Below are 44,982 nucleotides of genomic sequence, written 5' to 3' on the forward strand. Positions count from 1 at the left end.
TCGCGCTGTTCGACCTCGCAGTGGCGGAGGACACCACTCCGGTGGCCGACCTGGTCGCCTGGCGGGTGCAGTTCGGCCCGCCCGTCACCGTCCGTCCGGACACCGCGCTGGCCGAGGCCGCCGACGAGCTGGTGGCCGCCCGCGCATCCTCGCTGCTGGTGGTCGACGACACCGATCGTCCGCTCGGCCGGATCCTGGCCGACGACCTGCTCGACAACCTGCTGCCCGAACGCGGGCGCCTGCACTTCCGGAGGTTCCTGCAGTGACCCGCCACCTCGACGCCGGCGAGCGGACTCCGGCAGCTCCCACGGCCGCGACGGCTCCTGTCCGCCGCACCGGCCGGCGGCGCATCACCATGGTCGCGGCGATCGCCGGTCCCGGCTTGGTCGCCGCGAACGCGGGTAACGATGCGGCCGGAATCGCGACGTACGCCTCGGCGGGCTCGCAATTCACGTACGGCACCCTGTTCTTCATGGTGCTGGTCACCATCGCCCTGGTGATGGTGCAGGAGATGGCCGTACGGCTGGGCGCGCACACCGGCAAGGGCCTCGGAGCGCTGATCCGCGAACAGTTCAGCCTGCGCCTGACCGGACTCGCGGTGTTCTGCCTGCTGCTGGCCAACACGGGTCTGGTCGTCTCGGAGTTCGCCGGTATCGGCGCCGCCTTCGAACTCCTCGGCGTGCCCAAGTGGGCGGTCATCCCGCCGGCCGCGATCCTGCTGTGGGCGCTGGTGCTGTTCGGCTCCTACCACTGGGCCGAACGCATCTTCCTCATCATGTCGCTGGCCTTTTTCGCCTACCCCGTCGCCATGGTCCTCGGCCACCCGCACTGGGCCGAGGTCGGCAAACACCTCATCGTCCCGCACATCGAGCCGAACAAGGACTTCATCCTGCTCGCCGTCGCGCTCATCGGCACGACCGTCAGTCCGTACATGCAGTTCTACGCCGCCGCAGGCGTCGTCGACCGGGGCGCCAAGCCGGAGGACTACCGGCTGATCAAGCTGGACGCCGTGCTCGGGGCGGTCTTCGCCTGCATCATCAGCCTGACCATCATCATCGCCACGGCCGCCGCGATCGGAGGGACCGGCCCACTGGACTCCGCCGCCCAGGCCGCCGAGGCTCTTGAACCGGTCGCCGGAAAGAACGCCGAACTCCTCTTCGCCATCGGCCTGATCGGCGCCTCCGCCCTCGCAGGCGCGGTCGTCCCGCTGTCCGCGAGCTACGCCGTGGGCGAGGCGGCGGGCGTGGAGCGCTCCGTCTCCCGCACCTTCCGCGATGCGCCCCTGTTCCTGGGCCTGTTCACCGCGCAGATCGTCCTCGGCGCGGTGGTCGCCATGACCCCGGTCGACGTCATCCAGCTCCTCATCGGCACCCAGGTCCTGCAGGGCCTGATCAGCCCCATCGTCCTGGTCTACCTGCTGGTCCTCACCAACCGCCGCTCCGTCCTCGGCACCGCGGCCAACGGCCCCCGCTACCGCATCGCCGCCACCGCCGTGGTCGTCGGCGTCGCCGGCATGTCCACGATCCTGCTCGTCCAGACCGTTCTCGGCTGGTTCGGCCTCGGCTGACCCAGCCCATCAGAGAGAACCAACCGCCGTCATCGTGGACCTGGTGCTTCGCAGCGGCCTCATCGTCTGTGATCTGCGAGCTCGTCGGGCGGTCGGCCTGCCTGCCGGTAGCCGTTGACCACGCCGGCGACGGCTTCGCCGCGTTCGGTCCGGGCAGTCGGGCAGGGGGACGATGTTCACTTCGGGTGGCGACGGGCTGCACGCGGTCGTCTCATGAACGTCCTTCGGTCGGAAGGTGTTTCACGGGCAGGACAGGCGGTCAGTCGACCCCGGCGCCGGGGCACCTGGTGCTCACCACCGGTATCGCGACCAGGACGACCGAAGCGGCTCTGGCCCTGCTGCGGACCAGCACCCTGACCTGGCCGATCAGCCCGTCACCAGCACTTGATCGTCAGGCGCGGTCGTGGAGCGTGACTTGGTAGCCGTCGGGGTCGGCGAAGGTGAAGGTCCGACCGAAGGGGCCGTCGACCGGTGCGGTGACGATGGTGTGGCCGTCGGCGACGAGCGCGTCGTGGATGGCCTGGACGTCGGTGGCGTGGAGCCAGATCGCGGCACCGATGCCGGGCTGAGCGACGGATGTGAGGTCGGTGCCGGGAATGACGTCTCGGAGTGCGAACACGATCGGCTTCGTCTCGAAGACGACGGCGTGCGGAGGTCCGGCCGGCGAGCGGACGAGGCCCAGGTACTGCTCGTAGAACGCCTGTGAAGCGTCGAGGTCGCGTACTTGGAGTGAGATGAAGTCGGGGCCGGTGGCGGGCATGGTGACGCTCCTTCTTTGCGTGTCAGTTTTCTGACATGCGGCAACGTATGTCAGAATACTGACATGAGTCAAGAAGGTGTCGGCATCGACCTGGAGACGTCACTGGGCTACCTGCTCAAAGAAGCGTCGAGTGCCCTGCGCGCGGCCATGGAGGAAGTGCTGCGGCCGCTTGGGATGAGCGTGACGCACTACTCCTGCCTCGAGCTGCTGGCGCAACGACCGGGCTTGTCGAACTCCGAGCTCGCGCGGGGCGCGTTCGTGACACGGCAGACGATGAACGTGCTACTCCAGGCCCTGGAACGAGACGGCTACGTGACCAGGCCTGCGGAGGCACTCGTCGGGAAGGTGCTTCCGGCGCGGCTCACGCCTCGCGGCCGACGAAGTCTCGAGAAGGCGAGCGCAGCCGTCCGGTCCGTCGAGGCCAGAATGCTGGCCGGCCTGACCGAGACCGAGCAGTCGGACGCGTTCCGGATCCTGCAGGGCATGATCCATTCCCTGCGCGGGGACAACGAGGGTGCATAGCTCGTTCCGCGGCGCACGTCTCGTCGCACGCGGACAGGAGTCAGCCGAGCCTGAGATCCGTGTCGGCGACCTCGGACTGCCGTGGCGAGGACGTGTTTGATGCCCGCAACCCGCGCGTCCGGCCGCAGCAGCTCAAGCAGGTAGCGCTCCAGCGCGGAGCGGCGCATCTGCAGCGTCCAGCCCGGCGTCATCCTCAGGCCGCCCGGCAGTGTCACGGTCCGCAGATGTTCCTGCTGGTGGATCTCCATGATGACCTCGCCCTGCTGGAGGTCCGTGTTCCCCGGCGGGCGGACCCAGCGTGCGTCCGGCCGGCCACCTGCAGCAGGCGGGTCAGTAGGGGACCGGAGGTCTCCACGGCGGCCATGGTGTGGTCGCCGATCAGGCGGGCGCAGGCCACCGGATGCAGCGGACAGTTCGCCTGGGCACCGCGGAGCCCGGGTCCGCAACCCTTGCTGGGTTGCGGAGCTGTCGAGGCAAACGTTGAGAGCCCCGGGCAGGGAAGTGTCGGCTCGTCGACCCCTTTGGCCGCCCCGAGGGGAGGTTCTTCACGGCGTCTGAGGTTCCTCCGGCCCGGGCACACGGGGTAGCCGGACGGTGAAGACCGCTCCGCTGCCGGGGGTGCTGCCGACGGTGACGGTTCCGCCGTGTGCCTCGACGAACTGGCGCACGATGGACAGGCCGAGACCGCTGCCCCCGGTGCGTCTGCTGCGGGATCCATCGGCGCGCCAGAACCGTTCGAAGACATGGGGCAGGTCCTCAGGGGCGATACCGTCCCCGGTGTCGCGCACGGTCAGGACGATCTCGTCCGGCGTGCGCCGGGCGCCGAGGGTGACCGTGCCCTGCGCGGGAGTGTGCCGCAGCGCGTTGGAGACGAGGTTGCCCAGGACCTGTCGCATTCTCACCGGGTCGGCGTCCATCCAGAGCTCAGGGCCGGAGTCCGCCCGCAGGTGTATGTCCGCGGCTTCGGCGCGGCTGCGATGCGCGGTGGCGACCTGGCCGATCAACTCGTCCGCGGCCAGCGGTTCCCGGTGCAGCCGCAGGGTGCCGGCGTCGCCCGCGGCGAGGTCGCGCAGGTCGTCGATGATGTGCTGCAGTTGCAGCGCCTCGTCGTGCAGGGAGGCGATGAGGCCGGGGTCGGGGTCGAGCAGTCCGTCGCGGGTGACCTCGAGCCACCCGCGGATATTGGTCAGCGGGGTGCGCAGTTCGTGGGCGATGTCGCTGACCATGGCCTTGCGCTGGGCCTCCAAGTGTTCCCGGCGCGCGGTCAGGTCGTTGAAGGCGGCGGCCAGGAAGCCTGTCTCGTCCTTGGTGGTGACGGCGACCCGTGCGTGTTGCTCGGGCGGCTGCCGGGCGGCGGCGGTCAGGGCGCGCAGGGGGCGGACGAGGCGGACGGCGACGAGGGCGGTCAGTGTGATCGTGACGGCCAGGACGAGCCCCGTGACTCCGATGATCTTGGTCTTGTTGGCGGGTGAGAGGTCGAAGCCCGACCGCTGTTGGTCGCGGTCGCCGAGGTAGAGGGTCGCCGGCGGGGCGACGTAGGGGTCGAGCTGGGTGCGGCGGGCCGTGTCGACACAGTTCTGCACCTGCTGGTTGCCGACCCGCTCGTGGATGTTGCCTGCCGTCCGGCCGGACATTCCGGGAATGACATCGATGCCGAGCAGCTCCCGCAGATAAGGGTCTGCCTGGGCCCGCTGCTTCCAGTCGCCGGGGAGGCAGCCGACCGTCAGCTTCGCGAGGGCTGCCAGCGCCTTGCGCTCGGTGGGCATCACCGGGTTGCCCGTTTCGTCGGCGCACTGCGAGAGCACGAGCGCCGGGCCGAGGTCGGCGATGACCACCGTACGACCGCTGGGCAGCTGCCTGGTGTGGCCGCGGCTGCCGAGCTGGTCCATGCACGCCACACGCTGCTGCGCCAGTCTGCTCACCTTCTCCGCCTCGGTATGGGACAGCCGATAGGGTCCCACCGCCCGCGGGTCGATACCGGCGAGCTGGGCGCCGGGCTCGGTGTAGGTGTCCGTACGCAGCGGGTCGACGGTGGCCGAGGCGCGGGCGGGCAGCGCGGTGCCGGGTGCGGCGGAGTCGCTGATGAGCCGTCCGCCCGCGGTGGTCAGGGCGATACGCCGGTCCAGTGTGCGCGACAGCGTGCGCACGGTGGACCCGACGCCGTCCCAGTCGGCATGGACCGCGGCATAGCCGCTCAGCCGACGCAGGATGTCGGAGTCGTCGGAGAGCACCTGACCGTGTTCCTCCTGAATGGCCCGTGTGGTGAGCTGCACGGCCAGCCAGGCGGTGGCGCCCACGGACAGCACCGCGATCGCCACGGAGGTGAGCAGCAGCCGTACCAACAGACTCTTGTGCCAGGGGATGCGGGGGACGGGCGAGCCGCCGTCCGGGCCGGTCATGAGGGACTCCGGCCGTCGACGAGTTTGTAGCCGACTCCGAACACCGTCAGCAGCCGTGCGGGTGTACGCGGGTCGGCCTCGATCTTCTTGCGCAGGTTCATGATGTGCACGTCGATGGCGCGCTCGGTGGACGCCCGGTCGTGTCCGCGGGTGTGCTGCAGCAACTGACGGCGTGAGAAGACCCGTTCGGGCTCGGCGGCCATGGCGTTCAGGATGGCGAACTCACCCGGGGTGCAGCCGACGGCGGCGCCGTCACAGGTGACCTCGTGCCGTACCGGGTCGACGGTGATGCCCCCGACGCGCAGCACGGGGGAGTCCTCGACGGGATGCCGGGTGCGGCGCAGCACGGTGCGGATGCGTGCCAGCAGTTCCCGGGGACTGTACGGCTTCGTCATGTAGTCGTCCGCGCCGAGGTCGAGACCGAGCAGCAGATCGTCCTCGGCGGAGCGGGCCGTGAGCATCAGCACCGGTACGTCCGCGTCCCGGCGCAGCACGCGGCAGACGCCGAACCCGTCGAGGCCCGGCAGCATGACATCGAGGATCACCAGGTCGGGCCGGTGGTCGCGGGCCTCGTCGAGAGCAGCCCGTCCCTCGGAGACGACGACGGCCGTATGGCCTTCCCTGACCAGGAGCCGGCGGATGAGCTCGGCCTGCAGGCCGTCGTCCTCCGCGACCAGAATATGTGCACACACGCCGGTGACCTTATGCGTGCCGAGGCGTCGTAAGCACGGTGTACCGCCCCGCTGCGGTTCTTCCCACACCCTGACAACTTCCTGATATCCGCGCTCCACGCTGGCCTCATGCACGACGGAGAATCCACACATCACACCGGTCCCGTCCCGGCAGCGGCATCCGCGCCAGGCCCGGGCCGCCCCCTCCCGGCCCGCCCTGCCCCGGTCCGGTCCGCGCTGGCGCTGCTGTCCGTCTCGGTATGCCTGCTGGCCGGCTGCGGCACCGGGGCGTCGGACGCGAAGAATCCCGCCGGGGACGCGGCGAAGACACACGCGCAGGCCGCCGAGGCGCTCCGGCTGGAACTGCACGCCACCGACGGGCAGGAACATGTCCCGGTCACCGTCGGCGGCCGGGTCACCGTCGAAGGGGGCACGATCACCCAGGTGTCCCTGTCCACCGCGGACGGTCGGGTGGTGCCCGGCGAACGGTCCCCGGACAAGAAGAGCTGGGCCCCCTCGGGCGACCTGAAGCACGGGACGACCTACCGGTTGACCGCCGCGGCCACCGGCGCCGGCGGCCACCGCACGACCAGAACCGTGACGTTCACGACCCTTGCCGAGGCCGACCGGTTCACCGGCACCTACACCCCGGGCAACGGCTCCACGGTGGGGGTGGGCATGCCGGTCTCGTTCACCTTCGACAAACCGATCACCGACAAGAAGGTCGTCGAGTCCGCCGTCGAGGTCAGTTCCGACAGCGGACAGACCGTCGTGGGCCACTGGTTCGGCGGGCAACGGCTCGACTTCCGTCCGCAGGAGTACTGGAAGCCCCGCTCCACCATCACGGTCAGGATCCGCCTCGCCGGAGTGAAAGGGGCCTCCGACTCGTACGGCGAACAGGACCAGACCCTCCGGTTCAAGGTCGGGCGCAGCCAGGTGTCCACCGTGGACGCCGCCGCGCACACCATGAAGGTCGTCCGGGACGGCACGACCGTGCGGAACATACCGATCACTGCGGGTGCCGCCTCGTCGCCCACCTGGAACGGGCAGATGGTCATCTCAGAGAAGCTGATCTCGACACGGATGAACGGCGCCACTGTCGGTTACGCCGGCCAGTACGACATCCCCGACGTCCCGCACGCCATGCGGCTGTCCACCTCGGGCACCTTCGTCCACGGCAACTACTGGGGGGACGACTCCGTCTTCGGCCACTCCAACATCAGCCACGGCTGTGTGGGGCTCAAGGACGTCAAGGGCGGCGGCGACTCCGGCCAGGACGCCGCCTGGTTCTACGACAACTCCCTCGTCGGTGACGTGGTCGTGGTGAAGAACTCCGACGACAAGGTGATCGCCCCCGACAACGGACTCAACGGCTGGAACATGCCGTGGAGCGAGTGGACGGCGGGTTCGGCGCGATGAGGCACCACTTCTCCGCCATGAGCTCCGGTCTGCCAATACCCGCCGCGATCCTGGCCCTGGCCGTCACCCTGGCCGGGTGCGGCGGCCCCGGCGCCGGGACGGCGGGGGGCGTCCCCTCGGCCGCCGCCGGCGCGCAGGACGCCCGGGCCGTCACGCCCGACACGGCTTACACCGGATCCGGGCCGAACGCAGCCGACGCAAGGGGCATGGACGCCCGAGCCGCGAAACCGAGCGCTTCCGCAGCGGCCGAGCTGCCGGGCCTCGGCCCCCGGACGCTCGCCGAGATCCCCGACAACGCCCGGCAGGTCGTCGTCGTCACCGGGAAGGACAAGAACTCTCCTGAGTCGCAGGTGGTGCTGTACCGGCGCACCGGCGACGGCTGGACCGCCGGGCAGACCTGGGCCGCCCACAACGCGCTCCGGGGCTGGACCGACGACCATCACGCGGGTGACCTGCGCTCGCCCATCGGTGTGTTCACCCTCAGCGACGCGGGCGGACTGCTTGCCGACCCGGGCACGAAGCTGCCCTACGACCGGTCCGGTGGCTTCACCGTCGGCGGCACCGGATTCGAGGGCGAGCCGCTCGCAGGCTCCTTCGACTACGTGGTCGCGATCGACTACAACCGCAGGCCGGGCACCTCCCCGCTCGACGGAACCCATCCGCTCGGCGCGGGCCGCGGCGGCGGCATCTGGCTGCACGTCGACCACGGGGGACCCACCCATGGCTGTGTAAGCCTGACGAAGCAGCACATGAAGGAGCTGCTGCTCGCGCTCGACCCGGCGCTGCACCCGCTGATCGTGATGGGGGACGTCACGTCCCTCGAACGGTGACCCGCGTGGCGGTCCCGTCCACGAGTCCCCAGCGCTGCGCGTGCGTGGCCGTCAGCGGTGTGCCGGACAGGGCGAGGTCGCATCATCGAGGCGCGGTTCCGCGAGGGAGATGCGCGCATCCAGGTCAGTGGAGTCGCCGTATGCTGTGACCTCATCTTCGCGGCGCGTGCCAAGAACGTGTCCAGACTGAAGTACGTCTCCGCCAAGGCCGTCCACGGCACGGAATACCCGCAAGCGTCCTGACCGCAGGTGGGCGCAGCGGCGTGGTCGACACTCCGAACCAAGGTGCGCACTCGGGACGACATCAGGGCGTGGCGGGAGTGGCTCGTCGCCGAGCTACTGCGGCAGCCGTTCGACCAGGCCTTCCGGGAGATCTACCTGCCCACCCCGGCGGAGGAGGAGACCGGCGTCCGCTCCAGCCGGTTCGCCGCCCACATCGTCCTCTATCGGCAGCTCTCGCGCACAACGGGACCGTTCCAGAACACCCCCGTGATCCTGGCCCAGGGCCCCGTTGCTTCCTGCCGCGATCGCGTCGCCGCGATGATCACAAGGATGCGTGGTAGGCCACAGGGCTGTCGTTGGCACAGGGTGCACAGTTACTTGGCAATGCGTTCACGGTCATCGGCGGGCGGCTCCCGGCGTAGCTCGCTCGGAGGGATTCCGTAGGCGGTGCGAAAAGCTCGAGTGAAGTCGGACGCGCGGGGGAAACCCCAGCGGGCGGCGACGATGTGGATGGGCAGCGTGCGCAGGGCCGGGTCGGTGAGGTCCCGGTGGGCGTTTCGCAGTCGCTGGGCGCGGATGTAGGCGGCCACGGTGACGCCCTCGGGCCGGAAGAGGCGGTGCAGGTAGCTGCTCGAGATGTGGTGGGCGGCAGCGATGTGTGCGGGCGTCAGTTCCGCGTCGGCCAGATGTCGGTGGATGAAGGACTTGATGTGCAGGGTCAGCGTCCGGCTACGGGTCTCCGGCGGCAGGCGGTGACAGGCGTCGGTGCTGTGGGCGAAGACCGCGGTGACCAGATCGGCGACGACTGTTCCCAGACGGGGCGCATCGCACGGCTGGTACGGGGCGGTGTCCGAGGTCAGCTGGACCAGGAACTGCGCCAGCAACGCGCCGACCCCCTCACGGCCCGATGTCCGGCGGCCGATGACCTGGTCGGCCGTGCGGGCGGGCAGCGCCACCAGCGCACGCGGGATTTCGACGCCGATGCTGGTGACCGGGCCGGGGCCGGTGTGGATCTCGTACGGCCGTGAGGAACTGTTGGTGTGGAAGTCGTGGACTCCGTAGCTGACTTGCTGCCTGTCCCAGGTGGCCTCTCCCTTCCCCCGGAGGAGGAGGGAGAGGTGGAACACTTCCGGATCGGACTGGCGGATCAGTTTCGGCGTCCGACGGAATACCAGGGGGTCAAAGGTGGCCGGCCAGACCGACACGTCTCCCAGCCCGATCAGTCGCTGGTGGGCGTGGTAATCCGCAGTGTCGTCGCTGGTCAACGCCATGGGCGCGTGGGTGTGGCCCAGGCGGTCCGCCCACGCGTCGAACCGGTCGGCGACCGGCAGGTCGGCCGTCCGGAAGACCGATTCGTACAGCACGGAGGAAGTGAACCACATGGCACCTCGGCCTGGTCGCATGTCACATGGCTGCCTGGTCGGAGAGGCACCCGGAGGCACGTGGCCGAACTGCCCCTCGCCGTCATGGCCGACCCGCCGAGCGCATCGGGGAGTTGGGCGCCGCCGCCCCGCGACGGCGCGCGGCAGGCAAGAGGGTTGGTACGGCGGCACCGTCCTGGTCGACCTCTGCTCGACGACAAGGACGTGGACGCCTCCTGGCAGCCGCCTCCCAAGCCGGAGCCCACGACCGGCAGTGGGTCACCCCGGCCGACCGGGCACGTGCCGACCGCCCTGCCGACGCGTTGAGCGGTCCCACTCGTCCTCCCGATCTCGCCAAACCGGTGGATTACCGCCGCACGGTGCCCTCGCCGGCCCGGACCGGCTACGGGGCGGTCTTCCGCGTCAGGACGACCAGGTTGACGACGATGCCGGGCAGGAGGAGAAGCAGGACGGGGACGAGGACGTTCCTCGAGACCGACGGCCCCGTGCTCAGCAGCCCCCAGCGGGAGATGGCGACAGAGCCTGCCAGTGAGACCCACAGCGCCGTTTCCAGCGCGGCGAGCCACTCACCCTCGCGTATGTGGAAACCGCCGGCCATCAGCGAAACCACGGCGATGCCGACGCCCGCCAGCGGGGTGGTCCACTGACCGTGGCCGAGCATCTGCGGCCCGGCCAGGCCGACGGCGGCAACGACCTCGGCGGCTCCGATGACAATCGTGAGGCCCCGCGGCAGATCGTCGAAGCCGACCCAGCGGTCGATGCCGCGGCCGATCACCTTGGGCAGGCCTGCGGCGAGGAAGAACAACGCGAGGAAGCCCTGCGCAATTCCCACAGTGAGGTCGAACATGGTGGTCTCCTTCCGGTCGTCACGGTCGACGACTCATTCCGGGTTCTTGCCGAAGGCCTCGCGCCATATGAGCTGCCACGGGGTCGGGGCACCCTCGGGGGTCGTCACGGCTACTCGCCGGCCGCTCCACCGCCGGTCCCCGGCCTGCGCGAGGAGGCAGGCGGCGAGGTCGGCTCGGCTGGTGAAGACGCCGTCCGCGTGGTCCTCCTGGAGGCGGTAGTCGCTCACCTTCTCGGCGTCGAAAAGTCCGGAGGGACGCAGGACAGTCCAGTCGAGGTCGCTGTCCGCGAGGAGCGTCTCCATCGCGGTCATGTCGGCGTACGTCGTCCTGCCGATCGTTCGGGTGATCAGCGGCTGCACCACCCGGTTGAGCACGATGCCGCCGTCCGCGTGCGGACGTGGGTCCAGGGCACTGGAGCTGACGGCGACGATTCGGGTGACACCGTGGAGGCGCATCGCGGTGACGATGTTCGCGACACCTGTGCTGTAGACGCTGATCGGGTCGCGGCTGAAGGGCACGCCGAGCACCGAGAGCACTGCGTACGCACCGTGGACGGCCTTCACGACGTCGTCCTCGACGTAGACGTCGGCCGGGACCACGTCGAGATGCTCGTGGGCGAGCGGGAAGACGTCGGGATGCCGGGTGACCGCCGTCACCCGGTGTCCGGCCTCCAAAGCCTGGCGGGTGAGCAGGCGGCCGGTCTTGCCGTTCGCACCGAAGACGACGAGCTTCATCCGGGTACCTCTGTCCTGTTGGGCGATGGTTTCCGAGGTGAAGTCGGATCAGCCGCCGTAGATGTGACGGTGCCGGTCGCGGCGCCTGCGGCCACCCGGCTCGCCCAGCCTGAGGCGCAGGGGCCGCCCCGGCTGCGCCGGTCGCATGCGCGCGTCCGTTGCCGCAGACGCTCGGGGCCGGAGTTGTGTCCGTGGCCCGGGCGGAAGACGGTCATGTCCAGCCGAGCGAGCCGTCGCATGCTGGGCCGGTGGGCGCGCAGGGCCGAGTCGGGAAGGTTGACGACGAGCCGGCCGTCGTAGACCACCTCGCCGAAGTACGGCGCCCCGGTGCGGTCCTGGAGGAGGGCGATGCACGCGGGGGGTGTGAACCGGCGGATGGCGGACCGACGCCGCGCGGTCGCGCCTCAGCGGATCGTCAGGGTGGAGAGCTTGGCTGCGTCCAGGACCAGGTCGATCTCGGCGATGCGGTCGGAGACGACGGTCATCCCCACCACCGCGACCACGCTCGACCTGGTCCTGGCGATGATTCCGGCGGCGCCGTTGACCAGGGCCGGCTCGCACAGCATGGCGAACCGAGGGCCGTGCGTAGCGGCGTGGGTCGCGACGTCGGCCGCGCCGGTCAGCAGCGCCGGTGCGAGCCAGGTGCGTGATCCGGTGTCGACGCGGAACACCACGTCGGGGTCGAGCAGGGCGAGGAGTGCCTCGAAGTCGCCCGCCCGGGACGCGGCGAGGAACGCGTCCACGACCCGGCGCTGGGTGCGGAGGTCGGCGTCGGGTACGGTCGCGGTTCCACGCAGCCGCCGCCTCGCGCGGCTGGCGAGTTGGCGCGCCGCCACCGGAGTACGGTCCACGATGGGGGCGATCTCGTCGAACGGGACGCCGAACATGTCGTGGAGCACGAACGCGAGCCGTTCGGCGGGCTCCAGGCTTTCCAGGACGACGAGCAGAGCAAGTCCGACCGAGTCGGCCAGCAGGCTCGCCTGCTCCGGGTCAACCGTCTCGTCGGTGGTGACGACCGGCTCGGGAAGCCATCCGGTGAGCTGCTCGCGTCGCGACTTCCTGGCACGCAGCATGTCGATGCACACCCGGCCGACCAGCGTGACCAGCCAGCCGTCAATGCTCTCGATGGTGCCGGCATCGGAGCGGGTCGTACGGATCCATGCCTCCTGGAGGGCGTCGTCGGCGTCGGTGAGCGTGCCGAGCATCCGGTACGCCACCGCCCGCAACCGCGGCCGGTGCAGCTCGAACTGCTCGGCGAACCAGACCTGGTCGTCCATCTGCATCCCGCTCTCCCCACTCCCGGCCTCGGCCGCCCCGGGCCGCCGCCATCCCCGCCGACGAGGTCATGTCAGATACGGCGAGGTGGCATCCTTCGGTTCCACACCCGCCGGTGGAGCACCCGAGCCGGCAGCGGCAGGGCCGTGGTCCGCGCACGCTCGTCGGCCATGCGGGCGCGGCGCCTCCAGGCGTCGGCTCAGTTCGCGATGTCACCCTTGGAGATGTCAGGCATCGACCGTACTCCCTTGTCTTTTCGTCTCCCTCGTGTACAGCCACGCTCAGACACTTGGTCGGATCGAGCCACGGAAACGTGACACGGCGGAGTACGTCGGCCCGGTTATTCGCTCCGGACCCGCGCCTTGTTGATGGCGACTCGAAGGTGTAGTCATGTCGGATCTGTTGCACCGGCCGTGCTTGCAGTCGCCCATCGGCGTAGGTCAGCCGCTGGTCGCCGTGGACGACGGCGGCGCGGTCCGGCACGGCACGGGCGCTGCTCTCGAGCATGACGGCGAGGTTCAGCACGGGGTTTTTGTGGTGGGTGGGGGCGGGACGGTGGCAGGGCTGGACGCGGTCAGCCGCGCAGCGCGGAGGCGAGGATGCCGGGCAGTTTCCCCACACGCGGCGCGGCGGTGAAGCGCGTGACGCGTTCGACGGTGGTCAGCGCGCTGCGGTTGGTGACGAAGTACGGCGGACGCGGGGACAGCGACGGATCGCCCGTGACCAGACCGCGCGGCGCGGGCGTGAAAGGGGCGCGCAGTACGGTCTTCTCGATGCCCTCGAGCATGAACGCGTTGTGCACGAAGCCGGTGCCGCTGCCGATGGCCTGGCGGGTATGGCCGGGAAAGGCGCCCCATGGGGTGAAGCCGAGCAGGAAGCCCACCCCGGACCAGCAGTTGACCCCCAGGGTGCCGTAGCGCAGTTCGGCAACGGCCGCGTCCACCGTCGGCTGTTCTGTCTTCTCGGTCCTGGGGTGGACGATCAAGGTTGCGCCGAGGGTGCCGGGGAGGGTGTCGTTGGCGAAGTCGACGGCCCGGCGCAGGAATTCGGCCGTGGTCGCGCCGGGCAGTCGTACGACGCCCAGGGCGCTTCCGAAAACCTCCTCGGTGATCAGGACGTCGTCGTGGTCGGTGATGTCGGGGACGAGGAGTCGGCAGCCGTCGCCGTGGGCCTCCGCCTCCGGATGGGCGGCGAGAACGGCGGCCAGGCGCCGGTCGGCGCCCGGGTAGTAGTCGGTGCGCTCAGGCAGCTCGCGCAGCACCCGCCGGATCTCGCCCAGCAGCCGCTCGGTGCCGTCCCAGTCACGCGGCACGACCAGGACCTGGCTGGCGATGCAGTTGTGGCCGGAGTTGTTCATCTTGCTGGTGACGATGTGCTCGGCCTGGAAGCGGAAGTCGCCGTCGCTCCACGGCCCCGGCGCCACGATGCACGGGCTGACACCGCCCAGTTCACTGCTGAAAGGCTTGGTGATCAGGGGCCGGTCGTCGCGTCGGCGCTGCTCGGCGTCGTCGTCGGTGCCCCAGACGATGGCGTCGTGCGTTCGGTCGCTCCCGGTGACATGGATGGCGTCGATGCCTTCGTGGCGGGCGAGGTGACCGCCTTCGGCCGCGCCGCCGTCGACGAACCGGACCCAGCCGTGTGCGACGAAGTCGGCGAAGACGCGCTCGAAGTGGGGGCGCAGATAGGCGTTGACGGGGTTCAGCTTGGCGATGACGACCTGGCCCTCGACATAGAGCTTGTGCAGGACGTCGAGCGCGGTGATGGCGGCGACATTCCCGGCGCCGAGTACCAGGGCGACGGCGGGGCGTCCGGGCCGGCCCCGGTACTCGCCCGCGGCGCTGTCGCGTACCTGCTCGGCGGTGATACCGGGGCGCATCCACACCTGAGCCGTGAAGCCGTTGAGCAGCAGCCGGTCCCAGCCGGTGGCGGGGAAGACGCCGACCTTGGTGAGACCGTCCTCCTCGCGCACGGCCCCGGGGTCGACGGGGTCCTTGCCGCGAGCGATGCGTCGCAGTACGTGAAGATAGGCTGCGGCGTTCTGGGCCAGGGCCCACGGTCCGCCGCTCCAGTCCTCGGCGGCCCACGGGGAGTCGGGAGCGTACCCCTTGGCGCGGGCGCCGACCGCGGCCAGTTCGGCGGAGCCGGACGCCACGCGGGGCAGCAGCCGTTCCAGCAGGGCGATACGTCTGGTGAGCGGGGTGGCCGTCCAGGACGCGGCGTTTTCGCGCAGCTCTTTGACGGCCCGGTCGAGGGAGGAGGTGTCGAGGGCACTGGAATTCACGTCATTCCTCGCAGGAGGGTGAGGGGGCGGGGCCGGGCTCTGTGCACTGAGGCAGGGGTGGCGAACCTCGCCCGGAGCACGACGGGTTGCGCATCCTCAGTCGGACGGCAGGCACGCGTCGCGAGCCGGGTCGATCATCGTGAGGGCGGCGATCCCGCCGATCACGAGCAGGGCACCGGTGATCAGGACGGCGTTCCGGTAGCCCACTGCTCCCTGGGCGTCCACGAGACGCCCGATCAGGGTCGGGGCGATCAGGCCGGCGGTGGTCACCACGGCGTTCATGAGCCCCAGGGCCCCGCCGCGGCGGTGGGCCGGGGCCAGTTCTGCGACGGTGGTGACGGCGATGCTGCCCATCGCTCCGGTGAGCCCGAAACCGATGACCAGGAGCGCGGCCGTCGCCGCACCGGCCGGAGCCGACGGCAGGGCCAGGCACGCCGCGGCGCCGACGAGCAGAAGGATGCCGCCGACCCCGCCACGGGCCCGCCGGCTCGCGATGCCACGGCGCAGCAGCCATCCGGTCACGCCTGCCTGTCCGAGTACCACGACGCCGCTCAGCCCCCAGACCAGCATCAGCAGTCGGGCGGACGCGGCCGAGGAATAGCCGAGTCCGTCGTGGAGGTAGGAGGGGAGCCAGACCAGCCCGAAGGCGATCACCCAGTAGGTGCCGAAGTAGGCGGTCGTTGCACCGATCCAGGTACGGGTCGCGAGGATCCGGCGGTACGGCGTCCTGCGCGTGGCCGCCCCCGTCCTGCTTCCGGCCACCGCCACCTCGACCGTCCCTGTCCCCTCACCGGAGCCGGCCGAGGCCGGGGAGCCGTTGTCCGACGTGGCCGCGTACGGTCCCTCTCCGCCGAGGGCGATCCACAGCAGCGCCCACACCGAACCGGCGAGTGTCACCACGGTGACGGCAGAGCGCCAGCCGTGGTGGTGGATCACCCAGGTCAGTACGGGTGCGGCGACCAGGACTCCCAGGGTGACTCCCAGCACGATCAGAGCCCCGGGCAGGTTGCGCCGGTGGTTGGGGAACCAGGACAGGGTGGTCTGCTGGGCGACGGGGAAGGCGGGCCCCTCGGCGGCACCGAGCAGGACACGTGAGGTGATGAGCACCGCGAGCCCTCCACCCATGGCCACAGGAGCCTGGGCGGCGGACCAGAGAGCGGCCATCGCCAGCAACACCCACGTGGGCCGTACGCGGTCCGCGAGCAGGCCCACCGCGGCGCCACAGACCGAGAACAGCAGGAAGAAGGCGCTGCTGGCGAGTCCGAAGGCGGACGAGGACAGGCCGAGGTCCTTGCGGATCGGATCGGCGGCGAGGCCGAGCACGGACTTGTCGGCGAAGTTGATCATCATGAAGACGACCAGCAGTGCGGTGACGGTCCACGCGCGGCTTCGGGGGGCCTGCACGGCCCTGGGGCGGTGAGCGGGCACAGCGGGTACGACATCGGTGTCGGTCACAGGGGCTCCGCGGGAGACGGGCGAAAGGGGGGAGGGGCGGAGATCGGCCCGGACCCGGGTGCGGGTCCGGGCGCTGCTCAGGAGAGCGGGACCCCGGCGATCGCGATGCGTTCCATGACGCGGCGCTGCGGGTAGTAGTCGTTGATCGCGTAGTGCTGGACTGCGATGTTGTCCCAGATCGCGACGGAGTCCGGCTGCCAGCGGAAGCGCACCTGGTACTCGGGGATCCGGGACTGCAGCACGAGCTCGTGGAGCAACTCGCGGCTCTCTTCCTCGCCGAGCCCGACGATGCGTGTCGTGAACGGTTCGTTGACGTACAGCAGCCGGCGCCCGGTCACCGGATGCCGGACCACTACGGGGTGCTCGACCGCCGGCAGGGTCTGTCGCAGGGCGGCGATCCGCTCCTGGGTCATCGTCGCGCCCCAGGTGGGCACCCAGTCGTGCACGGCCTTGAGGCCCTCGATCCGCTGCTTCGTCGCGTCGGGGAGGTTGTCGTAGGCGGCGCCCATGTCGGCCCACATGGTGTCTCCACCGGAGGCCGGGATCTCGACGGCGCGCAGTACCGAGCCAAGCGCCGGGGCCGCCATGAACGAGTGGTCGCTGTGCCAGATGTTCTCGTTGCCCACAGCCGTGGCGTCCTTGGCCAACCGGGAGACGCCGGCCCGGTCGCCCTTGGGGAAGAAGGGATTGGCCTCCGGCTCACCCCAGAGACCGGCGAGTGCGGCGTGGTCCTCCGGGCCGAAGTCCCGTTGGTCGCGGAAGAAGATCACCTTCCACTCCAGCAGCGCCTGGCGGAGCTCGTCGGCCAAGTCCGCGCCGATCGGCCGGGAGAGGTCGACACCCGTGATCTCGGCGCCGATGTGCGGGGTGAGCGGGTGAATGCCCAGGATTCGGTACTCGCCCGGAGCCATGCCGGACGCGGTGCGCTCCAGGACGCGCTTGCCGAACCGGATCAGTGGCTTGTCGAGAACGGGGTGGGGCGTCGAGGCGGCGATGCCGGCCATTGCGGTCCTCCACGGTGGGAACGGCTGATTTCGTTACCGGCAGTATCGATATTCGGTCATGCGGCCGCAAGGGCTCGGGGCAACGAATTTCAGGAATACGGGCGGGTCGGTGTCGCCGTCAGGGCTGTGCCGGGCGGGCCGCCGTCACCGTCAGGGCCGCGCCGCCACGGCACGTGCCACCAGGTCGACCACCTCGTCGACGAAGCGTCCGTCGAGGGGCTCCTGCTCTCCCAGCAGGCGGAACACCAGTGGCGCCGCCACCAGGGTCGACGCGGCCGTGACATCGACGTCGGCCCGCACGTCCCCCCGCGCGATTCCGCGCTGCAGAATCGCGCGCGTCTGCGCCGTCACGCGGGCGCTGTACGTCGCGTACGCGCTCCGAGCGGTACCCGCCTTGGCCGCCGCACTCATGAGTTCGGCCAGCAGACGGTCCGTGCCGGGCAGGAGGTAGACCGCCAGACGCGCCGTGAGCAGCGCGTGCAGTTCGGCACGGAAATCCCCGAGGTCGGCGACGGAAACCGGGCCGACCCGGCTCTCCGCGGCGGCGAGGATCAGATCCTGCTTGGTCGGCCAGCGCCGGTAGATGGCCGGTTTGCTCACCTCGGCACGGGCGGCCACCGCGTCCATCGTGACCGCGTCCATACCCTCCTCCGTGACCAGGGAGAGCACCGCGTCGAGCACCACCCTCGTGACGCGCTCCTCACGTGGCCGCCCCGGCCCACGCCTCTCCGTCCGGATCTGTCTTCCTCCCATGACCACGAGACTAGAGGGCGCCCACCGGCTGAGGCACACGAGGCCGGGGCGGGGCGACGGCGGAAAGCCGACGGGAGAGCCCCGCCGGACCTGCTGAACGGACACCGGCTCCCCGGGGTGCGGCGGCGGGGCCCGCTGAACCCCCGGGGCCGACGCCGCCACCACGGCGCCGGCCGGAGGAGGCAATGCGTCACCGCCACAGGCAACAGGCCGTGGTCCGGCGTGCTTTTCAACCGTCAGGGAGACGAAGTGATGCGTACGTCGGTGAGGTGACTGGTAGGTAACTTGTGCACCCCGTATTGACTGAGGCCTGGGCGCGCGCTCTACTGCGTTCGCATCTGGCCGATTTTGTTTTACTGCGTGTGACAGTGTTCGGTTCAGGGGGCTGAGCAGGCACACGCGTGTCCTCCCGATTCCGAGGAGAGATCCATGCACGCTTCTCTTGCGCTCCGAAGACATCTGCGCTGGGCAGTCGTGGTCGCGCTGCTGGTCTCCGGCTTCACCGCCGCCGGCGTCGCACATCCCGGCCCGGCCCGTGCCGAGACCAACGGTGGTGTCCCGCAATCCGCTGGGAGATTGCCTGCATCGGGCCCACGACCTGAACTCTCGCCGCGATCGCTGCAACACGCGGCGGGACGCCGTCAGGTCAACGGAGTGGCCGCGACGCCGCCGATGGGCTGGAGCAGCTGGTCGTACCTCCGAAAGGACCCCACAGAAGCGAACATCGAGGCCGAGGCCAAGGCCCTGTCCACCAGCGGTCTGGTCGCCGCGGGCTTCACGTACGTCAACATCGACGACTTCTACTACCTCAACCCCGCGACGACGGTGGACTCCTACGGCCGTTGGGTCGTCGACTCGACGAGGTTCCCGCACGGCATGGCCGCCGTGGCCTCCTACGTGCACGGCCTCGGTGAGAAGTTCGGCATGTACCTCACCCCCGGCATCCCGGTGGCCGCGTACAACCAGAACACGCCGATCGAGGGCACGAGCTACCACGCCCGGGACATCGTCACGGACACCACGAAGTACGAGGTGAACTACAACTTCGGCAACAGGGTGGCGTACTACATCGACTACAACGCCAATCCCGCCGCCGCCCAGGCCTACCTCAACTCCTGGGCGAACCTGCTCGCCTCGTGGGGCGTCGACTACATCAAGATCGACGGCGTCGGCACCTGGGACGTCCCCGACGTCCAGCACTGGTCGCAGGCGCTGCACCAGACCGGTCGGCCCATCCACTTCGGGCTGTCCAACGCACTGGCCGCGAGCAGCATCCCCACCTGGCAGCAGTACGCCAACAGCTGGCGCATCGACGGCGACATCGAGTGCTACTGCAGCAGCAGCTCCTATCCGCTGACCAGTTGGAGCCGCGTCTCCTCGCGCTTCGACGAGGTGCTCCCGTTCATCGGCGCCGGCGGGCCCGGCGGCTGGAACGACCTCGACTCGATCGAAGTCGGCAACGGCAGCAACGACGGCCTGACCGTCGACGAACGGCGTACCCAGATCACTCTGTGGGCGGCCGAGAACTCCTCCCTGCTGCTCGGCACGGACCTGACCGACCTGGACTCCGGCGACCTGGCACTGCTGACCAATCCCGAGGTCATCGCCGTCGACCGGGCCGGTCATCCCGCCCGCCCGGTGGACCGCACGACGCAGCAGCAGGCATGGGTCGCCCCCAACGGCGACGGCACGTACACCGTCGCGCTGTTCAACCTCTCCGCCAGTGCCGCGACGGTGAGCGTCGACTGGCCCCAGGTCGGGTTCTCCGGCACGGCGACGGTGCGCGACCTGTGGGCCCGGACCAACCTGGGCTCCTTCACCGGCGGCTACAGCACGTCGCTTCCGGCCCACGGTTCGGCCCTGCTGAAGGTCGCGCCGGCCGCCGGGTCACCGTACACGGCGATGTACTACACCATCGTCAACGTCCACAGCCACATGAACCTGGCCGTCTCCGGCGGCTCGACCGCCGCGGGCGCCGGCATCGTGCAGCAGGCGGCCGACAACCTCGACGACCAGCAGTGGCAGCTCGTGCCCACCGGCTCCGGCGCCTACAAACTGCGTAACCGCCACAGCGGTTACCTGATGGACGTGCCCGGCGCCTCCGACACCAACGGCGTGCAACTCGTGCAGAACCCCGACGACAACGCGACCGACTCGCAGTGGAGGGTCACCTCCAACGGCAGCGGCGGGTACACGCTGTCGGCGACCTCCGACGGGAAGCTCGCCGACGTGTCGAAGGCGTCGACAACCGCAGGCGCACCGGTGGTCCAGTGGCCGTCGAACAGCAGGGACAACCAGCAGTGGACCCTCGTCCCGGTGCCCGACCCGGGCGTGCGCTACCGGCTCGTCAACGCTGCCACCGGTGGGCGCATCGACGTCGACGCCGACTCCACCGCGGACAACGCGACCCTGGTGCAGTGGCAGGACAACGGCCGGACCGACCAGCAGTGGAGCTTCGCCGCCCGGAGCGGCGGCGCCTACGCCATCGTCAACGCCAACAGCGGCGAGCTGATCAACATCCCCGGACCGACGACCACCGCCGGCACCCAGTTGATCCAGTTCCACGACGACGGCAACAGCAACTCCCGCTGGACCTTGGTCGACGCCGGCCCGAACCAGGTGCTGCTCAAGAGCGTCTACGACGGCCAGGTCATCGACCTCAGCGGCGGCAACCCGGCGAACGGCACACCCGTCATCCAGTACACCCAGAACGGAACCAACGGCAGCTCCAACCAGCACTGGTCGCTCGTCCCCGCGGCCTGACGGGTCACCCCACAGGCCCGGCTCCATACGAGCGGTGACCACCGGAGCCCCCGGCGCGACGCACCGGGGGCTCCGGACGGCTGCCCGCGCGCCGGTCGCTCCGGGCGCGGGGAGCCGAGTCCGGCCCCGGCGGCAACCACCACCGCTGGCGAGGCCGCAGGCTTCGCGCGATGCCACGGACCGCTGCCCTGCCCCCGGGCACAGGACTTTCGGCACCGGGCTTCGACGCCGGGCGCCTCCCCCTGACCTCGATCTGGAACCGACCTCCGGGGCCTCGACGCGCTACTGGCGCAGGTCGACCACCGTGCGCAGCTTGCCGCTCGTCGGGGTGCGCTCGAACGCGGCCCTCGGCGCCCTCTCCACAGTGAAGACCAGCAGTCCCTCGGCATCGGCCTCGGCCACCTCCGCCACCTCGGTGACGAAGACATCACGCGCGGCAGCGGTGTCGGAGGCGTATTGCTCGTCGAGGCGGACCGTCAGCCGCTCGCGGCCGGTGCCGGGGGAGACCAGCAGCTGAACCTCGCCGTGGTAGCCCAGCCGCTCCTGCGCCACCCGCAGGAAGCGCCGGTAGTTGAAGAAGTACGTGCCGACCCGCACCACATCGCCGTAGCGGCCGAGCAGTTCCAGACGCGGTACGTGACTGCCGCAGGGACACGGACCGTCCACGGCGCGTCCCAGGTCACCGATCTCGTAGCGCTCCAGCCGCTGCCCGGCCCGCGCCCGCGAGGTGAACACCAGCCGGCCCGGCTCGCCCGGTTTCACCGGTCGGTCCTCCCTCGGGTCGAGGATCTCCAGCGTGTGCAGGTCGGTCAGCACATGATGGACCGAACCCCGGGACGCGGCGCACTGGTGGCCCAGCGGCCCCAGGTCGGTGCTGCCGTACGCGGCCGAACGGATCACCTCCACGCCGAAATCCTCGAGGAGCACCCGGCGTTGCTCCGCCGTGAAGTGTTCGCCGCCGTAGAACACCGTCCGGATCCCGCCGTAGGCACGCAACCGGTCGGCCTCGGCATGGAAGAGCTGCCACAGATAGGAGGGCATGCCGAACACGGTGTCCACCCGGTGCGCCACCAGGGCTTCGGCGACGTTGGCGTGGTCGGGTCCGGCGGCCACCGGGATCTGTGTGGCGTTCAGCCGTTCCAGGATGGAGAAGAAGCTGATGAAACTCCCGTACATCCCGCCGCAGTAGAACAGGTTGGCCGCCCGGTGGCGGGCCGGGTCGAACCCCGCGGCGAGCAGTCCGTCGGCGGCGGACCGCATCTGGTTGTCGTAGTCGTCGCAGGTGAACACCGACAGGGCAGGGGCGCCGGTGGAGCCGCCGCTGCGGAAGTACAGGTGTGCGTACTCGTCGGGCAGCGAGGCGAGCGCCTGCTGTACGTCCTGCTTGCCCAGCAGCGGACCGTCCGGCGACGGAGGAAGCACGGGCGGCGCCACCAGGTCGTCCAGGCAGGGCGTCGTGCGGAAGGCCGCGTCGGACGCGCGTACGCTCACCCGCCGGCTGTAACGCTGCAACGGGTAGACACCGTCGTGCGGTTCACCCTCGTAGCTCTCCAGCATGGATCCGACCGGAGTGACCCGGGTGACGCCCGCGGCGAAGACCAATCGCGACAGCTCGGCCACTTCCGCCGGTCCGCCGCCGATCGCCGCGGTCTGCAGGTAGCGGCGCATCGGCCGTAGCGTCAGGGTGACCGCGTGCCGGGGAAGGGGCTTCACCCAGACGCTGCGGTGCAGCGGGGAGGCGGTCAGCGCGGGGCGGGTGTCGGCCAGCACCCGCCAGGAGCCGTCGCCGGCGGCGATCACCCGGGTCAGGCCGAGGTGCTGTTCGAGCCGGGCCAGCTGCTCGACGTTCGTGATCTCCGCCTGCTCGGCCGGGCCCGGCAGCGGCGGCCGCCGCGCGTCGGAGACCTTCGCCAGCCGCTCGGCGAACCTTTCGGCGAACGCGAAGACCTCCTGACCGTCCTCGGTGTCGAGGTAGACCACCTGAGGACTGGAGCACGCCTGCTGCTCGAAGCGGCAGACGTCCTCGGCGAGCGCGTCGAGTACGGCGACGTCGTCGGCCGCGTCGCGGGTCAGGTAGGCGAAGGAGATCCGGTGCCCCCACTCGATGACCCGGCAGCCGGGCGGCGCCAGGTCGCTCACCGACCGCACGGCGTCCTCGCCACCCCACACGGCAACGGCGTCGGCCTGCCCGCACAGCGCCTGAAGCCACTCCCGGCGTGACGACGGGAACCGCAGGGCGACCACCCGCTCGGCGATCAGTCCGGACGGGTCGGCGGCGCCGAGCGCGGCGAGCAGCTCCACGGCGAGCGCGGAGTCCGAGCTGCTGGTCTTCAGCACGTTGAGGTTGCCCGCCAGCAGGCCCTCGGCGACGCTCAACGGAGCCACCGTGGCGGCGTTGCCGGGGGCGATGTGCACCAGCAGACCCACAGGGGCCCAGGCCTCGTACACCGTCCGTCGGGCGTCCGGCCGCCTCAGCCGCTCGGGTCGCAAGCCCCCCAGCTCCCGTCGGAGCTTGCGCTCCAGGGCCTGCCGGGTGAGCGCCGCGCCCAGTTCGGCGAGGACGGCGTCGGCCTCGTCCGCGGGCAGGTGCACGGCCAGCCGGGCGCGCAGCGCCGAGTCCGGATCGCTCAGCTCGGTGCTCACCGCGGCACAGGCACCGATCACCACCTCGGTGGGCAGCGGACGGGCGACCGTGCGCGCCGCCAGCTCGGTCAGCTCCTCGAGACGCAGGCCGGCCTCCGTGTCGTCGATGAACTCGCCCTGCCAGAGGTGGGGTGCGGAGGTGGTCACGACATTCCCTTCAGAAGTTCGGCGGCGGCGACCGCACAACTGCGATTACGGCTCACCCCGGCCCGGCCGTGCACGGTGAACCAGTCGGTGGACAGCGGGCAGCCGCACTCCTCGCCCGGGTGCAGCGACGCCAGGTCGCCCATCACGACGCTGTGCGCCGGTACGGAGGTGATGTACGGGCTCACCAGGTGCAGGAAGCCGCGCTGCCCGTACGGCAGCGGGCGCAGCGTCGCCGTATCGCGGACGGCGGCCCGCGACCACACCGGCACGTGCAGGCGGTGGTGTGCGCACTCGACGTACGGCACGCAGTGCTCGACGGAGCCGAACGTGTCGCGGATGCGCTCGCCGGGGATTCCGAGGAGCTCGGTGACCTCGGCGTAGAACTCCTCCTTGCCGATCTGCCGGTCGGCGTGGCCCTTCCAGCCGCCGCCCAGGACCACCAGCGAGCCCCGCGGCAGCCGCAGGGGCGGCACGCCCATGGCGCTCATCCGCTCCAGGGTGAAGTGCAGGAAGGCGGGGAAGCCCAGGATGCGCACCGGTACGTCGTCCTCCGCGTACCGCTGGAGCGCCGCGATGCAGCCGTGCACGTCGAACTCGTGGCCGGAACCGGTGTGCCGCAGCGCGTGCGTGGTGTGCCGGGCGGGGGCGAAGTCGCACAGATAGTTGTCGGTGAACGAGGTACCGAGCTTCAGCGACGGTGCCGGCTCGTAGCTGTAGAGCAGGTAGTTGACCGGTTGGCCGGGGGTGATCCAGCCGTAGTGGTCGAAGATCCGGGCCACCATGCGCTGGGCCGAGCGGATGGTCCACTCGTCGAAGAACATCTGTGACTTCTGGCCCGTGGTGCCCGAGGACGTCAGGTGCAGAAAGACGTCGTCGCGGGCGATGGACAGCACCTCGTGGCGCTTGAAGAACGCGGCGGGCACCAGCGGGGCGCGCACCCGCTCGCCGACGGTCGGCGCCGCCTCCTCCGGCGCGTCCCGGAGCAGCGACGCGAAGAACGGGGAGCGTTGCGCGTGCCAGGCGTTGGCCTCCGCCATCGCGGCGACGAACAGTTCGTCGGCCTCGACGCCGGACGCGTACGGTGACGCGATGTCACACAGCCGCTGTACGCGGCCGAGTGCCGCCGGGTCGGGGACCTCGACGGGAGCGAGATGGGGTTTCATCGGGACACCTCGTGAAGGGGCAGATAGGTGGCGGTCCAGGCGGACACGTAAGCCCTCAGGTAGGGCTGGAGCAGCGCGCTGACGGCCGTCGTCCTGAAGTCGATCTGACGGCTGGTGCGGGACAGCACCACGTAGTCGTGGAAGCGGTCGCCGATGCGGCGCATCGCCGGGTACACCGCGCTCGGCACGAACCCCGACGCCAGAAAGACCTCCAGGGCCTGGGTGTCGGCCAGCGGCAGGAGCGTCTCGGCGTAGTCCGCGCCGGCCCGGGTGACCGCGCTCATCAGCGTCTCCAGCGCGCCGGTCACGGCCGCCGGATGCGGATGGACGGCGACCAGGGCGCAGCTGCCCGCCACCGGGTCGAGGTCGGCGTACGCCTCGAAGCCGCCGTCGGCCGCGACCAGCAGCGCGTTCGGCGTGTGCAGAGGGAAGAAGCGGTCGCCCGCGTCGGGGAACCGGTCCAGGAAGCGGCGGCGGACGAAGGCCGGGGCGGCGATCAGCTCGATCGGCTCGGCACCGGTGACGGCACCCGCCGCGGGGCGGCTGGGGACCCGCCGGGTCCCGCCGTAGTCGACGCCGACACCCGAGGACGCCGCGGAGAGCAGCGCCGCGAGGCGCTCCGGGACACGTTCGACCGCCGCGCGGCGCTCCAGCACGCCGTGCGCGTAGCGGGCGAACAGCGCCAGACTCTCGCATCCCTCGACCTCGACCGCGTTGGGCAGCAGTCCGAGCGGCCGGAAACCGTTGCGTACGACGACGTGCTGGGGGCCCTCGGTGACGACGCGAACGGTGGCGTAGACCGAGTCGAGGCGGCCGGTGCCGAACGCCTCCTCGCACACCGCGCCCGTCAGCCGCGACGCCAGTCCTGCGCCGCGATGAACCGGGTCGACCGCGAGACCGACCAGCTTGCCGATACGGCTGCCCGGGTCCGTCTGCACCACGGCCGAACCGACCAGATGGCCCGGGCCCGTACGGGCGGTGAGCCAGTGGGCGGTGCCATCGGTGATCAGCCGGCGCATGACAGCCGGATCGCTCCCCAGCGGTACCGGATAGCCGTTCCCGTACACATCGAAGTACAACTGCCGCAGCTCGGCTATGTCTTGGACCGCCGCGGGTGTGAGGACGACGGTCATGACGCGTCCCCCGTCAGCGCTGTGGGATGCGCGGGCCGGGTGGGCTGCTCGGGTTCGCCGTCGTCCGCGCGGCCGCCCAGCCACCACAGCGCCACCGTGACCGGGAACAGACCCGCCCCCTGCAGAAGGCACAGCGTGCGGGCCGTCAGATGGTCGCCGAGCGCGCCGAAGACGAGCGATGAGACGGGGAAGGTGGCGCCGAGCAGCGCTTGCATCACCGCGAAGAAGCCCGGTTTGTCCGCGGCGGGCACGCGCCGTTGGAACAACGCGACGAACCGGACGCCGATCACGCCGACGCACCAGCCGACGACCACCAGCGAACCGATCGCCACGGCGTGCCCGAGGAACAGACCCGGCAGGGCGAGTGCGGCCGCCATGGCTCCCATGCACGCGCTGCCCACGGTGATCGGACGGCCTGGAAGGCGTCCGCCGGTGAACGACCCGATGAGCGTGCCGGCGCCCAGTGCCGCCTCCAGCAGAGCCGCCGTCGAGCCGGTGGAGTGCAGAGCGCCCCGGGTGTACAGCGGCATGACGACATAGACGGCGGTGGTGAAGACGTTGGCTGCGGCGAAGACGACCAGGACGCGGCGGACGAACGGCAGGTCGGCCAGAATCCGGCGCAGCGAGCGCGGTCGGGGCGCGTCCTCGCCCCCGGGTCCGTTGCCCGGTGCGGCGTGCGGGAAGCGGACCGAGACGATGAGCAGGGCCGCCATGAGGTAGGCACCGGCGCACCCGGCCACCACGCCGGCGAGACCGCCCGCGTCGACCACCAGCGGGCCCAGCAGCCCTCCGGCGAGTCCGGCCAGCGACTGGGTGGACAGCTCGAATCCGGTGGCCGCCTCGATGTCGGCGTCCTCGACCAGTTCCGGCACCGAGGTCGTCAGGCAGGGGTCGAAGACCGCCTGGCAGGTCGCCAGCACCAGCCCGGCCACGTAGACCGCGGCCATGGGCAGGGTGGCCGCCTGCGCCCACCCAGCCGTGGCAGCGGCGGCGGCGCCCGCTGCTGCGGTCGCCGTGGCCAGCACCGTGCGGTGGGCGTGGCGTTCGACGATGCGCGCCACGACGTGGGCCAGGACGACCGCCGGGAGGGTGCTCACCATCAGGAACATCCCGGAGTCCAGCCCCCGGTGGTCGCCGCCCGCGAAGCCGACGAGCCACCAGACCGCGCCCACCTGGAACATCCTGCACGCCGCCTGGCTGAGGACCTGACCGATCCAGGCCCTGCCGAAGGACGGGTTGCGCAACACGACGGGCAGCCGCCGTGCGCGCGGAACCGGTGCGCTCATGAGTGCGGCCGTTCGTCGACCACGCGGATCAGCTTTCCGGAACGGGCGTTGACCGCCAGGTCCCGGTGGCGTACCCACTCGGCGGCGAGCGGATTGACGTGCCCGGCGGCGGTCGCACTCGCATAGAGGGGGCGCTGCTCGAGGACCGCCTTCACGATGGACTGTGCCAGCGCCGCGTGGCGGGCCGCGGGTTCGCTCGTGGCCAGCCGCAACAGCAGTCCGTCGCGGCCCTCCTGACGGCGTACCACGAGCTGCATCCCGCTCACCTCACCGGCGACGTCGGTCGCCGCGACGACGTCGTGCACGTCCTGGGTGTACAGCGAGACGGGGCCGACCCGCACTCCTTCCTCGGCCCGGCCGAGGATGCGGAACACTCCCGCCTCCCGGTCCACCCATTCGGCCCGGTCACCGGCCGGGTAGCGCAGCACGGGCATGAGCCGCCTGCGCAGGTCGGTCACGACCAGCCGTCCCGGCACCCCGTCGGCCTGGACCGGCAGGTCGGCGTCGTCGAGGATCTCCACCAGCGTGTACGGGGTGAACGCGCGGTGCACTCTGGGGTCGGTGCCGGGTAGGGCCTCGCCCAGCAGTCCGGCGTCCACGCTCGCATAGCCCAGCGAACGCGCCTCGGCCTGCGGGAACGCGGCCTTCAGAAGCGGCAGTTGGTCTCCGAACAGGCACTCACCGCCGAAGAAGAGCAGTTCCACCTCCGGAAGGGTGCGACCGGCAGAGGCAAGCCGTTCGGCCAGCGAACACAGAGTGGTCGGCGTGCCCGCGACGACCTGCGCGCGGAACTCCTCCAGGATGGTCGCGGTGGACTCCCACGGCGCCGCGCCACCGATGGGCAGCCGTACATTTGTCACCGGAGAACGGTGCAGTGAATCGAGAATGAAGCTGAAACTGGCGTAAAGGTCACCCGCGTAGAACAGGTCGGCCACCCGGTGGCCCGGCCGCAGCCCCGCGGTGACGAGTCCGGCGCCGAACGCCGCGGTGAATTCCCGCCATTCTGTGCGGGTGTAGTAGGAGAACTTCGGGGAGCCTGTCGTGCCGCCGCTGCGGAAGACGACCGCTTCGTCCAGCGGCGCGGTCAGCAGCCTGTTGTCACGGGGCGAGTTGGCTCGCCAGAAATCCGTCTGCGGCACCACCGGTAGGTCCGTGAGATGCGCCACGTGATCCGGGAGGTGAGCGTAGAGTTCCTGGTAGAAGCGGGAGTTGTGACGCACGAAGCGTATCAGCTCCGCGAGATGTTGAACGGGCATCAATTCCTGCTCGAAGCATGCTCGGGCGAACCCGTCGGCAACCGTAGAAGCTGACACGCTTCGACGTGAGTTCTACGGAAGTGGTTCGCTCCGAAACAATGGAGAACGTGTCACTGGTGAGGTCGCTCAGCGGGGCGCCCGGCGAATTCATGACCCCCTGAACCGTGAAGGTATCTCACCATTCGAAACGCTCTTGCGTCAACTTGCAAAGGGCGCACCGTACTTCGGTGCGCCGGGGCGGACGGGTCGTGGGGTCGGCTGGTTCCCTTGTTTGAAGGAGATGGCCGTCACAGACGGAAATCGGTTTCATAAGGAAGGGTTGAGCATCCCAGAACCCCAATTTATGGATCTCCGCTACGAATTTCGGCCTCGGTCGGAATCGCGAGCAGCCGACACCTGCGGGCGGCCCGCCCGGCTGCAGGCCGGGCAGGCCCGGGCTGGGCCTGGGCGAGCCGCCTGCCGGCCGGCGCCCGCCCGGCCGGCGCCCGCCCGGCCGGCGCCCGCCCGGCCGGCACCAACGAGGAAGGCACGATGCGGAGCTCGGCGGCGGGGGAGACGCTTGTACGGCGCGACGTGCGGGCGTCGACGGGTGATCGGCGGGCCGATCGGGCCGAGCGGGAAGTGACACGGACGCCGAGGGCGGGCGGTGGGATCATCCCGGGGTGGGAGGCGTTCGGGGATCTCCGGAGCCGGTCTTCGCGGAGCCGGTCTGCGCGGAGCCGGTCTTCGCCGGGCCGGTCTTCGCCGGTGTCGTGCCAGGGTGGGGCGGCAGCCGCACGGTGAAGCAGGCGCCGCCCTCCGGTCCCCGTCCCCGGACGGTGATGCTCGCGGCGAGGAGGCCGGTCAGGCGGTGGGCGATGGCCAGGCCGAGGCCGCTGCCGACAGCGCGGACACCGCGGTAGCGTTCGGTGAGAGTCCCCCGTTCGAAGGCGACTGCCGCGTCCTCGTCGGTGAGCCCCGGACCGCCGTCGCGGACCTGGAGCAGGGCGCCGGCGCCGTCCCGTTGCAGTGCGAGGACCAGAGGCCGGCCGCTCGGGGTGACGCGCAATGCGTTCTCGGCGAGGCCGTCGAGGAGTTGGCGTACCCGGAAACCGTCGGTGATGACCGGGACCGGCCGGCCGGGCCGCTCCACCCGGAAGTCGACCTCGTGCCCGGAGCAGTGTGCCGACCAGGCGGCACCGGCCTGCGCCACGAGCGTGTCCAGGTCGACTTCGGCCAGGTCCAGCCGGAAGTCGTCGGCCTCCAGGCGGGCCAGCACCAGCAGGTCCGTCACGAACCGCTCCAGCCGTCCGATTTCGTGCTGCAGGATGCGGCCGGCCTCCGGTACCTCCCCGCCGCTGATCACTCCGTCGGCGAGAGCCTCGGCGTAACCCCGTGCGGCGGTCAGCGGCGTGCGGATCTCGTGCGAGACCGACATCAGGAAGTCACGCTGCCTGTTCTCGCTGCGGACCAGCGCCGCGTCCAGGGAGTTGAGCGCGGCGGCGAGTGCGGCCACCTCGGCAGGCCCCGCCTCGGACACGCGCACGGCACGCTCGCCCTCCGACAGCCGGCGTGCGGTGCGTGCGGCGAAGGCGAGCGGCCGGGCCAGACGCCGGGCCAGGAGCAGCCCCGCGAGGGCCGACCCGGTCAGCCCGAGGGCCAGCGGCAGGACCAGCGCACCGCGCATACGGTCGGTCGCCTCGTCGACGGAGTCCATCGGCTCGGTGAGGACCAGACCACCGCCGGTGCGCGTCGGCACCCCCTCCACGAGCACCGTTCGCCCGTCGAGTGAACCGGTCGCGGAGACGTGCCGTCCGGCGAGCAGGGCCGAGCACCGAGCGGCGTCGACCAGGGTTGCGGCCGGGCCGTCGACCTCGCCGGAGGGCTGAACGACGGCGAGTCGAGTGCCGTCGGGGCCGGCGATGCGCTGCTGCCGATCCAGCAGCAGGGAGGCGAGCGCCGGCGTGCGGCTCATCACCTGCGCCTGGCGGGTGAGCTGGTCGCGCTCGTGGTCCTCGGCGGTGGTACGGATCGCCCGCCAGGCGAACGCCCCGGTCACGAGCACGGCGATGGCGGCGACGGCCGTGGTCAGCAGGACGACGTTCTGTGCCAGACAGGCGCGGCGGCGGACGCGGGTCATCCGCCGGCGTCGACGAGGCTGTAACCGACCCCGCGGACGGTGCGGATGGGTCCGGCGTCGCCGAGCTTCGCGCGCAGCTGGGAGACGTACACATCCACCACACGGGAGTCCCGGTAGCCGGTCTGACCCCACACGTGCGAGAGCAGCTGATCACGGGAGAGCACCTGCCCTGGATGGCGCATCAGGAAGGCGAGCAGGTTGAACTCGGTGGTGGTCAGCTCCACCGCGACGCCGTCCGTGTGCAGCGTGCGGCGGCCGGGATCCAGCGTGAGACGGCCCACCGTCCGCACCGTGCCCGGCTGAGGGTTCGCGGCGCGACGCAGCAGGCACTTGACGCGGACGACGAGTTCCTGCGGCGAGAAGGGCTTGCTGAGGTAGTCGTCGGCGCCGAGCTCCAGCCCGACGATGCGGTCGGTCACCTCGTCCCGGGCGGTCACGAAGATCACCGGAGTCCAGTCGCCGTCCCGGCGCAGTCGTCGGCAGACCTCCGTGCCGTCCATGCCGGGCAGGGCGATGTCCAGCACCACCACGACCGGCCGCAGCCCGCGGACGGCGGCCAGGGCACCGTCGCCGTCGGACACCACGTGGACGCCGAAGCCCTCGCGGCTCAGATAGCGCCGCTGGAGGTCGGCGATGTGCGGCTCGTCCTCGGCGACCAGTACCAGGCCCTTGTTCTCCGGCATGTCCTCTCCCAGCGCCCCGCACGGCGGGGCCGGCCTGCGGTGGTGGCCCTTGATGCTAACCACCGCCCGCAGCAGTGCGCCGCGGCCCGGTCGGATCCTTACACAGGCCGAATATTCGCCGAACGTCCCGCTCGCACACCTCCGGCACGCTGCTCGGGGATCGAGGAGACCGGAGAGGGGGGACCACGTGGACAGCACCGGAGTGGCCGTGACTCCAGGGAGCACAGCGAACACGACTCGCCTCACGTCCGTGGGTACGGCCGGGACGCGGACGCCGAAAGCCGCCGGGTCCGGCTCGACCACCACGCCGGTACCGTCACCGTCGACCACGGTCCGGGTGGCCTGGGACAGGCCACCCTGCGGTCCCGGCTCCAGAGCGGGCACCCCACCCTGTTGCTCGTGGCCGCCGAGATCCTCGGCAGGCCGCCCCCACGGCTTTCACCGACCGTATCCGCGAGCAGTGGGCCGCGCGCCCCACCATCCGCTACCCCCTGGGGCTCGAGGCCACGGCACTCGACGTCACCGACACAGGCCTCGAGGTCACGCTCACCGGAGGGCCGCCGCACTGCCCGCACCGACCGACACGGCGTGACGACGGCCGTTGGGCGACCACCGGCAACGGCCCGTTGACACCGGCTCGTTCCCTGCTCCTGCGTGCACGACCGACACCTGAAAGGCGGCATGATGCGCAGAAGAGGCTCAGTCCTGGCTCTCCTGGCGGCCCTGTGGGCCGCACTCGCCGGCGCGGCATCGGCAGACGGCCTGGGTGTTCCCGCCTTGCCCATTCCCGAAGACCCCCGGGCGGTGCACCTGGAGCCGTTCGTCGGGCAGGCGGCGGCAGCGCACCCGGTCGACGCCCCGGCGGTCCCACAGCATCCCTTCATGGCCCCCAACGGCAGGAGCAACCTGCACGACGACGCATACCAGAGCGACGCCTACGCCCAGCGGGGGCCGACAGGGCGCAACCTCACCGTGCGGACCAGGTTGCAGGGCGGACTGTGCGGGTCGGTGACCTTCGACTCCAGGGGCCGGCTGGTCACGGTGTGCCTTTCGCCCCGCCGCCCACCACGGCTGATGCTGCTGGACCCCGACGGCCTCGGCAGGATCGCCGCCCTCGACCTTCCGGGCACCGCCGGGACCAGTGCCACCGACATCACCGGCGGCGGTTACTTCTATCTGGACCGACAGGACCGGGCGATCGTGCCGACCAAAGCCGGCAGCATCGTGGTCGTCGCCATCCGCGGCGACACGCTCAGGACCCTGCACACGTACGACCTGAAGCCGGTGATCGGTTCCTCGGGGATCGTGTCGGCGCTGCCGGACTGGTCGGGACGGCTGTGGTTCGTGACCAGGAGCGGCATCGTCGGCACCGTCGACCCGGTGACGGGCGCCGTGCAGGCACTGACGCTCGGCGGAGAACAGATCGCCAACAGCATCGCCGTGGACGAGTCCGGCGGGGTGTTCGTCGTCAGCGACCATGCGCTGTACCGGTTCGACGCCGGACCGGGCGGCGCGCCCCACGCCACCTGGCGCTCGGTGTACGACCGGGGCACGCGGCGAAAGCCGGGACAGCTCAGCCAGGGCAGCGGCACCACACCCACCCTCATCGGTCCGGCGTCCGGGCCCGACGGCGGCTATGTGGCGATCACGGACAACTCCGATCCCAGGATGCACGTGCTGGTGATGGCGCGGGGCAAGGCCGGACCGGCCAGGATCTGCACCCAGCCGGTCTTCCCGGCGAACGAGGGGGCCGACGAGAACAGCCTGGTGGCCGTGGCCGGAGACCTGGTCGCGGAGAACAACTACGGCTACCGGGTGGGTCCCGGAGCCGTGCTCAAGGGCGTCGTCGGGGGCCGGGTTCCCGACACGGTCCCAGGGGTGGTCAGGGTGCACGTCGACTATGCGCACAGGACCTGCTCCCTCGCCTGGTCCAACACCACCGAACGCGTCCCCAGCGTCGTCAGCAAGGCGGCTCTGGGCAACGGACTGCTGTACACGTACACCCATCCGTCCGCCAAGGAAGTGGCCTTCGAACCCGGTGGGCGGTTGTCCGGCACTCCGGACGCCTGGTATCTGACGGCGCTCGACCTGCGGACCGGCAGGCGGGTGTGGAGCCGACTGGCCGGCGCGGGGCCGCTGTTCAACAACCACTACGCCCCGGTCTCGATCGCGCCCGACGGCACGCTCTTCGTGGGATGCGTCGGCGGCCTGCTCCGCTTCTCCGGCTCCTGACAGGCGCGGCACACACCGCCCAGGGCACCCACGGGCCCGACGACCGCAGGCGGACTCGGACGTCGCCGCCCGTGCCGTGCCGTACCCGACGGGCGACCGAGACCTCGCCCACGACGACGCCTCGCGCGCGGGGCCCCTGCACCGCACGCCCGTAACCCGCAAACCGCTGTCCGGCGGTTCCGCGCCGACCGCCCGCCGGCGCGGAACGACCAGGTTCCCGTCACCCCTTCCGGTGGCGGCGCCGCCCGTGGTCGGCTATTGCCGATCGTCCTGCACGCTCACCGTGACCTGCGGTGCTGTCGCCACCGGTCCGGGTCCTCTTCCAGGGCCGCCCGGTCCCAGTCGCCGCGTTCCGCAGCAGCCGCGTAGGTCGTGTGGAGGAAACCAGCCAGTACCCGGTCCGGGTCGGCTGCAGTACGCACCGCCTCGTACGGGAGGAGGAACTGACCGTGGTCAGGGCTGTAGAACGCGTCGGCGGGGGTGACCGGCTGCGCGGCGAAGCCGTCCGGCTCGGGATAGGCGTACGAGTAGAAGGCCCCCTCTTCACCGCCGCCGGGCCAGAAGCCACAGCTGCTCAACTCGCGGGAGTAGCCTTCCACCATCACCCAGTCACCGCAGTTCGGGGCGCCGCCGGGATGCGGCGGGGCGGCCCGTCCAGAGAACCTCGTGCAGGCCAGGTCCATGGCACCCCAGAAGAAGTGCACGGGGCTGACCTTGCCGACGAAGTACGAGCGGAACTCCCCCAGCACCCGGTTCGCCTGCAGCAACTGCTGCCAGAAGAGCTGTGCGGCGCTCGGGTCGTAGGAGGCGTGCTGGTAGTCCTCATCGAAGGGAATCGCCGGGTCCACCTCATTCGGAGACGCCTTGATCTTTGTCTCAATGCCCAGCTCACCCAGGGCGTGCATCGTCGCGTGGTAAAAGTCAGCCACCGGTCTAGGCTCCAGGACCACGCTGCGGTGGGCGCCGTCGCTTCTGCGGACACACAGCCGATGGTCGTGGAAGTCGAACTCGATGTCGAAGCCCCCTGAGCCGTAGGGAATCAGCGACGTGGTCAGGCCGCGCGGGCTGACGTACATGGTGACCTGCCACCAGTGATTGACCAGGGGCGCGTGGGCCAGCCGGATCTTGCCGACGATCTGGGTCCACATGTGCAGTGTTTCCCGGGTCTCGGTCCAGTCGGCGACCCGCAGCCGCGGCCACATCGCCCGCGACGCCCCGTGGGAGACAATGGCCACAACGCGCTCCTCCCCGGACAACTCACCGATACCGACCACGCTGCCCTCAGCCGAACGATCAGGCAACCCGGGCGCCTCACCGGCCAGGACCGGAACGCTCGGCATGTTCCACGAGCAGCCGCTGTGCCCGCCTCGCCAGGACAGTGATCCAACGGCCCGGTCCCACCGGAGGCGGCGAGGCACCGCAGGGCCGATGCGGAAGGAGTCTTGATCATGAATGTCGACCAGCCGGTGCTGGTACTCGGATCCACCGGGGGACAGGGCGGTGCCGTCGTCAGCGCGATGCTGTCCCGCGGTGTGGCCGTCCGTGGCATGGTCCGCAACCTTCCATCCGCGTCGGCCCGGCGCCTGGCCGCCCGAGACGTCGAGGTCGTTGGCGGAGATCTCGGGGACCGCGAGTCCCTGGCCTCAGCCATGCGGGGAGCAGCCGGCGTGTTTGCGATGACCACGCCCTTCGAGTCGGGGCCGGCCGCCGAGATCGCACAGGGCCGGGCCATTCTCACCGCCGCCCATGAGGCCCGTGTGCCGCATTTGGTCTTCAGTTCCGTCGCAGGTGCCGACCAGGACACGGGTGTGCCGCACTTCGAGACCAAGGCGGTGATCGAACGGGAACTGGCCGCAGGCGAGGTGCCCTACACGATCTTGGGTCCCACCTATTTCTTCGACAACGCCCGCGGCGGTATGGATCGGATCCTCCAGGGGGTGCTCGATCTGCCGCTGCCCCCGGACCGCCCGCTGCAACAACTGGCACGCCCCGACCTGGGCGAGTTCACCGCCGCCGTCTTCGCAGCACCTGACACGTTCATCGGGCTGCGCGTCGAACTCGCCGGGGACGCCCCCACGCCCGCTGACATGGCCGCCACGTTGAGCAGGGCGCTCGGTTCGACCGTTCGGCACAACGAAGTGCGGCTCGACGAGATCGGCAACGGCGACATGCGAGCGATGTGGGCGTTCCTGCGTGGCCACGGCTACCGCGTCGACGTGCCGGCGCTGCGCGCCGCCCATCCCGAGCTGCACTGGACGTCCTTCGCGGACTGGGCCGAGAGCACCTTCTCATCGGCACCATGACAGGCGGCCCTGTCCACCGGGCGTCCGCCGCCCCCGGCCGGCCGCGCGCCGGACGCGGTCTCTCCGCATCCTGGGCGGCCGGTGACGAGGTCTACGGCGGCAGGCCGCACCTGCGGACGACTGACCCCTGCATCCGGCACGGTGGTGGCACGCGACGAGCGGACGGCCCGCAGCTTGGCCGGCCCTTCGCTCGGCGGCCCCGCCATGCCTGACGGCGCTCGCCTCCCGCCTCAGATCCGCCCGCCGGTCAGACGGGTGATCGGACCGTGCGTGCGGCGCCCCGCACGGCGACCCGCCAGGTATGACGTGGCACCCAACGCCGACAAGCCCGCACCGACACCGGCGGCGAGGAGCTTTCGATGGGCGATCAACGTCCATGCGGTCTTGGCGAAGGCCGCGGCCTGTCCCGAGGCGGCGATGACGGCCTGGCGGCCGGTTTGGACACGCTCGGCCGCGCTGTGCACGACCGCCCTGCCCGTCCCGGTCGTACGCTCGGCCGCGTCCAACGCCGCTGACCCCACGTCACCGGACTTTTCGGCCGCCTTGTCCGCCGCCTGCGACGCGGGAGCGGTCGCCTTGGCCGTAGCCCGCCGGGCCTTGGCAGATGCACTTCGCTTGGATGCGGAATCTTGATGCGTGCCGCTGTTCGATTGAGTCATGGACTTCGCGTTGCCGTTCGCGTCAACGGCAAACACACTCCGCCACGACAGTGCACGCCGATGCACATCCAGGCCGCGTTTCTTCGATCACCGGCCGCCTTCGCGAGTCCCCGAACCCGCACCACGCCGAGCCGGTCGGAACCGGGTGCGGGTGGTCGGTCGTGTGCTGTGCGATCGGCGCGTCGCCAGGGTGCCGAGCCGGGAGTGGACGGGCTGAACGAGGCGCCGTTCTCAGCGGGGTGAAGGCGCGTCCGGACCTTCCGGATCGGTGCGACAAGTCTCGGTGAGGGCGCGGAGGATGAGTGCCCAATGGGATCCTCGGCCGGGCCGTCCGGCCCATGTGCTCCTCGCCGCCGTGACCGATCTTGAAGACAGGCGTCGTACGCACGTGACGACAGCCGCGTCAGCCGGTGCTGAAGAGGAGGCGCAGCCGTGACCACCATGACAACGTCCCGCCCGACCAGGTCGCTCCCCGCCGAGTACCGCGGCATGCTGATGAGCATGGCGCATGACGTGCTCCTGCCACCAAACCTGCGCCTGTTCGGTGAAGGGGACCGGGCCGGCCATTTCTGGATCATCGGATCGGGCACCGTCGCCCTGGACATGCGGCTGCCCGGGCACGGCGCGACGGTGATCGACACCCTCGGCGTCGGTGAACTGCTCGGCTGGTCCTTGCCGTCCCCTTCCCCTGTATGGCCGTTCGGCGCGCGGACCGTCGGTGCGGTACGCGCCCACGAGTTCGAGGCCGAAACCATACGGCGACGGTGCGAGGCCGATCCGGCGATGGGGAGGGCGGTCGCCCAGTGGGCCGGCGAAGCTCTGGCGCGCCGGATGAGTGCGGCCCGTACGCGCGTGCTCCACCTCACCGCCACCTCCGGCAACTCGATCCCCGGCTGAAACGTCCTTGCTCCGCCGGTGAAGCGATGGTTCTGCCGGGGCGGCCGGCGCCGGTGGGCCCGGCGGTCGGTGGCAGGGCGGTTCAGTGCATGGCTGCGCCGTGTCCCCGGCGCCTCAGAAGGGCGGGCCGCCGTTACGGCGGGGCTGGGGCTGCTCTTCGCCGGGCCGGCGTTGTCGGGCCATGCGCCGATCGGCCTTGGCGGCACCTCTGTTCCTTCCCGGTGGGGCAGCGTGGCATCGCGTTGGGCCGGGGCCGGGGCCGGGGCCGACGGCCGTGGTGCGGCGTCGTCCCGGCCACGGCACAGTCTGATCGGGCCTGCCGGGCTATCGGCGGTGCATGGTCTCCAGGGCTGCGGCCAGGACGTGGGGGTCGTGGTGGCCCTTGTAGACCTCCGGCGGGCGCTTGTCGAGCTTGAGGAGTTGGGCCACAGCCGTCCAGGCGGTGCGTACGGAGTACTCGACGGTGAAGACGACGTCGTCGGGCACCTCGGCGAACTGGCCGATGAAGGCGAGGTTCACCGATCCTGCGGGCACGACCTTCGGCCGGTCCTCGCGTCGGCGGACCAGGAACTGGCTGGTGATGTACGGCATCACGCAGGGCACGACGGTCGAGGTCTCCAGCACCCGGGTCGCTGTCTCTTCGTCGAAGTGCAGGTGGTGCAGGACCTCCTGGAGGATCTCCCGGCCGGAGCACATCGTCATCGGCTTGGGTGTGTGGTTGCCCGTGCGGTCCGGGTACAGGCCGTAGCCCCACCAGACCGCGACGTCCTCGGGCTGGTCGCGGTACACGGGCTGGCGGTTGGCGACGATGGTGAGCAGCCAGTCGGAGTCGGTGAACGTCATCAGTCCGCCCTTGCCGGCCGGGCGGCCGGAGAACTCCTCCAGCGCCTGGAGGAAGGCCGGATCCCTGGTGGTGACGGTGAACGACTCCCACGCGGAATCCTTCACCTGGTCGTCGAAGACGTCCGGGTTGCCGAAGTCCTCGCGCCCTCGGGCCAGCCGGTGCCACAACAGCCAGGCGTCCGAGCGCCCGGGGGCCGGCGGGGGCGCGGCGGTGTGCGAGCCCGTACTGGAGGCGTCGGTCATCGAGCCGTTGGTGACCAGGACCAGGTCCTCGGGCGTCACGTCGATGCGCTCGTCTCGCCCATTGCGCCGCAGGCAGACGGCCGTGACCGTGCCCGACCGGACCCCCGGTGCGAACCCGAGGTCGGTGACGCGGCACCCGGTGTGGACGGTGACGCCGCGTTCGCACAACCAGGATGTCAGGGGCCGGACGATCGAGTCGTACTGGTTGTAGCGGGTCCGGTGGATGCCGGACATGGCCGCGAACTCGGGGAAGAGATGGATGAAGCGTCTCAGATAGCGACGGAACTCGATGGCGCTGTGCCAGGGCTGGAAGGCGAACGTGGTGCACCACATGAACCAGAAGTTCGTGGTGAAGAAATGATCGCCGAAGCAGTCGTTGATCCGCTTGCCGTCGAGGCGGGCTTCGGAGATCGCCAGGCAGCGGACCAGGTCCAGCCGGTCGCGTTCGGAGAACCCCATCGACGAGGTGTCGACGATCTTCCCGTCGCCGTCGACGAGCCGTGCGATGTCGTGCCAGGCGAAGTTCTCGTGTCCGGCCAGGATTTCCTGTGTCACGGAGGTCTCGGGGTCGTCCAGGGAGGGGATGCCCGACAGAAGGTCGTAGGTGCAGCGGAACTCGGCCTCGAACATCCGCCCGCCGCGCATGCTGTATCCGGCTTCGGGCGTGCCGCCCGCGTCCAGGCTGCCGCCGATGGTCCGCTGCTGTTCGAAGAGGTGAATGTCCGTTCCGTCGAATCCGCCGTCGCGGATCAGGAACGTGGCCGCGGCGAGTGCCGCTATGCCGCTGCCCACCACATACGCCTTCGCCATCACACCACTCCTGTTCTCGCCGTTGATCCTGGACCGCTCGTCCACGGTGTCGTACGGCCGGGGCGTCGTCAGTGGGCCGTTGGGCCACCTGAACGGGTCCGGATGGCCCGCGAGGCGGGCCGCACAGGTCGCGCGCGCGCGGCCGGCGCAGGACCGCGGAGGGAGAAGCCGCTGAACCCGACCTGCGCGGGCCGGGGTTACCGGCTTGCCGTGCTCGGCTCCGCTGCCGCCCCTCTCCGACGTTCGGTGGTCCAGTAGAGGAGGGCGACGAGGGGGAGGGCAGCACCGAGTGCGGTGAGACCGGCCCAGCCTCCGGCGTGGTAGACGACGGATCCGAGCTGCGATCCGACCGCGCCGCCGACGAAGAACAGGGCGATGAAGGCGCTGTTGAGGCGGGCGCGGGCGGCGGGGTCGAGCTGGTAGACGGTGTGCTGGCCGAGGATCAGGGTCGTCTGTACGGCCATGTCGAGCAGGATCGCAGCCAGGGCGATCAGCACGATGCTGTGTCCGCCGAACCCGGCGAGCGCGAAGGCCAGGGCGGCGACCACGAAGGCGACGCCGGTCATGGGGCGGACGAGCCCACGGTCGGCCCAGTGCCCGGCGAACGGGGCGATGGCCGCTCCGGCCGCGCCGACGAGGGCGAACACACCGACCCCGACGGGGGAGTAGTGGAAGCGGGGGCCGGTCAGGACGAAGGAGACGGTGGTCCAGAAGGCACTGAAGGCGCCGAACATCGCCGCCTGGTAGAGACCGCGTCGCAGCAGTGCGGGGTGCGTGCGCACCAGCCGGACGGTGGAGCGCAATACGTGGTGGTACGGGATGGCCGTGGTCGGCGCGTGCTGCGGCAGGGCGGCGCGCAGGGCCACGGCCAGCACGGCCATCAGGGCGGCGGAGCCGAGGAAGACGACGCGCCAGCCGGCGAGGTCCGAGACCAGACTGCTCAGCGTTCGGGACAGCAGGATGCCGGTGAGGAGGCCGCTCATCACCCGGCCGACGATGCGGCCGCGGGCATGGTCGGGAGCGAGGCCGGCGGCGAACGGCACCAGGATCTGGGCGACGACCGAGGTGGCGCCGCTGACCAGCGAGGCGATCAGCAGCATGGCGAAGCCGGTGGCGAGTCCCGCCGCCACCAGGGCCAGGGTCGTGACCGTCAGCAGGACGGTGACCAGGTTGCGCTTCTCCAGCCGGTCGCCGAGCGGGACCAGGAAGAGCATGCCGATCACGTAGCCGACCTGGGTGAGCGTGATCAGTGACCCGGCGGTGGCCGTGCTGATGTGGAAGACACCGCTCAGCGAGGACAGCAGGGGCTGGGCGTAGTAGAGGTTGGCGACCGTCATACCGGAGGCGACGGCCAGGAGCGCGACCAGCCACCCTGGCACGCCGTGCGGGGCCGTCGCGGTCGCGGGCCGACGCGAGGTCCTGAGTTCGGATGATGCGGACATGTGCACCTTCTTGGCGGGGCGAGCCGGGAGACCGGCGCGGGCGGTAGTGCCGTGGAGTGGCCGGCAGCCTCTTCGATGCCGTCACGCAGGTGTAAGCGTCGGTGCGCCCTGGGTGCTTCCCCGTCGGAGGCGATGGTCCGGGATGGCAGTCAGCCATCTGCACGGCGGAGTGGCGGGACGCCGTGACCGCCATGGCCTTGGCCCGTCCGCCGAGTCGGCCGCGGGTGTGGGCGACGAAGTGCTCGACGATCACCTGGGCGTGCTGCGCCACCGTGTGCTCGTGCACCGTCGACGGCGGGGGCACGGGTGTTCCTGTTTCCGTCGCGGGCGCCGCTGTGGGCGGGAATGGCACGCCGATCACGGCGCAGTTGCTGCCGCCCGGGCTCGTCGCGGCCAATCCCCGGCGAGTGGGGCCCCGCGCCCGGCTGCTGCGGTGCCTGGGCCCGGCCCTCACGGGTGTCATCAGTCCGGCCGACGGCGGGGCGTCGATCCGGTTCGCGTGGGAGCCGGTCAGCGGCGAGGGGGAGGCGGCACGGTCCCGCTCCTGTTCACCGGGGGCATCATCGGGAGGACGAACGTCTTCGTCGCTGAACGGTGCCGGGTGCCGGGTGCCGGGCGTCTGCGGTCTGGGGGCTGCGTCGGTGAATGCCGTGGTGTGTCTGGTCCAGGTGGGGTTCGTAAAGGTCGTCGCCGAGTTATCCGGGAAGTGAATTCATGTGGCAGCCGACCCCTTTGTCGATGAATTAATCGACTCCTCCCGGTGGGGGTCGAGCGGTTGTCGAACGTGGTTCGATTGCGGCAGTTAATGTCATGCGGGTGCCTCGGAGGAGGCTTTCGGGGTTGTGGGGGTGATCGGCGGAGCCGTGTGGGTTACCCCGTATCCAAGGGATCAAATCAACTGGGCCTCATTGTTATCTCATCGTGATGTGAGTCGGGCGCGAGATGCGTACGGTTCGGTCGTATAAGGGGACGATCGGGATCCGCTTTGGCGGAGCCCTGCTGCTTCCTGCAGGTCGTGGCCGTGTTGAGGTCCCGACACCCGATCGGAATGCAGGACTGTCATGGCCGCGTTGCGGGCTCGTCATATGGCGGTACGGTCCTCGCCGGTGCGCGCGTGACCGAACCGAACCCCGCCACCGAACCCCCGCTACGCGCGATGACCGAACCCGCCCGCCCCGGACACCGCAGTGTTTCCCGGTTGGCCCGGACCTGCGTTGACTCCCCTGATGCGCCCCACCTAATGTCGTCGGCATCGACGCAGATAAACAAATGGAATGGAAATGCCGTGGCGGCCTCCTCCATTCCGTCACTGCTTCGCATTCCGAGTACGTGTGACGTCAGGAGGGGATCTTTCCATGCTCCCGCACGCCGACAGGTCGACAAAGGTCAGTGGTCATCCGGAATTCCCGCGCAGCGCCCGCCGAGGAGACCGACGGCCGGCCGCGCCGCAGCATGCCACCTGCATGGCGAGCCTCGACCCCGGGCTCACGATAGAGGCGGCCAACGCCGACTTCTTCCGGCACGTCGCACGGCCGTCCACGGAGGTCTGCGGTCGTAGCATCTACGAAGTCCTGCACCCCAGCGCCCGTACCGTCCTGTCCAAGCACTTCTCCCACCTGTCGACCGGCCACGGCAGCCGCTTCGTCGAGCGGGTGGTCGCCATGCGCGGTCACGACCGGGTCTTCTCCGCGGAGATCACCGGTATCGCCGTCAAGGGCGAGGGGGACGACCTCTCCGGCGTCGTCGTACTGATGAGCCCGGACGAGGATTCCGCTGAGGCGGCGGAGCGACCCGCCAAACCCACGCCGATCCTCACGGCTCTCGACGCCCGCATCCTGGAGGGCGTCGCCACCGGCGCCTCCACCGTGCAGCTGGCCTCGCGTCTCTACCTCAGCCGGCAGGGCGTCGAGTACCACGTCGGCCTGATGCTCCGCCGGTTCAAGGCTCCCAACCGTGCCGCACTCGTCTCCCGCGCCTACTCCATGGGCGTTCTCACGGTCGGCAGCTGGCCGCCCCGCGCCGTGCCCGACTTCGTGAAGTGACGCTGCCGCCGCACCCCTCCGACGCCGGCTTCCCCGCTCCTGCGGGGGAAGCCGGCGTTCGTCGTTCCGCACGCCCGGGTAAGCGGGGCGCGGCAGGTCACCGTCCCGGGAAGTGAGGTACGGCCCGTCACGCCCGGGACGCACCGAACGTCATCGGCGTACCGCCCGTCCCCGAACACATCCCGTCGGCGCCGGACGTCTACGGCGCCGGACGTCTCGTCAACGGCGGTGCCCGCCGATGCCCTCGTCGTCGGCGTCCGGCCAGGGTGCCTGAGGGTGCGGGTGCGGGCCGTCGTGCACCGGAACCGGAACCATCTTCCGCGCCACCCCCCTCACCCCGCGAACGGCGGTCACCGGCAGCCGCGCGCCCGGCAGGTCCTCCATGTCCACCTGGAAGCGGTCCAGGTCGTTCATCAGTCTGCGGACGTAAGGGGAATCGCCGTCGGCCGACCGCAGCGACTCGACTCTGCCGCGCAACCTCACCAGGGCGTCGCGCACCTCCGCCAGTTCCGCGCTCATCTGCATTCCCTCCGTCTTCGGCGCCGGACAGGCGTCCGCACGCACGCCGGACCAGCACCGCCCCTGCCGAGCGGTACTGCCTCATTGAGAAGGACCGGCCCCCGTGAGCGCAACACCCGCCACCGCCCGGCTCACCATGTCTGGGCGTTTCCCGAAAGCCCCGGTCACAGCGCCGAGTTCCTGCCCTGCCCGACGCCGGTGGAATCTAGGGGGCGCCCTAGTGGGTGCGCGCCTAGCGTGGGGAGCCCGACGGCCCTGGAAACCCCAGCCCTGCCCCGACCGGCCGGAGCGGGCCGTCGACCACGCCGTGCGCCGAACGCATGCCGTCAGCACGCGCTGCCCGACGTCCGCGGGCCCACAGGGCTGGGCCGACAAGCTGGTGGAGTGGAATGAGCGAGTCAGAACGCACACGGTACGGGCTCGACGCCGCGCCCCGGCGTGCCATCGCCGTCATCGGCCTGGCCTGTCGTCTGCCCGGCGCCCCGGACGCCGACGCCCTGTGGCGTCTGCTGCGCTCCGGCGACAGTGCCGTACGCCCCACCCCAGCCGACCGGCTGCGGCTCGCCGGCACGCCCGCCGAGGGCACACCCGGCGACGACGCACCCCGCTGGGGTGGCTACCTCGACGACGTCACCGGCTTCGACGCCGGCTTCTTCGGCATCTCGCCCCGCGAGGCCGACACCATGGACCCGCAGCAGCGCCTGGTGCTCGAACTCGCCTGGGAGGCCCTGGAGGACGCCCGCGTCGTCCCCGCGCGCCTCGGCGCCACCAGTACCGGCGTCTTCGTCGGCGCCGCGCACGACGACTACGCGACCCTCGCCCACGGGCTCGACCCGGACGGCGTCACCCACCAGTCGTTCACCGGCACCCACCGCGCCCTCATCGCGAACCGGATCTCCTATCTGCTCGGCCTGCGCGGCCCGAGCATCACGCTCGACTCCGCCCAGTCGTCCTCGCTCGTCGCCCTCCACCTCGCCTGCGAGAGCCTGCGCAGCGGCGACAGCGAGATCGCCCTCGCCGGCGGCGTCAACCTCCAACTCGCCCCGCAGAGCAGCCTCTTCCCCCACCGCTTCGGCGCGCTCTCGCCAGACGGCCGCTGCTACACCTTCGACGCCCGCGCCAACGGCTACGTCCGCGGCGAGGGCGGCGGACTCGTCGTCCTGAAGCCGCTCGACCGCGCCCTCGCCGACGGCGACCCGATTCGCGCCGTCATCCGCGGCAGCGCCGTCAACAACGACGGCGGCGGCACCACCCTCACCGCCCCCGACGCCGCCGCTCAGGAAGACGTCGTCCGCCGGGCCCTGCGCAACGCCGGCGTCGCCCCCGACGACATCCAGTACGTCGAACTCCACGGCACCGGAACCCCGGTCGGCGACCCCGTGGAGGCGGCGGCCCTCGGCTCCGTCCTCGGCGCCGGACGAGACGCGGACGCACCGCCACTGCACGTCGGATCCGTGAAGACCAACATCGGCCACGTGGAAGGCGCGGCGGGCATCGCCGGCCTGCTCAAGACGATCCTCGCGCTCCAGCACCGGGAACTCCCGCCCAGCCTCAACCACGAGACCCCCAGCCCCGACATCCCCCTCGACACTCTGCGCCTGCGCGTCCAGACCGCTCTCGGCCCCTGGCCCCGACCCGACGCCTCCCTCATGGCCGGTGTCTCGTCCTTCGGCATGG

Annotated in this window: 35 protein-coding genes (1 of these 35 cut by a window edge); 12 read left to right on the forward strand and 23 right to left on the reverse strand. The window is 70.7% G+C overall.

The genetic code is table 11. The annotated features are described in order from the left end of the window. Both AC5WS8_RS25795 and AC5WS8_RS25800 read left to right on the forward strand, forming a co-directional pair. Positions 1 to 266, forward strand: partial view of a magnesium transporter MgtE N-terminal domain-containing protein gene (locus tag AC5WS8_RS25795; protein WP_496105842.1) — the 3' portion only. The gene continues 1,081 nt to the left of window position 1, outside the view; 266 of the gene's 1,347 nt are visible here — the last part of the coding sequence; its start codon lies off the left edge, out of view; it ends in the stop codon at positions 264 to 266. Continuing rightward, positions 263 to 1,567 (forward strand): NRAMP family divalent metal transporter, encoded by a 1,305-nt coding sequence (locus tag AC5WS8_RS25800; protein ID WP_496105843.1) that lies wholly within the window; start codon positions 263 to 265, stop codon positions 1,565 to 1,567. The genes AC5WS8_RS25795 and AC5WS8_RS25800 overlap by 4 nt, the downstream gene beginning before the upstream one ends. A gap of 391 nt (positions 1,568 to 1,958) precedes the next feature. On the opposite strand, the gene AC5WS8_RS25805 is transcribed toward AC5WS8_RS25800, so the two are convergent. Next, positions 1,959 to 2,327 (reverse strand): VOC family protein, encoded by a 369-nt coding sequence (locus tag AC5WS8_RS25805; RefSeq protein WP_496105844.1) that lies wholly within the window; start codon positions 2,325 to 2,327, stop codon positions 1,959 to 1,961. 63 nt (positions 2,328 to 2,390) lie between these two features. On the opposite strand from AC5WS8_RS25805, the gene AC5WS8_RS25810 reads away from it, so the two are divergent. Then, a complete protein-coding gene (locus AC5WS8_RS25810; protein WP_496105845.1) occupies positions 2,391 to 2,849 on the forward strand; it encodes a MarR family winged helix-turn-helix transcriptional regulator in 459 nt (152 codons plus the stop codon). 545 nt (positions 2,850 to 3,394) lie between these two features. Here the strand turns inward: AC5WS8_RS25810 and AC5WS8_RS25815 are convergent. After that, the gene (locus AC5WS8_RS25815) at positions 3,395 to 5,248 is read right to left on the reverse strand and encodes an ATP-binding protein (RefSeq protein ID WP_496105846.1); all 1,854 of its coding nucleotides are present in this window, start codon (positions 5,246 to 5,248) and stop codon (positions 3,395 to 3,397) included. Next, positions 5,245 to 5,940, reverse strand: coding sequence for a response regulator (locus AC5WS8_RS25820; protein ID WP_496105847.1), 696 nt, complete (start codon positions 5,938 to 5,940; stop codon positions 5,245 to 5,247). The genes AC5WS8_RS25815 and AC5WS8_RS25820 overlap by 4 nt, the downstream gene beginning before the upstream one ends. A gap of 108 nt (positions 5,941 to 6,048) precedes the next feature. On the opposite strand from AC5WS8_RS25820, the gene AC5WS8_RS25825 reads away from it, so the two are divergent. From AC5WS8_RS25825 to AC5WS8_RS25835, 3 genes are all read left to right on the forward strand, one after another. Continuing rightward, a complete protein-coding gene (locus AC5WS8_RS25825; RefSeq protein WP_496105848.1) occupies positions 6,049 to 7,338 on the forward strand; it encodes a L,D-transpeptidase in 1,290 nt (429 codons plus the stop codon). A 17-nt stretch (positions 7,339 to 7,355) separates the two neighbouring features. Then, positions 7,356 to 8,168 carry a L,D-transpeptidase family protein gene (locus tag AC5WS8_RS25830; protein WP_496105875.1) on the forward strand — a complete coding sequence of 271 codons (813 nt, stop codon included), beginning with the start codon at positions 7,356 to 7,358 and terminating at the stop codon, positions 8,166 to 8,168. Positions 8,169 to 8,453: 285 nt separating this feature from the next. Further along, positions 8,454 to 8,834: a DUF4132 domain-containing protein gene (locus tag AC5WS8_RS25835; protein ID WP_496105849.1), complete on the forward strand. Its 381-nt coding sequence runs from the start codon at positions 8,454 to 8,456 to the stop codon at positions 8,832 to 8,834. On the opposite strand, the gene AC5WS8_RS25840 is transcribed toward AC5WS8_RS25835, so the two are convergent. The 8 genes from AC5WS8_RS25840 to AC5WS8_RS25875 all read right to left on the reverse strand — a co-directional run bounded on the left by AC5WS8_RS25840 (position 8,765) and on the right by AC5WS8_RS25875 (position 18,053). Then, complete coding sequence (locus tag AC5WS8_RS25840; protein WP_496105850.1) at positions 8,765 to 9,754, reverse strand: AraC-like ligand-binding domain-containing protein; 990 nt, start codon at positions 9,752 to 9,754, stop codon at positions 8,765 to 8,767. The two genes, AC5WS8_RS25835 and AC5WS8_RS25840, sit on opposite strands and share 70 nt — an antisense overlap. Positions 9,755 to 10,154: 400 nt before the next feature. Continuing rightward, a complete protein-coding gene (locus AC5WS8_RS25845) occupies positions 10,155 to 10,619 on the reverse strand; it encodes a DoxX family protein (RefSeq protein ID WP_496105851.1) in 465 nt (154 codons plus the stop codon). A 33-nt stretch (positions 10,620 to 10,652) separates the two neighbouring features. Further along, positions 10,653 to 11,354, reverse strand: coding sequence for an NAD(P)-dependent oxidoreductase (locus AC5WS8_RS25850; protein ID WP_496105852.1), 702 nt, complete (start codon positions 11,352 to 11,354; stop codon positions 10,653 to 10,655). A gap of 404 nt (positions 11,355 to 11,758) precedes the next feature. After that, entirely contained in the window at positions 11,759 to 12,637 is an 879-nt protein-coding gene (locus AC5WS8_RS25855; RefSeq protein ID WP_496105853.1) for a sigma-70 family RNA polymerase sigma factor, read from the reverse strand. Positions 12,638 to 13,203: 566 nt separating this feature from the next. Then, a complete protein-coding gene (locus AC5WS8_RS25860; RefSeq protein ID WP_496105854.1) occupies positions 13,204 to 14,910 on the reverse strand; it encodes an aldehyde dehydrogenase family protein in 1,707 nt (568 codons plus the stop codon). Between the two features lie 96 nt (positions 14,911 to 15,006). Then, complete coding sequence (locus tag AC5WS8_RS25865) at positions 15,007 to 16,365, reverse strand: MFS transporter (protein ID WP_496105855.1); 1,359 nt, start codon at positions 16,363 to 16,365, stop codon at positions 15,007 to 15,009. 77 nt (positions 16,366 to 16,442) lie between these two features. Then, entirely contained in the window at positions 16,443 to 17,369 is a 927-nt protein-coding gene (locus AC5WS8_RS25870) for a TauD/TfdA dioxygenase family protein (RefSeq protein ID WP_496105856.1), read from the reverse strand. 150 nt (positions 17,370 to 17,519) lie between these two features. After that, on the reverse strand, positions 17,520 to 18,053 hold the full coding sequence (locus tag AC5WS8_RS25875; protein WP_496105857.1) for a TetR/AcrR family transcriptional regulator: 534 nt from the start codon (positions 18,051 to 18,053) through the stop codon (positions 17,520 to 17,522). A 498-nt stretch (positions 18,054 to 18,551) separates the two neighbouring features. On the opposite strand from AC5WS8_RS25875, the gene AC5WS8_RS25880 reads away from it, so the two are divergent. Further along, a complete protein-coding gene (locus AC5WS8_RS25880) occupies positions 18,552 to 20,885 on the forward strand; it encodes an alpha-galactosidase (RefSeq protein WP_496105858.1) in 2,334 nt (777 codons plus the stop codon). Between the two features lie 282 nt (positions 20,886 to 21,167). Here AC5WS8_RS25880 and AC5WS8_RS25885 read toward each other — a convergent pair whose 3' ends face one another. The 7 genes from AC5WS8_RS25885 to AC5WS8_RS25915 all read right to left on the reverse strand — a co-directional run bounded on the left by AC5WS8_RS25885 (position 21,168) and on the right by AC5WS8_RS25915 (position 31,315). After that, the gene (locus AC5WS8_RS25885) at positions 21,168 to 23,675 is read right to left on the reverse strand and encodes an aldehyde dehydrogenase family protein (RefSeq protein WP_496105859.1); all 2,508 of its coding nucleotides are present in this window, start codon (positions 23,673 to 23,675) and stop codon (positions 21,168 to 21,170) included. Beyond that, positions 23,672 to 24,838: a LuxE/PaaK family acyltransferase gene (locus tag AC5WS8_RS25890; protein WP_496105860.1), complete on the reverse strand. Its 1,167-nt coding sequence runs from the start codon at positions 24,836 to 24,838 to the stop codon at positions 23,672 to 23,674. The genes AC5WS8_RS25885 and AC5WS8_RS25890 overlap by 4 nt, the downstream gene beginning before the upstream one ends. Then, complete coding sequence (locus AC5WS8_RS25895; RefSeq protein ID WP_496105861.1) at positions 24,835 to 25,971, reverse strand: GNAT family N-acetyltransferase; 1,137 nt, start codon at positions 25,969 to 25,971, stop codon at positions 24,835 to 24,837. Before AC5WS8_RS25895 ends, AC5WS8_RS25890 begins: the two co-directional genes overlap by 4 nt. Then, the gene (locus AC5WS8_RS25900) at positions 25,968 to 27,257 is read right to left on the reverse strand and encodes an MFS transporter (RefSeq protein WP_496105862.1); all 1,290 of its coding nucleotides are present in this window, start codon (positions 27,255 to 27,257) and stop codon (positions 25,968 to 25,970) included. Before AC5WS8_RS25900 ends, AC5WS8_RS25895 begins: the two co-directional genes overlap by 4 nt. Then, positions 27,254 to 28,513 carry a phenylacetate--CoA ligase family protein gene (locus tag AC5WS8_RS25905; protein WP_496105863.1) on the reverse strand — a complete coding sequence of 420 codons (1,260 nt, stop codon included), beginning with the start codon at positions 28,511 to 28,513 and terminating at the stop codon, positions 27,254 to 27,256. Before AC5WS8_RS25905 ends, AC5WS8_RS25900 begins: the two co-directional genes overlap by 4 nt. Before the next feature lie 652 nt (positions 28,514 to 29,165). Beyond that, a complete protein-coding gene (locus AC5WS8_RS25910) occupies positions 29,166 to 30,632 on the reverse strand; it encodes a sensor histidine kinase (RefSeq protein ID WP_496105864.1) in 1,467 nt (488 codons plus the stop codon). After that, complete coding sequence (locus tag AC5WS8_RS25915; RefSeq protein WP_496105865.1) at positions 30,629 to 31,315, reverse strand: response regulator transcription factor; 687 nt, start codon at positions 31,313 to 31,315, stop codon at positions 30,629 to 30,631. The genes AC5WS8_RS25910 and AC5WS8_RS25915 overlap by 4 nt, the downstream gene beginning before the upstream one ends. Positions 31,316 to 32,092: 777 nt before the next feature. On the opposite strand from AC5WS8_RS25915, the gene AC5WS8_RS25920 reads away from it, so the two are divergent. Then, entirely contained in the window at positions 32,093 to 33,547 is a 1,455-nt protein-coding gene (locus tag AC5WS8_RS25920; protein ID WP_496105866.1) for an NHL repeat-containing protein, read from the forward strand. A gap of 278 nt (positions 33,548 to 33,825) precedes the next feature. Here the strand turns inward: AC5WS8_RS25920 and AC5WS8_RS25925 are convergent, their stop codons facing one another. Continuing rightward, positions 33,826 to 34,749, reverse strand: a complete 924-nt coding sequence (locus AC5WS8_RS25925) for a DUF5996 family protein (protein ID WP_496105876.1) — start codon at positions 34,747 to 34,749, stop codon at positions 33,826 to 33,828. A 246-nt stretch (positions 34,750 to 34,995) separates the two neighbouring features. On the opposite strand from AC5WS8_RS25925, the gene AC5WS8_RS25930 reads away from it, so the two are divergent. Then, complete coding sequence (locus AC5WS8_RS25930) at positions 34,996 to 35,850, forward strand: NmrA/HSCARG family protein (protein ID WP_496105867.1); 855 nt, start codon at positions 34,996 to 34,998, stop codon at positions 35,848 to 35,850. A 230-nt stretch (positions 35,851 to 36,080) separates the two neighbouring features. Here AC5WS8_RS25930 and AC5WS8_RS25935 read toward each other — a convergent pair whose 3' ends face one another. Next, positions 36,081 to 36,545: a hypothetical protein gene (locus AC5WS8_RS25935; protein ID WP_496105877.1), complete on the reverse strand. Its 465-nt coding sequence runs from the start codon at positions 36,543 to 36,545 to the stop codon at positions 36,081 to 36,083. Between the two features lie 405 nt (positions 36,546 to 36,950). Between AC5WS8_RS25935 and AC5WS8_RS25940 the strand changes: the two genes are divergently transcribed. Next, on the forward strand, positions 36,951 to 37,406 hold the full coding sequence (locus tag AC5WS8_RS25940; RefSeq protein WP_496105878.1) for a cyclic nucleotide-binding domain-containing protein: 456 nt from the start codon (positions 36,951 to 36,953) through the stop codon (positions 37,404 to 37,406). A gap of 324 nt (positions 37,407 to 37,730) precedes the next feature. Here AC5WS8_RS25940 and AC5WS8_RS25945 read toward each other — a convergent pair whose 3' ends face one another. Together AC5WS8_RS25945 and AC5WS8_RS25950 are read right to left on the reverse strand one after the other, a co-directional pair. After that, positions 37,731 to 39,302, reverse strand: a complete 1,572-nt coding sequence (locus tag AC5WS8_RS25945; RefSeq protein ID WP_496105879.1) for an oleate hydratase — start codon at positions 39,300 to 39,302, stop codon at positions 37,731 to 37,733. Positions 39,303 to 39,499: 197 nt separating this feature from the next. Next, the gene (locus tag AC5WS8_RS25950) at positions 39,500 to 40,681 is read right to left on the reverse strand and encodes an MFS transporter (protein ID WP_496105880.1); all 1,182 of its coding nucleotides are present in this window, start codon (positions 40,679 to 40,681) and stop codon (positions 39,500 to 39,502) included. Between the two features lie 1,526 nt (positions 40,682 to 42,207). Between AC5WS8_RS25950 and AC5WS8_RS25955 the strand changes: the two genes are divergently transcribed. Continuing rightward, positions 42,208 to 42,786 (forward strand): LuxR C-terminal-related transcriptional regulator, encoded by a 579-nt coding sequence (locus AC5WS8_RS25955; protein WP_496105868.1) that lies wholly within the window; start codon positions 42,208 to 42,210, stop codon positions 42,784 to 42,786. A 219-nt stretch (positions 42,787 to 43,005) separates the two neighbouring features. Here the strand turns inward: AC5WS8_RS25955 and AC5WS8_RS25960 are convergent, their stop codons facing one another. Continuing rightward, positions 43,006 to 43,305 carry an Rv0250c family protein gene (locus tag AC5WS8_RS25960; RefSeq protein ID WP_496105869.1) on the reverse strand — a complete coding sequence of 100 codons (300 nt, stop codon included), beginning with the start codon at positions 43,303 to 43,305 and terminating at the stop codon, positions 43,006 to 43,008. 389 nt (positions 43,306 to 43,694) lie between these two features. On the opposite strand from AC5WS8_RS25960, the gene AC5WS8_RS25965 reads away from it, so the two are divergent. Next, positions 43,695 to 44,982: beta-ketoacyl [acyl carrier protein] synthase domain-containing protein (locus AC5WS8_RS25965; protein WP_496105870.1), on the forward strand; the 1,288-nt coding region annotated here is incomplete at its 3' end.

Source organism: Streptomyces sp. PTL18 (assembly GCF_059510295.1).

What these genes read in the sequence shown, in the direction of transcription:
- AC5WS8_RS25805 (WP_496105844.1), bottom strand. Translation starts at nt 2,327, where the DNA reads ATGCCCGCCACCGGCCCCGACTTCATCTCACTCCAAGTACGCGACCTC.
- AC5WS8_RS25810 (WP_496105845.1), top strand. Translation starts at nt 2,391, where the DNA reads ATGAGTCAAGAAGGTGTCGGCATCGACCTGGAGACGTCACTGGGCTAC.
- AC5WS8_RS25815 (WP_496105846.1), bottom strand. Translation starts at nt 5,248, where the DNA reads ATGACCGGCCCGGACGGCGGCTCGCCCGTCCCCCGCATCCCCTGGCAC.
- AC5WS8_RS25825 (WP_496105848.1), top strand. Translation starts at nt 6,049, where the DNA reads ATGCACGACGGAGAATCCACACATCACACCGGTCCCGTCCCGGCAGCG.
- AC5WS8_RS25830 (WP_496105875.1), top strand. Translation starts at nt 7,356, where the DNA reads ATGAGCTCCGGTCTGCCAATACCCGCCGCGATCCTGGCCCTGGCCGTC.
- AC5WS8_RS25845 (WP_496105851.1), bottom strand. Translation starts at nt 10,619, where the DNA reads ATGTTCGACCTCACTGTGGGAATTGCGCAGGGCTTCCTCGCGTTGTTC.
- AC5WS8_RS25850 (WP_496105852.1), bottom strand. Translation starts at nt 11,354, where the DNA reads ATGAAGCTCGTCGTCTTCGGTGCGAACGGCAAGACCGGCCGCCTGCTC.
- AC5WS8_RS25855 (WP_496105853.1), bottom strand. Translation starts at nt 12,637, where the DNA reads ATGCAGATGGACGACCAGGTCTGGTTCGCCGAGCAGTTCGAGCTGCAC.
- AC5WS8_RS25870 (WP_496105856.1), bottom strand. Translation starts at nt 17,369, where the DNA reads ATGGCCGGCATCGCCGCCTCGACGCCCCACCCCGTTCTCGACAAGCCA.
- AC5WS8_RS25880 (WP_496105858.1), top strand. Translation starts at nt 18,552, where the DNA reads ATGCACGCTTCTCTTGCGCTCCGAAGACATCTGCGCTGGGCAGTCGTG.
- AC5WS8_RS25890 (WP_496105860.1), bottom strand. Translation starts at nt 24,838, where the DNA reads ATGAAACCCCATCTCGCTCCCGTCGAGGTCCCCGACCCGGCGGCACTC.
- AC5WS8_RS25895 (WP_496105861.1), bottom strand. Translation starts at nt 25,971, where the DNA reads ATGACCGTCGTCCTCACACCCGCGGCGGTCCAAGACATAGCCGAGCTG.
- AC5WS8_RS25900 (WP_496105862.1), bottom strand. Translation starts at nt 27,257, where the DNA reads ATGAGCGCACCGGTTCCGCGCGCACGGCGGCTGCCCGTCGTGTTGCGC.
- AC5WS8_RS25905 (WP_496105863.1), bottom strand. Translation starts at nt 28,513, where the DNA reads ATGCCCGTTCAACATCTCGCGGAGCTGATACGCTTCGTGCGTCACAAC.
- AC5WS8_RS25910 (WP_496105864.1), bottom strand. Translation starts at nt 30,632, where the DNA reads ATGACCCGCGTCCGCCGCCGCGCCTGTCTGGCACAGAACGTCGTCCTG.
- AC5WS8_RS25915 (WP_496105865.1), bottom strand. Translation starts at nt 31,315, where the DNA reads ATGCCGGAGAACAAGGGCCTGGTACTGGTCGCCGAGGACGAGCCGCAC.
- AC5WS8_RS25925 (WP_496105876.1), bottom strand. Translation starts at nt 34,749, where the DNA reads ATGTGGCCGCGGCTGCGGGTCGCCGACTGGACCGAGACCCGGGAAACA.
- AC5WS8_RS25930 (WP_496105867.1), top strand. Translation starts at nt 34,996, where the DNA reads ATGAATGTCGACCAGCCGGTGCTGGTACTCGGATCCACCGGGGGACAG.
- AC5WS8_RS25940 (WP_496105878.1), top strand. Translation starts at nt 36,951, where the DNA reads ATGACAACGTCCCGCCCGACCAGGTCGCTCCCCGCCGAGTACCGCGGC.
- AC5WS8_RS25945 (WP_496105879.1), bottom strand. Translation starts at nt 39,302, where the DNA reads ATGGCGAAGGCGTATGTGGTGGGCAGCGGCATAGCGGCACTCGCCGCG.
- AC5WS8_RS25955 (WP_496105868.1), top strand. Translation starts at nt 42,208, where the DNA reads ATGGCGAGCCTCGACCCCGGGCTCACGATAGAGGCGGCCAACGCCGAC.
- AC5WS8_RS25960 (WP_496105869.1), bottom strand. Translation starts at nt 43,305, where the DNA reads ATGAGCGCGGAACTGGCGGAGGTGCGCGACGCCCTGGTGAGGTTGCGC.